At 69.7% G+C, this 46,541-nt stretch carries 46 protein-coding genes and 1 tRNA gene; 24 read left to right on the forward strand and 23 right to left on the reverse strand.

Features of this window, described 5'->3' with window-relative positions:
- Window positions 1-166 precede the first annotated feature (166 nt).
- A complete protein-coding gene (gene pobA / locus AB0I53_RS36190) occupies window positions 167-1,339 on the forward strand; it encodes a 4-hydroxybenzoate 3-monooxygenase (RefSeq protein ID WP_358613222.1) in 1,173 nt (390 codons plus the stop codon).
- A 4-nt stretch (window positions 1,340-1,343) separates the two neighbouring features.
- Here pobA and AB0I53_RS36195 read toward each other — a convergent pair whose 3' ends face one another.
- Together AB0I53_RS36195 and AB0I53_RS36200 are read right to left on the reverse strand one after the other, a co-directional pair.
- Window positions 1,344-2,747 (reverse strand): toll/interleukin-1 receptor domain-containing protein, encoded by a 1,404-nt coding sequence (locus tag AB0I53_RS36195; RefSeq protein WP_358613224.1) that lies wholly within the window; start codon window positions 2,745-2,747, stop codon window positions 1,344-1,346.
- 35 nt (window positions 2,748-2,782) lie between these two features.
- On the reverse strand, window positions 2,783-4,366 hold the full coding sequence (locus tag AB0I53_RS36200) for a hypothetical protein (protein WP_358613226.1): 1,584 nt from the start codon (window positions 4,364-4,366) through the stop codon (window positions 2,783-2,785).
- 177 nt (window positions 4,367-4,543) lie between these two features.
- On the opposite strand from AB0I53_RS36200, the gene AB0I53_RS36205 reads away from it, so the two are divergent.
- The 5 genes from AB0I53_RS36205 (at window position 4,544) to AB0I53_RS36225 (ending at window position 7,436) form a co-directional block, all read left to right on the forward strand.
- Window positions 4,544-5,242, forward strand: a complete 699-nt coding sequence (locus tag AB0I53_RS36205) for a class I SAM-dependent methyltransferase (RefSeq protein ID WP_358613228.1) — start codon at window positions 4,544-4,546, stop codon at window positions 5,240-5,242.
- Window positions 5,243-5,321: 79 nt separating this feature from the next.
- Window positions 5,322-5,657 carry a hypothetical protein gene (locus tag AB0I53_RS36210; protein ID WP_358613230.1) on the forward strand — a complete coding sequence of 112 codons (336 nt, stop codon included), beginning with the start codon at window positions 5,322-5,324 and terminating at the stop codon, window positions 5,655-5,657.
- A gap of 54 nt (window positions 5,658-5,711) precedes the next feature.
- Complete coding sequence (locus AB0I53_RS36215) at window positions 5,712-6,533, forward strand: LLM class F420-dependent oxidoreductase (protein WP_358613232.1); 822 nt, start codon at window positions 5,712-5,714, stop codon at window positions 6,531-6,533.
- Between the two features lie 91 nt (window positions 6,534-6,624).
- Entirely contained in the window at window positions 6,625-6,933 is a 309-nt protein-coding gene (locus AB0I53_RS36220; RefSeq protein ID WP_358613234.1) for a hypothetical protein, read from the forward strand.
- Complete coding sequence (locus AB0I53_RS36225; RefSeq protein ID WP_358613235.1) at window positions 6,900-7,436, forward strand: CPBP family intramembrane glutamic endopeptidase; 537 nt, start codon at window positions 6,900-6,902, stop codon at window positions 7,434-7,436. Before AB0I53_RS36220 ends, AB0I53_RS36225 begins: the two co-directional genes overlap by 34 nt.
- Here AB0I53_RS36225 and AB0I53_RS36230 read toward each other — a convergent pair.
- On the reverse strand, window positions 7,431-8,219 hold the full coding sequence (locus AB0I53_RS36230; RefSeq protein ID WP_358613237.1) for a TetR/AcrR family transcriptional regulator: 789 nt from the start codon (window positions 8,217-8,219) through the stop codon (window positions 7,431-7,433). The two genes, AB0I53_RS36225 and AB0I53_RS36230, sit on opposite strands and share 6 nt — an antisense overlap.
- Before the next feature lie 118 nt (window positions 8,220-8,337).
- Between AB0I53_RS36230 and AB0I53_RS36235 the strand changes: the two genes are divergently transcribed.
- Entirely contained in the window at window positions 8,338-9,009 is a 672-nt protein-coding gene (locus AB0I53_RS36235; RefSeq protein WP_358613239.1) for a hypothetical protein, read from the forward strand.
- On the opposite strand, the gene AB0I53_RS36240 is transcribed toward AB0I53_RS36235, so the two are convergent.
- Together AB0I53_RS36240 and AB0I53_RS36245 are read right to left on the reverse strand one after the other, a co-directional pair.
- Window positions 9,010-9,417 carry a RidA family protein gene (locus AB0I53_RS36240; protein ID WP_358613241.1) on the reverse strand — a complete coding sequence of 136 codons (408 nt, stop codon included), beginning with the start codon at window positions 9,415-9,417 and terminating at the stop codon, window positions 9,010-9,012.
- Window positions 9,418-9,578: 161 nt separating this feature from the next.
- Window positions 9,579-10,472 (reverse strand): LysR family transcriptional regulator, encoded by an 894-nt coding sequence (locus AB0I53_RS36245; RefSeq protein WP_358613243.1) that lies wholly within the window; start codon window positions 10,470-10,472, stop codon window positions 9,579-9,581.
- A gap of 82 nt (window positions 10,473-10,554) precedes the next feature.
- Here AB0I53_RS36245 and AB0I53_RS36250 point away from each other — a divergent pair, with 82 nt between their 5' ends.
- Together AB0I53_RS36250 and AB0I53_RS36255 are read left to right on the forward strand one after the other, a co-directional pair.
- Window positions 10,555-11,484 carry an EamA family transporter gene (locus AB0I53_RS36250; protein WP_358613308.1) on the forward strand — a complete coding sequence of 310 codons (930 nt, stop codon included), beginning with the start codon at window positions 10,555-10,557 and terminating at the stop codon, window positions 11,482-11,484.
- Window positions 11,481-12,113, forward strand: a complete 633-nt coding sequence (locus AB0I53_RS36255) for an NAD(P)H-binding protein (protein ID WP_358613245.1) — start codon at window positions 11,481-11,483, stop codon at window positions 12,111-12,113. The genes AB0I53_RS36250 and AB0I53_RS36255 overlap by 4 nt, the downstream gene beginning before the upstream one ends.
- A gap of 677 nt (window positions 12,114-12,790) precedes the next feature.
- Here the strand turns inward: AB0I53_RS36255 and AB0I53_RS36260 are convergent.
- From AB0I53_RS36260 to AB0I53_RS36310, 11 genes are all read right to left on the reverse strand, one after another.
- Window positions 12,791-13,438, reverse strand: a complete 648-nt coding sequence (locus AB0I53_RS36260; RefSeq protein ID WP_358613247.1) for a TIR domain-containing protein — start codon at window positions 13,436-13,438, stop codon at window positions 12,791-12,793.
- A gap of 80 nt (window positions 13,439-13,518) precedes the next feature.
- A complete protein-coding gene (locus tag AB0I53_RS36265; protein WP_358613249.1) occupies window positions 13,519-14,310 on the reverse strand; it encodes a hypothetical protein in 792 nt (263 codons plus the stop codon).
- Between the two features lie 83 nt (window positions 14,311-14,393).
- Window positions 14,394-15,062, reverse strand: coding sequence for a YdcF family protein (locus AB0I53_RS36270; RefSeq protein WP_358613251.1), 669 nt, complete (start codon window positions 15,060-15,062; stop codon window positions 14,394-14,396).
- A gap of 281 nt (window positions 15,063-15,343) precedes the next feature.
- Window positions 15,344-15,418, reverse strand: a tRNA-Ile gene (locus AB0I53_RS36275).
- Window positions 15,419-15,628: 210 nt separating this feature from the next.
- Window positions 15,629-15,835: a hypothetical protein gene (locus AB0I53_RS36280; RefSeq protein ID WP_358613252.1), complete on the reverse strand. Its 207-nt coding sequence runs from the start codon at window positions 15,833-15,835 to the stop codon at window positions 15,629-15,631.
- A gap of 461 nt (window positions 15,836-16,296) precedes the next feature.
- Entirely contained in the window at window positions 16,297-19,236 is a 2,940-nt protein-coding gene (locus AB0I53_RS36285) for a TIR domain-containing protein (RefSeq protein ID WP_358613254.1), read from the reverse strand.
- A 153-nt stretch (window positions 19,237-19,389) separates the two neighbouring features.
- Complete coding sequence (locus tag AB0I53_RS36290) at window positions 19,390-20,595, reverse strand: adenosylhomocysteinase (protein ID WP_358613256.1); 1,206 nt, start codon at window positions 20,593-20,595, stop codon at window positions 19,390-19,392.
- A 55-nt stretch (window positions 20,596-20,650) separates the two neighbouring features.
- On the reverse strand, window positions 20,651-21,871 hold the full coding sequence (locus AB0I53_RS36295; protein ID WP_358613258.1) for an adenosylhomocysteinase: 1,221 nt from the start codon (window positions 21,869-21,871) through the stop codon (window positions 20,651-20,653).
- 52 nt (window positions 21,872-21,923) lie between these two features.
- The gene (locus AB0I53_RS36300) at window positions 21,924-23,291 is read right to left on the reverse strand and encodes a transposase (protein WP_358613260.1); all 1,368 of its coding nucleotides are present in this window, start codon (window positions 23,289-23,291) and stop codon (window positions 21,924-21,926) included.
- 341 nt (window positions 23,292-23,632) lie between these two features.
- Window positions 23,633-24,886: an adenosylhomocysteinase gene (locus AB0I53_RS36305; RefSeq protein ID WP_358613262.1), complete on the reverse strand. Its 1,254-nt coding sequence runs from the start codon at window positions 24,884-24,886 to the stop codon at window positions 23,633-23,635.
- 201 nt (window positions 24,887-25,087) lie between these two features.
- Window positions 25,088-25,363, reverse strand: coding sequence for a hypothetical protein (locus tag AB0I53_RS36310; protein WP_358613264.1), 276 nt, complete (start codon window positions 25,361-25,363; stop codon window positions 25,088-25,090).
- A gap of 357 nt (window positions 25,364-25,720) precedes the next feature.
- On the opposite strand from AB0I53_RS36310, the gene AB0I53_RS36315 reads away from it, so the two are divergent.
- Window positions 25,721-26,920 (forward strand): MFS transporter, encoded by a 1,200-nt coding sequence (locus AB0I53_RS36315; RefSeq protein WP_358613310.1) that lies wholly within the window; start codon window positions 25,721-25,723, stop codon window positions 26,918-26,920.
- On the opposite strand, the gene AB0I53_RS36320 is transcribed toward AB0I53_RS36315, so the two are convergent.
- The 5 genes from AB0I53_RS36320 to AB0I53_RS36340 are packed head-to-tail and all read right to left on the reverse strand — an operon-like array spanning window position 26,836 to window position 30,978.
- On the reverse strand, window positions 26,836-27,780 hold the full coding sequence (locus tag AB0I53_RS36320) for a Cof-type HAD-IIB family hydrolase (RefSeq protein WP_358613266.1): 945 nt from the start codon (window positions 27,778-27,780) through the stop codon (window positions 26,836-26,838). The genes AB0I53_RS36315 and AB0I53_RS36320 overlap by 85 nt on opposite strands.
- Entirely contained in the window at window positions 27,777-28,649 is an 873-nt protein-coding gene (locus tag AB0I53_RS36325) for a hypothetical protein (protein WP_358613268.1), read from the reverse strand. Before AB0I53_RS36325 ends, AB0I53_RS36320 begins: the two co-directional genes overlap by 4 nt.
- 56 nt (window positions 28,650-28,705) lie before the next feature.
- Window positions 28,706-29,413, reverse strand: coding sequence for an SDR family NAD(P)-dependent oxidoreductase (locus tag AB0I53_RS36330; protein WP_358613270.1), 708 nt, complete (start codon window positions 29,411-29,413; stop codon window positions 28,706-28,708).
- A complete protein-coding gene (locus AB0I53_RS36335) occupies window positions 29,394-30,137 on the reverse strand; it encodes a phosphoribosylaminoimidazolesuccinocarboxamide synthase (protein ID WP_358613272.1) in 744 nt (247 codons plus the stop codon). The genes AB0I53_RS36330 and AB0I53_RS36335 overlap by 20 nt, the downstream gene beginning before the upstream one ends.
- A gap of 34 nt (window positions 30,138-30,171) precedes the next feature.
- Window positions 30,172-30,978, reverse strand: coding sequence for an MTAP family purine nucleoside phosphorylase (locus AB0I53_RS36340; RefSeq protein ID WP_358613274.1), 807 nt, complete (start codon window positions 30,976-30,978; stop codon window positions 30,172-30,174).
- Window positions 30,979-31,804: 826 nt separating this feature from the next.
- On the opposite strand from AB0I53_RS36340, the gene AB0I53_RS36345 reads away from it, so the two are divergent.
- The 13 genes from AB0I53_RS36345 (at window position 31,805) to AB0I53_RS36405 (ending at window position 45,287) form a co-directional block, all read left to right on the forward strand.
- Window positions 31,805-32,809: a Gfo/Idh/MocA family oxidoreductase gene (locus tag AB0I53_RS36345; protein WP_358613276.1), complete on the forward strand. Its 1,005-nt coding sequence runs from the start codon at window positions 31,805-31,807 to the stop codon at window positions 32,807-32,809.
- An 84-nt stretch (window positions 32,810-32,893) separates the two neighbouring features.
- Window positions 32,894-33,967, forward strand: a complete 1,074-nt coding sequence (locus AB0I53_RS36350) for a hypothetical protein (protein WP_358613279.1) — start codon at window positions 32,894-32,896, stop codon at window positions 33,965-33,967.
- Complete coding sequence (locus AB0I53_RS36355) at window positions 33,967-34,605, forward strand: DJ-1/PfpI family protein (RefSeq protein ID WP_358613280.1); 639 nt, start codon at window positions 33,967-33,969, stop codon at window positions 34,603-34,605. The genes AB0I53_RS36350 and AB0I53_RS36355 overlap by 1 nt, the downstream gene beginning before the upstream one ends.
- Window positions 34,602-35,348: an SDR family NAD(P)-dependent oxidoreductase gene (locus AB0I53_RS36360; protein WP_358613282.1), complete on the forward strand. Its 747-nt coding sequence runs from the start codon at window positions 34,602-34,604 to the stop codon at window positions 35,346-35,348. Before AB0I53_RS36355 ends, AB0I53_RS36360 begins: the two co-directional genes overlap by 4 nt.
- Window positions 35,345-35,767, forward strand: coding sequence for a RidA family protein (locus tag AB0I53_RS36365; RefSeq protein ID WP_358613284.1), 423 nt, complete (start codon window positions 35,345-35,347; stop codon window positions 35,765-35,767). Before AB0I53_RS36360 ends, AB0I53_RS36365 begins: the two co-directional genes overlap by 4 nt.
- Before the next feature lie 7 nt (window positions 35,768-35,774).
- The gene (locus AB0I53_RS36370) at window positions 35,775-36,734 is read left to right on the forward strand and encodes a PfkB family carbohydrate kinase (protein ID WP_358613286.1); all 960 of its coding nucleotides are present in this window, start codon (window positions 35,775-35,777) and stop codon (window positions 36,732-36,734) included.
- Between the two features lie 28 nt (window positions 36,735-36,762).
- A complete protein-coding gene (locus AB0I53_RS36375) occupies window positions 36,763-38,205 on the forward strand; it encodes a hypothetical protein (protein WP_358613288.1) in 1,443 nt (480 codons plus the stop codon).
- 26 nt (window positions 38,206-38,231) lie between these two features.
- Entirely contained in the window at window positions 38,232-39,041 is an 810-nt protein-coding gene (locus tag AB0I53_RS36380; RefSeq protein WP_358613290.1) for an S-methyl-5'-thioadenosine phosphorylase, read from the forward strand.
- Window positions 39,038-41,512, forward strand: a complete 2,475-nt coding sequence (locus tag AB0I53_RS36385) for an adenosylhomocysteinase (RefSeq protein WP_358613292.1) — start codon at window positions 39,038-39,040, stop codon at window positions 41,510-41,512. Before AB0I53_RS36380 ends, AB0I53_RS36385 begins: the two co-directional genes overlap by 4 nt.
- A 23-nt stretch (window positions 41,513-41,535) precedes the next feature.
- Window positions 41,536-42,255, forward strand: coding sequence for a histidine phosphatase family protein (locus tag AB0I53_RS36390; RefSeq protein ID WP_358613294.1), 720 nt, complete (start codon window positions 41,536-41,538; stop codon window positions 42,253-42,255).
- 34 nt (window positions 42,256-42,289) lie between these two features.
- The gene (locus AB0I53_RS36395) at window positions 42,290-43,009 is read left to right on the forward strand and encodes an HAD family hydrolase (protein WP_358613296.1); all 720 of its coding nucleotides are present in this window, start codon (window positions 42,290-42,292) and stop codon (window positions 43,007-43,009) included.
- Window positions 42,988-44,214 carry an adenosylhomocysteinase gene (locus tag AB0I53_RS36400; RefSeq protein ID WP_358613298.1) on the forward strand — a complete coding sequence of 409 codons (1,227 nt, stop codon included), beginning with the start codon at window positions 42,988-42,990 and terminating at the stop codon, window positions 44,212-44,214. Before AB0I53_RS36395 ends, AB0I53_RS36400 begins: the two co-directional genes overlap by 22 nt.
- Entirely contained in the window at window positions 44,211-45,287 is a 1,077-nt protein-coding gene (locus AB0I53_RS36405) for an NAD(P)-dependent oxidoreductase (RefSeq protein ID WP_358613300.1), read from the forward strand. The genes AB0I53_RS36400 and AB0I53_RS36405 overlap by 4 nt, the downstream gene beginning before the upstream one ends.
- 198 nt (window positions 45,288-45,485) lie before the next feature.
- On the opposite strand, the gene AB0I53_RS36410 is transcribed toward AB0I53_RS36405, so the two are convergent.
- Together AB0I53_RS36410 and AB0I53_RS36415 are read right to left on the reverse strand one after the other, a co-directional pair.
- Window positions 45,486-45,782 carry a hypothetical protein gene (locus AB0I53_RS36410; RefSeq protein ID WP_358613302.1) on the reverse strand — a complete coding sequence of 99 codons (297 nt, stop codon included), beginning with the start codon at window positions 45,780-45,782 and terminating at the stop codon, window positions 45,486-45,488.
- Window positions 45,783-45,886: 104 nt separating this feature from the next.
- Entirely contained in the window at window positions 45,887-46,099 is a 213-nt protein-coding gene (locus tag AB0I53_RS36415) for a zinc finger protein (RefSeq protein WP_358613304.1), read from the reverse strand.
- A 137-nt stretch (window positions 46,100-46,236) separates the two neighbouring features.
- On the opposite strand from AB0I53_RS36415, the gene AB0I53_RS36420 reads away from it, so the two are divergent.
- The coding region (locus tag AB0I53_RS36420) for a helix-turn-helix transcriptional regulator (protein WP_358613306.1) at window positions 46,237-46,541 on the forward strand (305 nt) is incomplete at its 3' end.

Below are 46,541 nucleotides of genomic sequence, written 5' to 3' on the forward strand. Positions count from 1 at the left end.
CTGTCGCGGGGGGTGGGCTTTCCCCCCACTCCCCGGCGGCCACTCTGCTCTTCCTTCGCGCCCGGGCTGGGTGCTTTTGTGTTTTTTGGGCTGTTATAGCGACCCAAAAGACTCACGGCCCCGCAACCAAGCCGAACGTCCAGCTCGGTACGAGAGGAGAGCTGCCTTGCGCACCCAGGTCGCGATCGTCGGCGGCGGCCCCGCCGGGCTGCTGCTTTCCCACCTGCTGCACCTGCACGGCATCGACTCCGTCGTGCTGGAGCGGCGCAGCCAGGAGTACGTCCAGCACCGCGTGCGCGCCGGTGTGCTCGAACAGGGCACCGCGGACCTGCTCCGGGACGCCGGGGTCGGCGACCGGATGCTGCGCGAGGGCGAGGCGCACGACGGCGTGCACCTGCAGTTCGACGAGGAACGCCTGCGCATCCCGTTCCGCGAGCTCACCGGCCGCGGCATCACCTTGTACGGCCAGCAGGAAGTGGTGCGGGACCTCGCCGAGCGCCGCCGTCGCGACGGCGGCCAGGTGCTGTTCGAGGTCGCCGACGTCAGCGTGCACGACGTGACGACCGACCGGCCGTTCGTCCGCTTCTCCCTCGACGGCGTCGAGCACGAACTGCGCGCCGACTTCATCGCGGGCTGCGACGGCTTCCACGGCGTCTGCCGGGACTCCATTCCGGCCGAGGCTCGGACCGTCTACGAGCGCATCTACCCGTTCGGCTGGCTGGGCATCCTGGCCGCCGTCGCACCGTCCTCCGGCGAGCTGATCTACGCCAACCACGTCAACGGCTTCGCCCTGCACAGCATGCGGTCGGCCGAGGTGAGCCGCTTCTACCTGCAATGCGCCCCGGACGAGTCGCTCGACGCGTGGCCGGACGAGCGGATCTGGGCGGAGCTGCGGATCCGGCTGGGCACGCCGGGCTGGAGGCTGCACGAGGGCCCGATCATCGACAAGTCGGTCACCGCGATGCGCAGCTTCGTGGCCGAGCCGCTGCGCCACGGCCGCCTGTTCCTGGCAGGCGATTCCGCCCACATCGTCCCGCCGACCGGCGCGAAGGGCCTCAACCTCGCGGTGTCCGATGTGGACAGGCTGGCCGACGCCGTGGCCGCCTTCCACCGGACCGGCAGCACCACCGGCCTGGACGGCTACTCCGCGGCCTGCCTGCAACGGGTCTGGCGGGTCCAGCACTTCTCGTGGTGGATGACATCGCTGACGCACCACTTCGGCGGCCCGGACGCGGACTTCGAACGCCGCCTGCAACGCGCCCAGTTCGACTACCTCCGCACCTCCACCGCGGCGGCCACCACACTCGCGGAGAACTACGTCGGCATGCCACTGCGCTGACGGTTCACAGATCGACCGGCAACCACCAGGAGTTCCGGTTCCTGGTGGCGTTCCGGTGTTCTTCCCACTCCGCCAGGGTCGGCCGGTCGGCGGCTTCCGGGACCTCCAGCGGCGGCTGCCACTGCCGTCCCGCCGCGACGACCACGAGAGGATCGGGCGGAAGTTCTTGCCGGATGTCGAACAGCAGCTCCAGAAACCGCTCGCCGAGCGGCGCATCAGCGTTTTCCAGCAGGGCAACGCAGTTCATCGCACGCCCCGCGTGGGCCTGGCGCAGATCGGCGAGGAAGGCCGCCAGGAGCACCTCGTCGAACGCGCGCGAACCCACGACATCCTGTTCAGCCCACGGATCCGGTGGCACGCCGGTGGAGTCCCCGAACCCGGTCAACGCCCGCAGCCGCCTGCGCCACTGCGCCCGCTCGCCGGCGCCGAGCAACGCGTCCGCGAGGACGCCGGACCAGTTCAGCAGGGCTCCCGATTCCTGCAACGCGCCGACCACGGCGTCGAACGTCACCTTGGAGAAGTCCGGCAGCTCGGCGGCGAGCAACGCGTTGCGCAGCTTGGACAACGCCGCCCCGACGCCCAGACCCGACTCCGCGGCCACGATGCACAGCATCAGGTGGCGGAACTGCGGCGAATCCCGGCCGCCGAACCGCACGGCCAGTTCGACCACCACCCGGCGCAGCGACGTCAGCCCTTTCGCGTCGAAGTCGAGCCGGGTGTGCGGCACGGTCTGCCCGCAGTCCTCCGCCAGGTAGGTCAGCACCTCGGTGCCGCTGCCGAGCAACCGGATCACCGGCAGTTCCCGGCCCCGGCCGTCCGGCGGCGTGATGCACTCCTGCACGAGGTCGTGGAGCAGGTCGTACCGGCTCCTGACCCCCGGCTCCGGCTCCGCCGGCGGCTCGGGCTCCGGCGGCACCGAGCTCGGGTTCGCCAGGTGCCGGTCGAGGGCGCCGAGCAGCCTGCCGAGTTCGGAGTCGGAGGTGCCGGGGTTGAGCACCACGCCGTTGTGCTGCGTCAGCGGCCGCAGGTCGGTCGGCAGTTCCGCCGACTTCGGCATCTCCGCGTCGTCGATCAGCACCGGGATCACCCGCACGCCGTTGCGCAGCGCCGTCGAGATCTCCCGCACCACGACGTCGTTCGGGTTCTCCAGGCGCCGGCGTCCGAGCTCGTCGGCGATGGCCATCCACTGCGGCCCGATCACCGCGAGCAGCACCGCGCAGGAATCCAGCTCGCGCTCGATTTCCTGGACGTAGTTGACGCCCGGGTCCATTCCCGTGTCGAAGAAAACCCGGTCCGCGCCGAATCGCCCGCGCAGCACGACATTCAGCCAGCGCGCCGCGTAGGCGTTGTCGCCGTGGCGGTAGCTGATGAAGATGCGTTCGCGCGCGGGCGCTTCGAACGGCTGCATCGACCACTCCCAATCGTCGACGGGTCGCACGGACACTACGGCCGGTACGGGGTGCCGGTCTCCGAGATCACGACCGGCACCGACGAGATCGGCTGGCCGATTTCCTTGGTCACCTGGAACACCAGCAGAGCCTTGCTGTCCGGACGCCCGGTCTCCGTGTCGAAGGAGAGCCAGCCGCTGGCGCCGTCCACGGCACCTGTGTCGCTCATCCGGTCGAACTCCGCGGCGACACCGTCCGCGCTGGGCAGCTTCTCGCCGAACTTGTTGTTGTGCACGGCGCGGCGGGCCGCGGTGGCGGCCACGCCCAGCGCGTCGAAGGTGACGATGGCCATGCCGTCCTCGATCGACTCGCCGGGGAACTCCTGCTGGAAGACGGCGGTCGCGGTGGAACCGGGGATGAAGTACTCGGTCGATCGCCGCGGGAAGTACTGCGGCGCGGCGTTCCACGCCTGCGGCGTGGCCAGCTGCGTGTACTCCAGCGTGATCCCGGATTCCAGGCTGCGCTGGATTTCCGCGTCACCACCGACGTTGACGACGCTGTCGGTGATCAGCACGCGCATCTTCAACTCCGTGCAGGAGCGGGAGGAAAGCGCGTTCAGGAACGGCTTCAGCTCTCGCAGCCGGCCGGCGAACAGGATCGCATCCGGTTTCTTCAGGCAGATGTTCGGCACCATCGCCGGGAAGGTGTTGGCGGTGGCGAGCTGCGCGGAGTCGAACGGTTCGCTGCGCGCCAGCTTGCCGCCTCGCTGCTGGTACGCGTACTCGTACGCGTTCGCCAGATCCCGGGCGAACACCTCGTCTTCGTTCTTGTCCCAGACGACCAGCGCGAGCTGCGTGTTCTCCAGGCGCTTGACCAGCGCGCCGGCCTGCGCAGAGTTGGGCGGCGCCACCCGCAGCAGCCCCTTCGCCTCCTTCGCCGCCGGATCGATCGCGAACTTGTCGGCCGTGATGATCGCGCCGACCATCGGAATCCGGTGCTGGGACAACCTGTTTATCGCATCCCGAGTGCCGGCGAGGCTCTGCCCGAGCCCGGTCACCGCCACCAGCCTGCCGTTCTCCTCCGACTCCGCGAGCTGCCGCAGCTGCTCGACCACCGGCTCCCACTGCGCGCTCCGGCTGCCGGGATTGGCCAGCAGCACCTGGATCAGCGGCAGGTTGCCGCCCCATTCCTCCCGGCCGTCGGCATTCGTGCGCAGCTGCGAGACGTAGGTGCCCGCCAGGCCGCGCCGGACCGCCTCGATCGTGGTGGTGTCGGGCTTCGCGACGGTGAGCGGGCTGAAGTAGGCGATGCTGACGTACGGCTTGTTCTGCTCGCGGCTGATCCGCCGCACCCGGGCGTTCTCCGCCGCGATCTTGTCCTGCACGTCCCGCAGGCTGCCGTCGAATCCGCCCATCCCGTCGCTGAGCCCGAACTCGCCCGGCCCGTCGGTGACCCCGACGCACTCGTCCAGCGGCCCCGCCCGGTGCAGCCCGGAATCGCAGCCGCGCGCCGTCGCGACGACCAAGTAGGTTGCGATCACCAGCACCACCGCGCAGGCCGCTGCGATCCCCAGCTGCGGCCAGCGCCGCCTGGCCACCGGAACGTAGAACGGTCGCCGCTCCCTGCCGTCCGCCCCCATTGCCAACCTCCCGCTGTCCGCACAACAGGCAGTCCGCAACCATGTAGTCGCGGTGCGTGAGCAGTCAAGCGGTTCCGCGAATCCGGGGCGCACCTGTGATCCCCTCCGGAGCAACGCTGCGCCGACCGGAGGAAAAATCGTTTCGCGGCGGGAGCACCGGGCGGAATAATCGGCCCAATGGACTTCAGCGATTTCGACGCGCGGGGATACCGCACCGTGGACGTCCGCACCGGATACGGCGAATGGGTCGCCAACTACGAGCAGACCGTCGAGGATGCGATGGACATCGCCCTGCTCGACCGGCTCCAGGAGCCGTCCTGGGCGGCCGTCGGCCGGGCCGCCGACCTCGGCTGCGGCACCGGCCGGACCGGGCAGTGGTTGCGGGACAAGGGGATTCCGGCGATCGACGGGGTGGACCTGACGCCGGAGATGCTGGCCGTCGCGCAGCGCCGCGGCGCCCACGACCGGCTCGTGGAGGCCGACGTCGCGGCCACCGGTCTTCCCGCTTCGGCCTACGACCTGGTGATCTCGTCGCTGATCGACGAGCACCTGGACGACCTGCGCCCGCTGTACCGGGAGGCGTGGCGGCTGGCCGCACCGAAGGCCGCGTTCGTGCTGGTGACGTTCCACCCGCACTTCATCATGACCGCGGGCATGCCGACCCACTACACCAACGACGCCGGCGAATCGGTGGCCATCAGCACAAACGTGCACCTCATCAGCGACCACGTCGCGGCGGCGCTGGCGGCGGGCTGGCGGCTGGCGGAGCTGCACGAGGGCGTGATCGACGACGAGTGGCTCGCGGTGAAGCCGAAGTGGGAGCGCTTCCGCAACCACCCGATCTCCGCCGCCTACGTCTGGCGCAAGGACGGCTGACCGTCCGGGCCCTTGGTCCCGCCGCGGGCCCGGACCTATGCCCTTGTCCTCCGGTGCCCGGACGACGAAGCTGGTGATCATGAGTCGCGTGGAGAAGCTTTCCGGTGTCGTCGGCATCGTGACCCTGGCGATGGGCGCCGGGCTGACCGCCGCCACGCGGCCGGTGTCGAAGGCGCTCGGGCTCGGCGACGACGTCGTCTTCGCCCGCACCGTCGGGATCGTCGACCTGGCGCTGACACCGGGCCTGCTGCGCGGTCGCCCGCGTTGGCCGTGGATGGCCGGGCGGACGGCGCTGAACCTGGTGATCGCCAACCACTACCGGAAGCAAAGCGCCGCGGCGGGCATGCTCGGCATGGCCGCGCTGACCGTCGTCGACGGGAGCTTGGCCATCGCCCTGCGGGCCCGCCGCCGCTGACCCCGGTCGGGCGACGCCGGGAATGCTCGCCGGGATCCGCTGTTATACAGGGATATGACCTCAACGCTCGGCAAGATCGGCATCTGGCGGATTTCCACGCAACTCGACCCCGAACTGGCGGTCGAGGTGGAGAAACTCGGTTACGGCACGATCTGGATCGGCGGCTCGCCGCCCGCGGATCTGGAGCTGGCCGAGCGGCTGCTGGACGCCACCGAACGGATCACCGTCGCCACCGGGATCGTGAACATCTGGAACTCCGACCCGCAGACGGTCGCCGAGTCCTACCACCGGATCGCTGCGAAGCACCCGAACCGGTTCGTCCTCGGCATCGGCGCCGGGCACCGCGAGATGACGGACACCTACACCAAGCCGTACCAGGCGCTGGTCGACTACCTCGACCGGCTGGACGCCGCCGGCGTGCCGCAGTCGGGACGCGTGCTCGCCGCGCTCGGCCCGAAGGTGCTCAAGCTCGCCGGCGACCGGGCCGCGGGAGCCCACCCGTACCTGACCGTCCCCGCGCACACCAGGCACGCCAGGGAGATCCTCGGCGACGCACCACTGCTCGCCCCTGAGCAGAAGGTCGTGCTCGACACCGACCCGGACCGCGCCCGCGCCACCGGCCGCGCGACGGTGGGCATGTACCTGAACCTGGGCAACTACACCCGGAACCTGCTCCGGTACGGCTTCACCGACGAAGACGTCGCGCAGCCCGGCAGCGACCGCCTGATCGACGCCGTGGCCCTGCACGGCAGTGCGGCGGAGATCGCCGAAGGCATCAACGCGCACCTGGACGCGGGCGCGAACCACGTGAGCATCCAAGCCCTCGGCGACGCCCCGCTGCCGACCTACCGCGCGCTCGCCGAAGCGCTCCGCTGACGTCAGGGGCGGATCGGGGTTTCTCCCTGATGCGCAAGCGTTGGCACGGCAGGAGGATTCCCCTGGTCCGAAGTGGAGGATTAGGGGTCTCTTGGCTACGCGTGGGGCTTGGTCGAGGTCGCCGTGGGTGTTCTTCGTGCTGGTCTTCGCCCTCGGCGCCCCGTTCGTGCTCCTCGGCGAGCTCTCCGACGTGCGGCTGCCGGCGAACCTGCCGTTGAGCGCCCTGCAGTTCGTCGTCCCGCTGGTTGCGGCGGCGATCCTCGTCGGCCTCAACGACGGAGCCGGCGGAGTGCGCAGGCTCTCCGTACCGCCGTTGACGTTTCGAGCATCAGGCGGCGGATCTGGTACGCGCCGATCCTGCTCATCATGCCCGCGGTCACGCTGGTGTCGTACTGGCTGATGCTGCTCGCCGGGCAACCGCTGCTCGCCGGGCAACCGCTGCCCGAGCCGCGCATCTCGTGGTCGGCGGTGCTGATCTACTGCGTGATCTACTTCATCGCGGGCGTCGCCGAGGAGGTCGGCTGGACGGGCTACGCCACCGGCCCGATGCAGCAGCGTTGGGGCGCGCTCGGTGGCGGCGTCATCATCGGAATCGTGTGGGCTGCCTGGCATCTGGTGCCGTACCTGCAGCTCCACGAGCCCGCGTGGGCGTTCTGGCAGTGCGTCTTCACGGTCGCGGCCAGGGTGATCATCGTGTGGCTGCACAACAACACGGGGCGCAGCGTGTTCGCGGCGGTGCTGTTCCACACCACGATGAACGTGACCTACTCGATGTCGGCCGACGGCTTGTCTTACGACCCGGCGTTCACGGCGCCCGTCATGCTGGCCGCGGTGGCTCTGATCGTGGCTCTCTGGGACCCGAAAACCCTTGCCCGATACCGGTTCTCGGCTCGCCGATCATAGGCGAGCACCAATTCCGTCGAGCACGCGCTGCAAGCCGAACTCGAACCAGTCATCGAGCCGCGCTTCCGAGGCCACCTCGGCCAGCCACGGGTAGCGTCCGCCGGCGGTGCCGACCAGGTGGTCACGCCGCGTCGACCACCACCGCTCGTAGCCGACGCCGGTGCCCCGGACCGCCTCCTCCTCCGCGGTCAGCAGCAGAGCCATGCCCTGCACGTATCCGCTGACCAGCAGGTACACCGATAGGCTCGTGTCGGCGTCGAAGTGCCCGGCAAGCGCGGTCATCGACCGGTCGACCAACGCGAGCACGGAACCTCCCAGCGGTGGACGCGTCGATGCGAGCACCGACAGCACCCACGGATGTCGTTGGTACAGCGCCCATTCCTGGCGCGCCTGATGTTCCAGTTCCGCACGCCACCCGCAGGAGTTCCGCTCCGGTGGCCGGTATTCCGCGAGGACGACGTCCACCATCGCGCGGACGAGTTCGTCCTTTCCGGACACGTGCCGGTACAAGGCCATCGCGGCAACGTCGTTGCTCGCCGCGACGGCGCGCATGGAGACGGCAGCAAGCCCTTCGCCGTCGGCAAGCCGGATCGCGCTCCGCACGATCGTCGCGCGGTCCAGCTCTCCACGCGCGCGTTCGGACCTGGGCGTGGAACGGCGGTTCAGCCCACCGCCGTCCTTTCGAGCCCGGTAGGCGCGCGCCTGGCAGGACCGGCTGCAGTAGCGGCGCGGCCTGCCCCGCACGGCGGCCGCGAGCTCGGTCCCGCACTGCACACACCGCATGAGAACTTCCTTTTCGTCACAAAACTTCCCGTGACGAAAACGCTCGCCACCATCCGATGGTGCCCGAAGAATGGCGGAAAAGCAGGCGCGAAGTTTACGACGTACTGGAAGGACCGCGATGGATCTGATCGTCCACCGGGCCACGCCCGCCGAACTGGAGCGCGTCGTCCCGGCCTACGGCGCCGCCTTCGCCGACGAAGCGGTCGCCCGCTGGGTCACGTCCGGCCGGCAGCTCCCCGACGCCGTGTTCCGGGACGTCGTCCGCGAAGCGCTGCGCGCGGACGAAGTCCTGGTCGCGCAACGCGCGGACGGAACGATCGAAGGCCTGTCGGTCTGGCTGACCTTGCGGTCGGCGGAGCGGGTCCGCCGGGAGGCGGCGGTGCTGGCGGAATCGGCCGGCACCGATCCCGTGCTGCGTCGCATGGCCACCGTGATGACGCTGGCCGCGCAACGACACCCGGACGAACCGCATTTGTTCTTGTCCTCCATGGGCGGCTCGCCGCGAGCCGCGGAAGCGGCGTCGGAAGCGCGATCCTGCGGCACCGGCTCGACCGAGCCGATGCCGAGGCGCAGCCGACGTACCTGGAAGCGAGTACGCCGCGCAACCAGGCCCTCTACGCGCGACACGGCTTCGAGCCGTTGGGCGAGCCGATCGAACTCCCCGAAGACGGCCCCCGACTGCAACCCATGTGGCGCGCGGGCGGCTGACCTTGGCACTGCCCGCTGGGACCAAAAGCCCTTGCCCGATAAAGGATTTCGCTCAGCGGAGATCCGCCGGCCACGCGCCTGATCAGTCGATGATCGCCGTGGCTTCGACCTCGACCAGGTGCTCCGGCACGTGCAGTGCCGCAACGCCCAGCAGCGTGGCCGGCGGTACCGGGGTGACTCCCAGCTTCGCCGACGCCCGCGAGACGCCTTCCATGAACAGGGGCAGCTTGTCGGGCGTCCAGTCAGCGACGTAGACGGTCAGTTTCGCCACGTCGTCGAAGGAACCGCCGATCTCGGCCAGGGCGGTGCCGACGTTGAGATAGCACTGCTCGACCTGGGCGGCGAGGTCGCCCTCGCCGACCGTGACCCCATCCGCATCCCAGGCGACCTGCCCGGCGATGAAGACCAGCTTCGAGCCGGTCGCGATCGACACCTGCCGGTAGGCGCCGATTTCCGGCAATCCGCTGGGGTTCACCAGGGTGATGGCCATGCTGCCTGCTTCCTCCTCGCGCGAGCCCGCGAGCTCGGCTCGGTCTCTTCCGGTTACTCGAGAACCGTAGGAAAGTAGCCGCTGACATGGAAGAACGCACTTTTCAGTGACTCGGGAACCTGGCGGTGACCGTGCAGTTCAGGGGCCGGTGCGAGCGCAGATCAGGCTTGTTCGGCGAGGTCGCCGGCGGGGACACCGACGATCTCCAGGAAGGCCTTCGCCGCCGGTGTCGGGCCGACGTCGTGCCACGCCAGGTATTCGACGCGGGCCGGCGCGTCGGACACCTCGATGGTGCGCACGCCCGTCAGCTGGGGCACGTAGGTGGACGCGAGCATGGCGATGCCGAGGCCCTGTCGGACGATCCGGACCATGAGGTCCGGGGCGGGCACCTCGAAGGCGATGTCGCGGTCGAGGCCCGCCGCGGCGAAGGCCTGATCGGACTGGGCGCGACCGGCCGACCCGACCGGGAAATCCACGAACACCTCGGAAGAAAGCCTGCGGAGGTCGACCTCCGGCTCCCCGGCGAGGGAATGCCCGGGCGCGACGACGGCGACGAGTCGGTCCCGGGCGGTCACGCGGGTGCGGACACCGCGAGGCCGGATCGTGGCCGGCAGCCCTAGGCACGCGACGTCGATGGTGCCTTCCCTGACCTGCTCGGCGAGTTCCTCGCTGGCGCCCACGCGCAGGCCGATGCGCACGTGCGGATACCGGCTGCGGAACTCGTGCAGCGCAGCCGGGATGTCCACCGCGGCGACGGTGGGAATCACGCCGACGGTCAGCCGCCCGCGCACCTCGCCTAGGGCCGCGGCGACCTCGGCCGCGGCACGCTCGGCGGCGTCGAGGCATTGGCGGGCGGCGGGGAGGAACGCCTCACCTGCCGGCGTCAGCCGCACCCGGCGGCTGGTGCGCTCGAAAAGCTTGCCGCCGAGTTCCCGTTCCAGGCGCGCCACCTGGTGGCTGAGCGCGGACTGGACGACCAGGCACCGCTCGGCGGCGCGGGTGAAGCTGTTCGTCTCGGCGACCGCGACGACGTAGCGCATCTGCTGGAGTTCCATGGATCTATCGTGCATCGAGATAGATCAGGTGACAAACATGTGTTGGACTCATCGATGCTGGTCGCCCGAGACTTGGGTCGTGATGAAGACGATCTCCGCGACCACCGACAGCGGCGCGGGAAGCGGGACCGCATCCCGCACCGCGCTGACCGCGCTCGCGCCCGTGGTGTGGGGCACGACCTATGTGGTCACCACCGAACTCCTCCCTCCAGGACACCCCTTCTTCTCGGGGCTCCTACGCGCGTTGCCCGCAGGACTGATCGCGTTGGCGCTCACGCGGACGCTGCCGAGCGGAGCGTGGTGGGGAAGGGCCGCGGTGCTAGGCGTGCTGAACATCGGAATGCTCTTCGCGATGTTGTTCGTCGCGGCTGAGCGACTGCCGGGTGGCGTTGCCGCCACGCTGGGCGCGTCGCAACCGCTCATCGTGGCGGTCCTGGCGGTGGCAGTCCTCGGCGAGCGGCCCTCCGCCTGGCGCTTCGCCTGGGGCGTCGTCGGCGTCGTGGGCGTCGGCCTGGTGGTGATCGGCCCGGATGCGGCGTTCGACGGCCCCGGGATCCTGGCCGGCCTTGCCGCCGCGGCTTCGATGGCGTTGGGCGTGACGCTCACGAAGCGGTGGGGGCGTCCCGAGGGGACCGGGCCCACCGCGTTCGCGGGTTGGCAGCTCACCGCCGGCGGCCTGTTCCTCGTGCCCGTGACGTTCCTCTTCGAAGGGCCACCGCCGGCGATCGACGTGACCGGTGCCCTCGGCTACCTCTGGCTGGGCTTGGTCGGCGGTTTGGCCGCCTACGTCGTGTGGTTCCGCGGCCTCAAGACGTTGCCGGTCACCTCCGTCGCCGTCCTCGCCCTGCTCTCGCCGGTGGTCGCCGCGCTCCTCGGCGCGATCCTGCTCGGCCAGACGCTCGGCCCGATCCAGCTGCTCGGCTTCGCGCTCTCGCTCGCCGCAATCGTCGCGGGGCAGTTCTCCCCGCGCTTCTCCGCCCCGAAACTCACCGCAGAAAGGACCGCTCGATGAAGATCGCCATCATCGGAGCCGCCGGCATGGTCGGCTCACGAGTCACCGTGGAAGCCGCCGACCGAGGACACGACGTCACCGCCGTCTACCGCGGAGAAATACCCGCATCCCTGCCCGGAGCAGTGAGCGCCGTCCGAGGCGACGCCACCGACCGCGACCAGATGAGCAAGCTGTTCACCGAAATCGACGCGATCGTGGCCGCGCCCCGTCCCCGCCCAGGGCAGGAAAGCGCGGTCCCCGCGACGATCACGGCGCTGCTCGACGCGGCCGCGGAAACCCGAACGCGCATAGTCGTCATCGGCGGCGCCGGCCCGCTGGAGACCCCGGGACGCCCCGACCAGCTCGTGGTCGACAACCCCGACTACGTGGCCCCGGAATGGCGCACCATCGCCGCGGCCAGCGTCGCGCAGCTGGACGCCTGCCGCGAACACCCGGCCGACTGGGTGTACCTGTCACCGCCGGCGGTCCTCGAACCGGGGCGCCGCACCGGAACCTACCGACGCGGCGGAACAACGCTCCTCGCCGACGCTGACGGCGCGTCCCGGATCTCGGCGGAAGACCTCGCGGTAGCGGTCCTCGACGAGCTGGAGAACCCGCGTGAAGAAAAGCACTTCACCGTCGGTTACTGACGCAGAGCCCTTGCCCGCCAACGGTTTCCACCTCGCTGGTCAAGGTCCTGTTTCCGCTGCGTACGGGCCTGTGAGCGTTTTGGGTCGCTATAGCGGCTGTTTGAGAGCTCGTTTGCGCAGTGGTGCATCCTCGTTGGCTGGTGTGGAGTGAACGACCTGTTCTCCTCGATAGGTGAGGTGAACGGTCCGTTCGCTTCATCCATCCAACGTCGGCGGGCACCAGCTGGTGTGGGGTGAACGGCCCGTTCGTCCCGATAGGCGAGGTGAACAGGCCGTTCGCTTCACCGCTTTGAAGGCACAAGCCGCCCTGCCACGACCCCACACCACCACATCCAAAACAGCCTCTATAGCACCCCAAAACACTCACGCATCCCGAAGCCGGGCGGACCAGGAACCCGGTCCGCGGCGTGCTGTTCCGGTCGATCTCCTCGATCCGGATGCCGTCGAGCAGCAGCTCGGTGTCGGCCTTGTTCCGCACCGAGATGTCCAGCCACACATCGTCGGCCAGCACGGGATCGTCGACGTTCGGCGCAGCGGGCGGCCACGGCGGCGGGATCGGTCTGCGCCACCGGCTGGTCGAGATAGCGCCTGCCGCACCCCGCGTGCCAGTCGTAGTCGACGATCGGCGAGGCGGCCTTCAGCGCGGGCGAGTTCGGCGCCCCGGGATCTTCTTCTGCTCACCAGGAAAAGACCGTGGCCACGACGGCAACCACCAACGCGATGATCGCAAAGCCCAGAACCAGGTAGGTGGCGACGCCCATGCCTCGTCGCCTTGCACGCGCATCTGCGGGCTCGACCGGATGCCGAACCGGCACCGGCCACCAATCCGCTTCCGGCGCGTGCTCGACGATCGCACCGATCAACTTGCCCACATCGGCCGAGAACGTCGCGTGCTCCAACCGCGCCGCGTTCCGCGAAACCAACGGTTTCAGCCTTTCGGGCAATTCGTCGCGGCCGGGCATCCGGGCGCCGTCGACCAGCACCGGGACGACCAGGAGACCGCGCTCCAGCGCCGTTCCGATCTCACGCGCGACCAGGTCGTGCGGGTTGTCCAGCCGTCGACCGCCGTGCTCATCGGTGATGTCGATCCACCGCTCGCCGATCAGCGCCAGCAGCACCTTGGTCGTCCGCAACGCATCGTCGATCGCCTCGACGTACTTGGCGCCCGGCGCGGTGGCGAGGTCGTAGAACACCCGGTCCGGGCCGAACTGCTGGCCGAGGAGATCGTTCAACCGCCCGGCCGGGTACTTGGTGTCCTCACGCCGGTAGCTGATAAAGATCCACTTCTCGACGTGCGACGGCGCACAACCTTCGGAAGACGGCACCGGCACCCCCGATCTGCGATTAGATCAACACCGTGCCACAGCCTTTGGAAGGCCGTCGAGGCAACGCGGCGTTCCCTTGGTCAAACAGTCGGGCGCTCGTCCTGGCGTTGCCAGGTCCAGGGCACACAGGCGTCCATCTCGCCGGACAGTGCCAGGGTGATCAGGCACTGGCGCACATCGCTGATGGGGATCACCTCGTCGGGTAGGAACGTGGCGTTGTGCTCCCGGTTGACGGTGATGGCGGGCAGGTCGTCGCCGCCGGCGCCGCGGGCGGTGAAGCACAGCGCGGCCGTGTGGTCGGTTTCGGGGAACTCGGCCATGACCGCGCCCCATCCATGGCGGTAGCCGAAGGTGACGAAGATGTGCTGGTCGAGCACCTCGTCGGACGGGGCGATGCGCCACGCTTCCGGCGGCTCGATGAGCATGTAGACCTGGTCGTCGTCGGGCACCGCCAGGAACCTGTCGATCATCTCGATCTTGTCTTCTTCGGTGGCCACGACGACGTAGTCGTCATCGGCCGCGGCCGCGCGGTCGATGCGCATCCGCCCGGCGGCCTGGCTCTGGCCGTCGGTGACGCGCTCGTGGACGCAGGGCAGCCCGCTGGGCACCGGAATCACGGTCAGCGCGGCATCGCCGATCACGGCCGTGGTGATCGCCCCGTCGCGGGCGTTGGCCACCCACTGGGAGTGGTAGCCGGACAGGTCGGTGCCATCGTCGAGCGCGCGCCCGATGAGCTCGGCCAGCCAGTCGGCGGCGTCGGCGGGGGTGCTCAGAATCGTGTCCGGGATGAGCGTCTTGACCCGGTCCTCATCGGGCAAGGCGTCGTTCGCCTCGGCGTCTTCGATGTAACCGTGGAAGTGGTAACCGCTCATCGAGCCAGAATTCCCCTCTGTTGATCTTCCAGCGCAGGCTAGCCGAACACCAGAACCCCCACGGCCGTTATTCGACAGAAGGACTAGTCGCGTACGAGCCTTGAGGTGTAGCCCGCTTCGACGAGTCGGCCGTAGGCCTCAGCTACCTCGGGCGGGACTTCTTGAGGGATGGTGAAGCCTCGTTCGGCGTAGACCGTGATGCGCTGCGTGTCGCCCACGAGCATGTTGATCACTCGGTCGACATCGCCGATCGACTGCACGTACTCGTCCAGGGGCAGGCGCTGCGAGTTGCACACGATCTCGACCTCCGGCCAGATCTTCCTGGCGGTCGCGAACGCTCGTCGCTGTTGGTACGGCCGCGACACCAGCAGAATCGAGCCGCACCGAATTCCCTTGGTGGTCAACAGTTCTCGCGTGTACTCGATGTTCTCGGCCGTGTTCGTCGCTCGCGGCTCCACCACGATCGCGGAGTCCGACACTCCGCGCTCCAACGCGCGTTCGCGGAAGTGCACGGCCTCGCCTCGCGGGAAGCGCTCCACGGTTGTCGGTGCATTCGCGCCGGTGAACACGACCAGTGGGACGTAGCCGCCTTGGTAGAGGTCGACGGCATGGTCCGCTACGCCGAGATCGTGGCTGCCCAGACCGACGCCCACGTCGCAGGGGCGGAGCTCGTGCTGGAGGTCGTGGTAGCCCCAGAGACGCTCCACGTCCGCTCGGATGTGTTCGGGAATGCCCGGCGTCAGTGCGTTCATGGCTGCCTTTCGCGCCTTCGGCTCGGTCGAGGATTTGGTGTGGGTCGTCTTCAGGATGTTCGCCGCTGAGCAGCAGCCGCGCGCGATGGTGCCGTACTTTCGGCCCACGACGTTGCCGACCAGACTCGGCCCCCAAAGGCCCCGATGCTCCAGGACGTATACGTCGGCGCAAGATCAACGATCAGCGGGCGTCGAGGCGCCGGGCCGGGTTGAGCGGTGCGGGAAAAGTGTGGGAAAAGATCCATCCGCCCTTTCCCACACCTGTTCCAGCAGGTGTTTTGTGGGGCAGGTGGGACTTGAACCCACGACCTGACGGATTATGAGTCCGCTGCTCTGACCTGCTGAGCTACTGCCCCCGGGTCGCTTCCGCAACACCGGCGATCGTAGCGAGGTCGCGGGGGGTTCGGACTGGCGGGTGGACCCGCCGACCGGCCTACGGATCGGTTGGTCGAACCGGTCGAATGCGCTGCGCACGGCGTTACGCCGACCGGCCTACCGGGGGTTCGGGGACACAAAAACGGGGCCGGCGCACCCGTGCAGTGCGCCGGCCCCGGTCGGTCGTCGGCTCAGCCGATGAAGCTGAACACATCGAAGGCTCCGGTGAGCTGGCCGATGATCGCGATCGTCGCCATCAGCGCGCCGATCCCGGCCACCGTCAACACCGACAGCATGATCAAGTAGACGATCGCCTTGATCGGCTTCGGCAGCTTGGCAACCGAAGCGAAATCCGGCAGCGAGATGTGCGATTCCTTGCCGATACCTGGTGCGGACATACTGACTTCCCCCGTCCTCTGTCAGTCCCCTTGGACGAACCACCACTGCTCAAGAGACGAAGCGCAACGGGCTTCCGTTGCGCGCAACGCATCACGAGTTCGTTTCGGTCAGCAATCGAGCGGATCAACCAGCACGGTCGGTCTTTCCGGCCCGCGGCTCACGGGCTCGGACAAATCATCCGTGCTCATACCGACCGCCGCGAGCTGGGCATGGACGAGATCGTGCGGCGATCCCGGATCGTTATCCGACCCGCCGTCCAATTCGCTCGGACAGGTGACGCGAACGCGGAACCGCCCCACCACCAGAAGATCCAGTTGAGGAACTCGCCCCGGCTCATGCGCTGCTCGCACCCGCCACCGGCCTCGTGCCTGCCGTCGCAAATGCGCTCCTGCTCAGAGCTTACCGTGTCGGGTGATTGCCAACTCCACCGACCGCGTGCGTCCACAGAGGCCGGTCGGGCTCACCGGCAGAGGCGGCGGTAGGGCAAGTCGGGCGCGCGCTCGTTCCACTCCTGCTCGGTGAAGCCGGGGCCGACGGCGGCGCAGGCCAGCTCCGTCGCGCGGGCGACGACATCCGGCAGATCCCCCACCGTCCACAACATCGCCGTCGTGTTGATGGGTTCGTCGCTCGCGGTCAGCAGGCTCCGGCCGCTGCGGTCGAAGGCCACGCTTGAGGTGTCTCTAACGTGGCCGGTCAGGTCGGTCACCAGGATCGGCCGGGTCGGGTCGGTGGCGTCCCACAGCACCGGCGGGCCGCTCGCGGTGGCGATCGTGTGACCGTCCGGACTGAACGCCACGTCCTCCGCATTGCCCGCATTCGCGGTGCCCAGCGTCTTTGGCCGGGCAGGGTCGGTGACGTCCAGCAGCGTCAGGCTGCGCTCGTTCAACTTGTCGAGACCGGCACTCGGCTCGCTCGCACCGGCGACGGCGAGCACCTTCCCGCCCTGCCCGAAGGCCAGTCCGTTCGGGCCGGTCGCCTCGGGCACGTTGGCGAGTAGCGCGGGGTGGTGGCGATCGGCGATGTTCCAGAGCTGCAGGCCCACGCCGCCGATCGCGACCATCCGGCTTTCGGGGTGGAACGCGATCTCGCCGGCGCCTTCGAAGCCGCTGCCGGTCTGCCCCAGCTGCGCGAGCCGCACCGGGTTGCCGCGATCCGTCACGTCCCACAGCACCACGTGGCCGCCCATGGCTTCGAGCTCGTTGCCGGTGGCGGTGATCAGCGAACGCCCGTCGGGGCTGAACTCCACCGCGTTCACCGGCTGATCGTCGGGCGACAGCGTGGCGAGCCGCGTTGGGGCATCGCGGTCGGTGACGTTCCAGAGGATCACCGTCTTGTCCTTGCTCGCGGTGGCCATGGTGTTGCCGTCCGGGCTGAACGCCACGCCGCGCACGTCGTCGGTGTGCTCGTGGAGGACCCGTCGCGGCCGCGGGTGCGCGCGATCGGTGGTGTCCCAGAGGATCGCGGTGTCGTCTTCGCTCGCGGTGGCCATCGTGGTGTCGTCGGCCGGGTTCGGCGCCGCCTTGGTCAGGCGCAGCTCGTGACCGGCCAGAGCCCCGGCCGGCGCCGGCCGGGACCGGGCGGAGACCCGCCACCGATACACCGCGCCGCCCTCGTCAGGGGTGTTGTCCAAGCCCGCGGTGGCGGTGAAGACCGTTGTCCCGTCCGGGCTGAACGCCGCCGCCAACACCGAGCCTGGCTGGCCGTCCAGCGTTGCAAGTCGCTTCGGATTCCGCCGGTCCTCGATGTCCCACAGGATCGCGTTGCCGCCGTCGTCGCCCGTGACCAGCTTGGTCCCGTCAGGGCTGATCGCCACCGAGGCGACCCAACCTGCGGGTTCCTTGATCACCGCCAGCACTTCGGGATCGCCCGGGCCGGCGAGGTCGGCCAGCACCGTGTCGCCGTTCGGGCCGGTGGTGGCGATGGTGCGGCCGTCCTGGCTGAACGCGGCGGCGAACACGGTCGCCGAGAAGTGCCCCAGGACCGGCCTCGGCCGCGCCGGGCGAGCCGGATCGGTCACGTCCCACACGGTCGCCTGGTGGTCGTTGACGTCCCGGACGTCCCCGTCTTGGCCGTTCCGGGTGGTGGCGAGTTGCCGGCCGTCAGGGCTGAAGACCACCTCCGATGCCTGCTTCAGCCCGGGCAGCATCGTGCGGGTTCCGAACGGTGCGCGCAGGTCCAGCAGTGCCACTCCGCCGCTGTCCGAAACGGCGAGCGCGGTGCCGTCTTCCCGGAGCGCGAGCGACTCCACCCCGTGGGCCGGTGCGCCGGCCTGCCGACGGGGAGTTCGCGGGTCGTTGACATCCCAGAGCTCCACGCCGTCGAGATCCCCTGTGACCAGGGTGTTCCCGTCCGCTCCGAGCGCCAGCTCGGGCGCGAAGTGATCGACGATTTCGGGTAGCGCCCCGAGGCGCCGCCACTGCCCGGCGCTTCCGGTTTCCCACAGCACCACCTCGTAGCGGAACTCCGGCCCGTTCTCGACCTCGCCGACCCGCGCCGCGGTGGCGGCGCGGCGGCCGTTGGCCGCCATGGCGAGGTTCAGCGTGTTCGTGCCGTGCCGCGCCGCGACGCCCTCGAAGTGCGTCTGCATCAGGGTGTCCGCGAGTGCGGTGCGGGCTTCCGGCGTGGGGTCGAGCTCCAACGCGCCGAGGCCGGACAGCAACGACAGGCGCGGATCGGTGTCCCGCTCGTTCTTGGCCGTGGCGAGGAAGTCCTTGCCGACCGCGACGCTCCGTTGCCGGTCGGCTTCGTCGCGCTGCGAGGTGACGAGAACGCTTGCTATGACGGCGAGCGCGATGAACGCGGCCAGCACCGCGGTCACGGCCAGGTTCCGCCGACGCCGCTGCCGCCTGTACTGGCCGTCGACCTCCTCGGGTTTCCTACCCGTCACGCCGGCCACGAGATCCACGACCTTGCTGTGGAACGCGGGTGACTGGAGAGTGCGGGCCTTTCGCAGGTCGACGTAGTGCGGTTCGTTGATCAGCCAGCCTTCGAGGCAGCTCGGCAGCGCCGTCGTCTTCGGCCAGTCGATCTTCTTGTCCTGGATCGGGATCTCACCGTCGGTGAGCGCGATCAGCAGCGTCTTCGCGTCGCGGTGCTTCTTCCAGAACTCGACCTCGTGCCGGACCCACGCGGACTGCGCGGATTTCGGTCCGGCCAGCAGGATCAGGTGGTGCGAGCGCTCCAGCTCCCGATCGATGCTTGCCAGAAGATCGTCGCTCGGCGGCAGGCTCCGCGTGTCGAGGAAGACGCGGAGCCTGCTCCGCACCCGCCACCACGGCGTTTCGAGCCGGTACATCGCGTTCCGCAGGTCGGTCGCCAGGCTGCTGTCGGCCCCGTGGCTGTACGAGATGAAAGCGTCGTAGCCGTAGCGATTCGCTGCCGGCTTCGGGTTGCCGCGCATGCACCCACACCCCCATGTGGCCTCGCGCCGCAGCACTGTCGCGGTGAGCGCTGCCCGCCGACCGCGCACTATATCGATTTGCGTGATCGTTCGAGCACAACACGTCACACCCGGCGGCCGCTCGGGACCGCGGCGGCCCCGAGTGGCAAGGGTTCAGCCCACCGCGAGCCCCATCAGGTCGAGCTTGCGTTGCGCGAGCTCTTCTTCGTAGTCGACCGGCAGCGAGAAGACGCCCGGTTCGCGCGGCCCGGTTTCGGACAGCAGGTAGCGCAGGGCCGCGATCTGCGTCGCGAAGGTCACGTCCATCACCTCGCTGGGATTGCCCTCCCCCACCGCGAGGTTGATCATGTCGCCGTTGCCGAGCACGGTGATCACCCGGCCGTCCGGCAGCAGGTACCGGGTGCGGCCGCTGCGCACCTCCTTGACCTCGACCGCCGCTTCGCGCAGGGCGGCCACGGGCAGCTCGTCGGCGAAGTGGCCCGCGTTCGCGAGCATGATCTCCGAGCGCATGTGCGGCAGGTGCGCCGCGGTCACCGCTTGCTCCCCGGTCGCCGTGCACACCACGTCGGCCACCTGCAGGGCGTCCGCCAGCCGCATGACCTCGAAGCCCTCGACCAGGGCGCGCAGCGCCACGGTCGGCCGGACCTCGGTGACGATGACGCGGCAGCCCAGGCCCGCCGCCCGCCGGGCGATCCCGCTGCCGACGCCGCCGAAACCGGCGACCACGAAGGTCCGCCCGGCCAGCAGCGTGCCGCTAGCCCGCATGATGCACTCGACCACGGACTGCGGGGCGCCGCCGGAGTTGTCGACGACGTGCTTGAGGTAGGACGTATCGACCGCCAGCACCGGGAATTTCGTGCCGTCGGCGCCGAAGCGCTGCTTCAGGCGGACCATGCCGCTGCCGGTTTTCTCCACCGCGCCGAGGATGTCCGGCAGCTCGCGGTCGTCGGCGTGCGCGGCCAGGAGCAGATCGCCGCCCTCGTCCAGCAGCAGCGTCGGCCCGCGGCCGAAGTGGTCGAGGACGTCCTGGATCGCCTGCTCGCCGGCGCGTCCCTCGCCCGGCGCGTCCGGCGGGATGTGGACGCCTTCGCAGGTCATCACCGCGACGATGTCCGGGTCGGTGGTCACCGGGCTGGACGCGCACCAGGCGATTTCCGCGCCGAGGGCCCGCAGCGTGCGGACCTGCACCGCGGATTCCTTCGTGATGTGCCCGCGCATCACGATGCGCTGGCCCGCCAGCGCTCCGCGCTCGTCGCCGCGCAGGCCGGTCAGCAAGGTCATCTGCTCTTCGGCCCAGGCGAGCGCGTCCAGGGACTGCTGGGAGGGCTTCGTGGGCTCGGGGCTGGAAGTGGAGGTCATGTCTGCGCTACTCCTTCGCACCGGTGGGCAGGCTTTCCGCGGCGGTCCCGCTCGCTCATGCGGCCTCGTCGATGGTCACGCCCATGCTGGCCAGCTTGAGCCGGGCCACCGCCTGGTCCTGGGCGTCCGGCGGGGTGTGCAGGCCGGGTGCCGGCGGGTTTTCGAGGAGCTGCAGCAGGGAGAGCACGACGTTGGCGTAGCCGAGGTCCATGACCTCGCTCGGGTTGCCCTCGGCGGCGTCGAGGTTGACCATGCCGCCCTCGCTGAGCAGGACGATCCGCTTTCCGCTCCGGAGCCGGTGCACGTCCATCTGGTTGCGGACGCGCTCCACCGATTCGGTGCGCTCGCGCAGCGCGGCGAGCTCGATCTCGATGTTCGACCAACCCGAGTTGCAAAGCACGACACCGTCTTTGGCCGCGTCCAGGTGCTCGGCGGCCACGACGTCGGGCAGCCCGGTGGCCGTGCAGACGAAGTCGGCGTGGGCGATGGCGTCGGCGATCGGCTCCACCCGGAAGCCCTCCAGCGCGGCCCGCAGCGCGGTGCGGGCGCTGCGGCAGGCCACGACCACGTGCGCGCCGTGCCCGCGGGCGCGGATCGCGATTCCCCGTCCCACGTGCCCGAACCCGACCACCACGAAGGTTCGGCCGGCGAGCAGCAGGCCCGAGGCCCGGATGATCCCGTCGATCGTCGACTGCCCGACGCCGTAGGTGTTGTCGAAGTCCCACTTCGTCGAGACGTCGTTGACGGCGAGGGTGGGCAGGCGCAGTTCGCCCGCCGCGTCCATCGCGGAGAGCCGGCGGACCCCGGCGGTGGTCTTCTCCACCCCGCCGCGGATCTCCGGTAACCACTCGGGGTGGTCGGCGTGCAGGCGGGAGATCAGGTGGCCGCCGTCATCGACGACCAGGGTGGGCACCGCGCTGAAGGCGTTCTGCACGAACGTGACGCCGTCCTCCACTTCGGACTCCGTCATCCCGCGCCAGCCGAACACCGACACGCCGTCGGCGGCCAGGGCGTGGGCGACGTCGTCCTGCGTGGTCTGCGGATTTCCGCCGGTGATCGCGACTTCCGCCCCGAGTTCCGACAGCACGCGCACCAGTGCCGCCGTCTCCTTGGTGATGTGCACGCAGACGGCGATGCGATGTCCCGCGAACGGCTTGGCGTCGCGGTGTTCCTCCAGGAGCGTTCGGATCACGGGCATGCACTGCAGCGACCAGTCGATTTGCCGGCGCCCGGCAGTCGGGTCCCCGACCTCGGCGAGCTTTCGCATGGTGAGCATCTGCTTCCTACTTGTTGCTCAGTGTTGAGCATTCGGACATTTCGCTCTCCGCTCACGAGGTGAGCTGGAGTCCGGGATCGGCAGTCTGATCCGGTCGGCGATCGGTCCGTTCCTGCACGATGCTTTTCACCCGCTGATGAGGAGTGTGCGGGGTGATGTCGGGGTCACCCACTCGATGCAGGACGTTGATCGCTGCCGCGTGGTCTGCCTGCCACACCACCCCGCACCGTGTGCAGTGAAGCCGCTCCCCGGCACGGTGTCCGAGGACACCGCAGCAGGGAACGACTTGTGAGGTGTAGGCCGCGTTGACCAGCGTGAGCGCAGAACCTCTGCGCTCCGACACACTTGTGAGCGCCTCAGCGGTGACCCCCTTGGTCCACGCCGCAAAGCGCCGGTTGACGTTCCGGCCCCGCCGAGCGCGGCCAGTGAATGTCTTGGTGAGGTCTTCGGCCGCGATCAACGCGGCCTTGTCAACGACAGCATGCACAGCGCGGAACGTTGTGGTCCGCACTGTCTGCCGCCAGCGGGACGAACGTTGATCCCGTTTGATGGTTCCGAGATTGCTGCGGACGATCCGATCCGCTTTGGGACCATCACCGGCGTCGCACGCTTTCTCCGCAGCCGACCGGATCTTCGCCCGCCGAGCGTTCTTCACCTTCCGATGATCCGACTCAGAAGTCAGCAGTTCACCAAGTCCGGTGCCGTGATGCTGCCCATCAGAGTCGGTGAGGACTTCGGTATAACCCTTGTCCACACCGATCTCACGACTACCAGAAGGACGCGCCGAGGACTTCATCGCGGAGACGTCGATCTGGTAGTGCACCTCAACCCGGCCGCCGCGCAGGATCAGCCGTAGGGTCCCGGACGGGGCCACCGTCGTGTTCAGCGGAATACGCACCAACTGGCGGCGCTGCAAACCGGGCACAGCAAGCCAGACATCGCCGCCTTCGGTCAGGGTGAACGTGCGGTACTGATCCGATCGAACCACGATCTGGTTGTGGGTGCGGTTTCGGCCACGCTTCCAGTGCTTGCGCATCTGCCGTGACAGAAACGGGTCCTCAGTCCAGGTGTCGCACTTCAACGCAGTGAACATCTGCTTTCGTCTGACCTGGTCCGAGGTCAGGCGGAATACCGCCTTGCGGGCCTTCACTTTCGCCGCTGCGTGGTTGGCAGTGATGTCGGCGACGGCGTCGCGGACGGTTTCTTTCCAGGCGTTCGCGAGAACCCTGAACCGTTCGGCAGTTCCGTCTGCCATCCAGATGTCGCGAATCTGCCGGTCGGTCAGCTTCACGCCGTTGATGGAGCCGTAACGTTGCCACACAACGCTGCGGACCTGACCCAACCGGCGAGCTTGCTCAGCGAGCTGCGCGTACTTGCCGTTGTTGAGGCTCCCCGAGAACGCGATCCTGGTGACCTTCACTCGGTCACCTCACTGGACCGTCCGTCCTTCATTGCGTCTACGTAGCGCAGCAATCCATCCAGCCAGCAGGAGAAGGCGTGCACGATCATCAAGGAGTCCTCCACCATTCCTGCGGGTTAGCCAGAAGAGAGCAAAGAACCTCGAACAAGATCGCATCTCCTCTCTCCGGGGGAGGGAGCGCGTCGCCTGGTCGAGAATGCGCGCTCCCGGGCAGAGCATCGGCCGCCGGATGCGCACTGGGTCAGCGGTGCCGCACATCGGCGATCGGGTGGCACTCGTCAGGGCGGGGCCGCCCCCGGCCGTCGAGACGACCGGGACGACCCCGCGGTGAAACGCGACGATCAGGTACCGACGCGCCAGTCGGTCAGGTACCGCTTCTGCTGGTCGGACAGCTCCTCGATCTCGACGCCGTAGGCGTCCAGCTTCGCCTTCGCCACGCGGTTCTCGATGTCCTTCGGGATGCCGTGCACGCCCGCGGGCAGCGACTCCGCGTTGGCCACCAGGTGTTCGAGGGCCAGCGCCTGGGTCGCGAAGGTCATGTCCATCACCTCGGCCGGGTGCGCCTCCGCGGCGGACTGGCCGACGAGCCGGCCCTCGGCCAGCAGCAGCACCCGGTTGCCCGTCGGGAGCCGGTACTCGACGCAGTTCGGGCGGAGCTCGGTGACCGCTTCGGCCTCCTTGCGCAGGTCCTCGACGCCGATCTCGATGTCGAAGTGGCCGGAGTTCGCGACGACCGCGCCGTCCTTCATCTTCCGCATGTGCTCGATCGTGACGACGTCCCGGTTCCCGGTGACCGTCACGAAGATGTCGCCGTGCTCGGCGGCGCGCGACATCGGCATCACGGTCAGGCCGTCGAGCACGGCCTCCAGCGCCCGCACCGGGTCGACCTCGACGACGATGACGTTGGCGCCCATGCCCCTGGCCCGCATCGCGACGCCGCGGCCGCACCAGCCGTAACCGACGACGACGAAGGTCGAGCCGGCGAGCAGCATGTTGGTCGCACGCAGGATGCCGTCGATGGTGTTCTGCCCGGTGCCGTAGCGGTTGTCGAACAGGTGCTTGGTGGCCGCGTCGTTCGTCGGGAACACCGGGTAGCGCAGCGCGCCGTCGTCGGCCATGTTCTTGATCCGGAGGACGCCGGTGGACGTCACCTCGGTGCCGCCGATCACGTCGGTGAGGAGTTCGGCGTGGTCGTTGTGGATCGTGGTGGTGAGGTCCGCGCCGTCGTCGACGACGATGGTCGGACGGGTCTTGAGCACCGCCTGGACGTGCTCGTAGAAGGTGTCGCGATCGGCGCCGTACACCGCGAAGACCTCGGCGCCGAGGTCCCGCTGGATCGAAGCGGCGACATCGTCCTTAGTGGACAGCGGGTTGGATCCGCAGAGCGCGACCTCGGCCCCGCCCGCGACCAGCGCGCGCACCATGTTCGCCGTCTCCGTGGTGACGTGCAGGCAAGCTGCGATGCGGTGACCGGTGAACGGCTTCGTCTCCGCGAACTGCTCGGTCAGCGTGCGCAGAACCGGCATGCGCCGGGACGCGAAATCTATCTTGCGTTGTCCTTGATCGGCCAGCGCCAGATCGTGCACCATACCCATCGAAAAGCCCTGCTCTCCTCAGTCACGTCAGCCTGGAGCGCACTCCGGAAAGATCGGGGTGCGCTCATCTTCGAAAGGCAGCCACGTCATTTTTCACGGGGCGCCGGTGCTGGAGAAGACTCCCAAGTCATTACACGGGAAACCAGCGTACGAGAATCCAGTGCGCGAGTGAATTCACATTTCCCCAACACTACACCGACCCTACAGCAGCTCCGCAATGAAGTCGAGCGCCCCATTCGCCCACCCGGAGAACGCGTTCTCGAACAAAACCGACATCTGCTGGTTCTTCCGCCACGACCGCGCCCGCCGGTTAGCGGCACCGAACTCCATGTTCACCCATTCGCTGCAACCCATTACGCGTACCGCCGTCGGGGTGAGCAGATTTTTCGGACGCTCTTCACAGAAGCCGAAAGGGCGCACACCGATGTGCGTCAATCGCCAGAACGAGTGGCGCAAAGGGGTGAACCGGCGCGTCACGCCGGCACGGAATGGGGCCGCCTGGCACCAACACCGCCGCCACGAGAAATACCTGGTAAAGACCACTGAGATAGCCATATATGCAGGTAAGAGCCACTGCGCCACCCAGCGGAAGGCAGCGGAGCACGGCTGCGCACATTTCGTGAGAGGCGGCCAGAAACCCCGCCCGCACCCTCACGCGGCACTAGGATCACCACCGGGTCGCCAACATCGGCGAAATCTCCGCCGGTACGCTCGCCCCTGGCTGATCCACATCGAGGCAGGAACGGGCGAGAACACGACAAGGCAACCACGCGGATCGCCGGTCGTTTCCAACCGCCGAACTCGCAGGAGGTAGAAACAGTGCAGTACGTGGCCATGCTTCGGCAGAAGTATGTCGCTCACCTGCTCGGATCAAGCATTGTCGGCAGATTGCCGAACGGAATGGCTCCGATCGCGATCGCCATCCATCTCCGGCAGCAGCAGGCCGGTTACGAGGTCGCCGGTCTTTTCACCGCGATTTACGCCTTGAGCACCGCGGGCGGTTCCCCACTGCTCGGCAGACTCGTCGACCGGTTCGGTCAACCGATTGTCATGCTCATTTCTGCCGTCGGCTCGGCGATCGGTTTCTTCGGGGCCGCGTTCCTCTCCGTCGACGACTATTTGTTGCTCGGCGCCTCGGTGGTGCTGGCGGGCGCTCTCACCCCGCCGCTGGAGGCGTGCCTGCGCAGTCTTTGGGCGGACATCCTGCCCAAGCACCAGCTGGAAGCCGGCTACGCGCTGGATTCCTCCACCCAGCAGGTCATCTTCATCAGCGGCCCGCTCCTGGTGGCCGGCGGCATCGCCATCGCTCCCTCCGCGTACGTCGTGCTGGCGACCGGGTTGTTCGGGCTGATCGGTGTGGTGGTCTTCTGCCTCGCCCCGCCGGTTTGGCGCTGGCGGCCGGTGCACGTCGAGCGGCACTGGCTCGGCCCGCTCCGCTCGCCGCTGCTGACCGTCGTGCTGGTGTGCAACTGCGGCGTCGGCGCGGCCATGGGCGCGTTCAGCATCCTCGTCGTCGCCTACGCCGAGCACGTCTCCCTGCCCAGCATGAACGGCGTGCTGCTGAGCGCGAACGCGGTCGGCGCGCTGGTCGGCGGCATCGTCTACGGGGCGCGGGTGTGGAAGAGCAAGGACAGCAAGCGGCTGCTGGTGCTGCTCGGCACGCTCGCCGCGCTGTACTTGCCGCTGATGCTGACGCCCGGCGCCATCGGGATGACCGTCCTCGCCTTCATCGGTGGGCTTTTCCTCGCCCCGGCCCTCACCTGTTCTTACGTGCTGGTGGGCCGGATCTGCCCGCCGGGCACCGTCACGGAAGCGTTCGCCTGGCTGGTGACGATCTTCCTGGTCGGCAACGCGGCGGGCGCGGCGACCGCGGGCGCGGCCGTGAGCTCGCTGCCGATCAACCTCGCTTTCGGTGCCATGGCGCTGTTCGCGCTGATCGGGTTCGTCATCTACGTCGTCGGCCTGCGCCTGATCGGCTCCGGCGCGGGAGCTTCCAGCGTCCAAACAGAATCCGAACAGTCGACCTCCCGCTGAGGCGGCGGGTTCGAGGGCCGCTCGCGCGCACCGGCGCGGGCGGCCTTCCGCTGTTCGACCACCGCGTCCAGCAACGTCGCGACGCCATGCTCCTCGTTGGTGGGGATGACGAGGTCGGCCGCTGCGAGCACGGAATCCGCCGCGTTGGCCACCGCGACCGCGAGCCCGCCGCGGCCCAGCATCGGCAGGTCGTTGGGCATGTCGCCGACGCACGCGACGCGGCTGAGCTCCACCTGCAGCGCGTCGGCGATCAGCTCGACCGCCACGCCTTTGTCGGCCGCCCGGTGCGAGACCTCCAGGAAGCGCGTCGTCGAGTAGGTGACGGCGAAATCTTCGCCCAGCAGTTCGGCCGTCGCGGCCGCCAGCTCACCGGCCGACCGGCGCGGGTGGGCGACCAGCAGCTTGAGCACCCGCCCGCCGCGCACCAGATCCGGCACGGACCCGGCACCCAGCTGATCGCGCCAGTTGCTCGCGAGATCGGCCGGAAAATCCGGATCCAGCGCCAGTTCCTCGGCGCTCACCGCGCCGATCGAGACCGACCCGATTCCCGCCCGCAGCCGTTCGACGGCCCAGCCCGCGCTGGCCGCGGTCAGCACCTGCTCGTACCGGATCCGCCCGCCCTCGTCGCTGATCAGGGCACCGTTGCTCGCGGCGGTGAAGCCGCGCAGCCCCGCCCGGGCCAGCATCGAGATCGTCTCGCGGAAGGGACGGCCGGTGACGAAGGCGACGTGGACGCCGTGTTCCTGCGCGCGCCGGACGGCCGCCCGGACGCGGTCGCCGAGCTCGCCGTCGCCGGTGAGCAGGGTGCCGTCCAGATCGGTCGCGACGAGATCGATGGGCACCGGTACCTGCGCCGTCACCAGTCGCTCACGATCAGCGGTTCCCGCGGGTAGATGTGCAATGCAGTGAGGTGGAACCCGTCGAGCAGCGCGTCCACGTCGGCGACTCCGGTGCGGCGGGCCGTCGCCGTCTCGGCCGCGACCGTGATCCACAGCCAGCCGGAGTCGTAATCCGCCTTGGCGGGTCCCGATCCCGGCACCGTCACCGTCGCGAGGAGGTCCGGCGTGTCGAGCAGATCCAGTGCCACCACGCCGCCCTCCGCGACGTCGAGCCGCACCGGGCTGGTGAAGCTGACGACGGTGTTCCGGGTGGAGCTCGCCGGAGCGAACCGGACCGAGACGTGCTCCGCGTCGTCGTGCACGAGCGGCTCGCCGCCCTCCGGGAGTTCCGGCTCCTCGTCGGAGAGCCTGCGCAGTTCCTTGGTGAGGCGCTGCACCACCTGCCGCTTGCCGGCGATCGCGCTGCGCACGGCCGGCCTGCTCGCGCAGCGCTCCAGCACGGCGAGTTCCGCCGCCACTTCCGCGCGCAGTCGCCGGCCCGCGTACTCGCAGCAGATCGCGTCGAGCACGTCGGCCGCCAGCGCGTCGGCCGCGCCGCCGAGGGGACCGCTCGGGTAGGGCGACGGCGCGATCGCCAGTCCGGACAGGACCGCGCGCCCGGCCCGCATGCTCAGCGCCACGGACTCCTCGTCGACCGCGGCGCCGCGATCCCGGAGCGCGTCGATGGCGTCGCCCTCCCACGGCCGGTGGCGGCCTCCCGACCGTCCCCACCTGGCCGCCAACTCCACGACCGCGCCGATCAGCGCGGGGTCGGCTTCGGTCAGGAGCACGGCGCGGCGGGAGATCGCATCGATGTCCTCGCGGGCCCAGGTCCGGGGATCCGGGCTCACGCCTGTCCCGGGGCGGCGCATGTCACCGCCTCCGCTCGATCTAATGTCCACTGTGGTCACACCGCCTGGAGTCGGTCGATGCCGCTGACGGTGGGCATGGCCAATGCGGACGGACGGCACTCCAGCTCGCCGATCACCGTGTCCGCCGGCACGCACGCGGCCTGCCAGACGACTTCCGCCACGGATTCCACCGTCATCTTCAGCTTCGAGTGGTCGTCGGCCTCGTTGGCGATCGCACCCGGGCTGATCAGCGTCGTGCGCACGCCGTTCGGCCGCTCCTCCAGGAGCAGCGACTCGCACACCGCCTTCATCGCCGCCTTCGCCGCGCTGTAGGAGACACCGCCCTCGAAGTACCGCGTGCCCGCGTGGCTTCCCATGAGCACGATGCTGCCGTTCGTGCGGCGCAGCGCGGGCAGCGCCGCCTGCACCAGGGCGAGGACCGAGGTGATGTTCACCGTGAGCGCCTGCGACCAGCGGGCGAGGTCGAGCTCCGCGACCGTGGCGAAGTAGCGGTCCACGGCGTTGGCGACCACCAGGTCCAGTTCGCCTTCCGCCTCGACCACCTCGGCGACGCGGTCCCGCACCGCGTCGACGTCCGCCAGGTCGCACGGCAGCGACCGCGGGCCGGGGCCCGGACGCCTGCTCAACGTCCACACCCGAACACCGGCCCGCGTCAGGCGCTCCGCGATCGCCTTGCCCGTGCCGCGGTTGGCGCCGGTCACCAGCGCGACGCGCGGCAGGCGGTCAGCGCGCGTCTCGGACATGCGCGATCAACTCCTGCCAGCGTTGCGTGATCACGTCGGCGCCATCGCCCGCGCGGAAGAGGTCCTTGTCCAGCGGGTTGCCGTGCTGGTCGCGAACCCGCATGCAGTCCGGCGAAACCTCGGAGATCACCGTGGGCTCGCCGCCGGTGTCGACCGCGACCACGAGGCAGAAGTCCCAGAGGTCCAGGGGCACCATCCAGTCCCGCAGCGCGGCGTTGCACCGCAGGGCCAGGTCGTGGAAGGCCGCGACGGGAACGCCGGCCGCCCGCAGGTAGTCCTCGCCGATGGGCTGGTCCTCAGGGTCGATGCGGAAGTCGAACTTCACCACCGGCGGGTCGAAGCGGTGCCCCTCGGCGAACAGGCCGGGGTACTTCCTGGTGGTCGATCCAGTGGCCACGTTCTTGACGATGACCTCGAACGGCGGCGCCGGGCGGTAGTCCGCCAGGTAGCCGATCGGGCCGGTCCGGCGGCGGAATGCCGTCCGCACACCGGCTTCCGCCAGCTGCTGCGCCGCCAGCTCGTAGAAGTCCATCCGCAGCGAACCGGTCGACTCGATCAGCTCGTCCCGGTCGTAGGTGAAGCTGCGCAGGCTCGGCACCAGCTCGATGAGGCAGGTGTCCTCGCCGATCCGCCAGACCCGCTTGCTGCGCCCGACGACGTCCGGCTCCCGGGCCTGGATCTGCGCGAGGTCCTCGACTGCCACGTCATGCACTGAGTCGCCCATTCGTCCCCTCCTCGTTCATCGCGCCGTGCCGAGCTCAGGCACGCACCCAGCAACCGTCCAGAGCCGTGCGGCACCCGCAGGCGGGGTCGTCCCGGAGCGCCTGCGTCACAGCGCGCACCACCGGCTCGACCCGGTCGAGGTTGCGCTGGAACTGCGCCACGACGTCGACGTGCTTCACCGGCGCATCGCCGCTTTCCGGTGCCAGGTCCTCGGAAATGACGCCGTAGTCGGTGCAGTAGGAGAGGTTGACGTAGCAGAGCTCGAGCTCCCGCGCGAGCGACGCCTCGGTGGACTGCGTCATGTTGATGACGTCGGCTCCCCAGCTGCGGTACATGCGGCTCTCGGCCTTGGTCTGGAACCGGGGGCCGTTGATGACCGCGGCGGTGGCGCGCGGGTGCACGACCTCGTCGGTGTCCTTCAGCGCCTCGATGGCCTGCTTGCGCAGCCGCTCGCAGTACGGGTGCGCGGCGTCGGCGTGGGCGCCGCCGGGCTCGTCGAAGATCGTCCAGTTCCGGCCCCAGGTGAGGTCGATGAGCTGGTCGATCAGCACGAAGTGGCCCTTGCCCACCTCCGGAGAGAGGCTGCCGATGACGTTGAAGCCCAGGATCTGCTGCGCGCCGAGGTCGTGCAGCGCGGCGAGGTTCGCCGGGTACGGGACCCGGTGCGGCAGGTATTCGTGGTTGCGCCCGTGCCGGGGCAGGAAGCCGATCGTCTTGCCGGCCCACTCGGTGATGGTGATGGGCGCGCTCGGGTCGCCGTACTTCGTCGTAGCGGTCACCTGCTCCGACTGGTCGAAGAACTTGTAGAACCCGGTCCCGCCGATGATTCCGATGTCAATCACATTCACTCCTGTCTCGATTGGGAACGGCGGCGCACGCCTACGGCACACGCCGTCGAACCGAACATCACGCGCATTTCCCCGAAGCCGGCCACGGCTTCGGGGCGGTTGGAGCGAAAACTAGTTGGACCGATGGGCACAGTTGGTCCAGTCCAGCGTCTTTTCAAATGCTACCGACGCCGCATGCGATGTCAAGAAACTGTCCGTCCGCCACCGCTGAGCCCGTTTAGCACAAATTATCCGGCCATCCAGCAGCAGGCGAGCCAACGCCCGCTCGAAAGCCTCGCAGGATACCAACCGGAGTCAAAAATTGCAGAGTGGCCCACATCATATTCAAGTGGACGAACGGTCACCCTCCGGCACCGAACGGCTTTCGGCACGCGGCCGAACAGGGCGGCCGCGACCGGAATGGCCGCAGGCCGCGACCGCGAAGGGTGTTCGCCGAATTCACGTCGCAGGTGTGTACTCCGCGTGAACTGCGCGGCCGGGCACGCCCCGCACTACCGCAAACGAAGCCCCGTTCGACCGAACAGGACGATCGCGAATGCCGCCATCACCAGTTCCGGGAAGTGCGGGAAAAACACCACTCCTTCGGCGGGGCCGAGCACCGCTTTTCCTCGGACCTGGTAGGGCCCCGACTCCCTTGCGGAAGATCAGTACCGGTGATAAATTTCAGCAAAAGTGCGGAAATGTGCACTGGTTATCAGTTCTCAAATCAGGAACAAACATTCTTGCAGTTCGACCACATGGGCTTGCGACGCCATTTTCGCATCGCAGGATCCCATTTCTCATGCGGCCGCTGCGTCGGCGTTGCAGAAGGAGAGTTCACGTGCGTTTCCTCGTGGCCGGAGCGGGATTCGGGCAGCAGCACCTCGAATGGCTCGACAGATGTGCCGCCGACGTGCGCGTGCTCGGCTACCACTCCAACCGCGCACGCGCCGAAGAATTGGCCGCCCGGTACGGGATCGGCACCGTCACGACCGACGTGGTGGGCGCGATCGCCGACGGCGGCCTGGACGCCGCGGTGATCGCTTCGCCGCCCGACACGCACGAGGAGCTGGCGGCGGCCGCGCTCGACGGCGGCTTGGCGGTGATCACGGACAAGCCGCTCGCCCACGACATCGCCGCGGCCGCTCGGCTGGCCGGCCACCCGAGCGCGCAGCGCGCCGCCGTCGTCTTCCAGTGGCGCATCAACCCCGCGCTGCGAGAACTGCGGCGCCTGCTGCAAGCCGGCGAGTTCGGCGACGTGCACCACGTGGAACTCACCTTCCACCACGACTTCCTGGCCGGCCCGAGCACCGCCTTCCCGTGGCGCCACCGGCGCGAGCACGCCGGCGCGGGCGCGCTGGCCGACCAGGGCGTGCACCTCTTCGACACCCTCCGCTGGATCTCGCCGGGAGACTGGCAGGTCACCAACGCGCGAACGGCGGTGGCGTGCAAGGAGCGGCGCGGGCCCACCGGGCCGGTGCAGTGCGAAACGGAGGACGTCGCCGACGTCTGGCTCGGCGACGCGAGCGACCGGCACGCGCGGGTGTTCGTCTCCCGGATCGCCGCCGGGCGCCGGTGTTTCCAGGTGATCGTGCAGGCCGCGCGCGCCGTCCTGGTGGTCGAAGCCTCCCCCGACGACGGCAGCGCACGGCTCCTGGTGAGCACCCTGGGCACGGCCGGGCCCGTCGTCACGACGTTCCCGGCGCACGACATGAACCCGTACCCGGCGATCCTCGACCGGCTGTCCGCAGTGGACGGACAGCATGCCGACCTGATCGCCGGTTTCGACGACGCCCTTGTCGCCCAACAGCTTCTGCACCAGGCGCTCGAACACGACAAGCAGTGAACGAATGGCCACCGACCGGCCGGGCGCACCGCACCCGGCGGGCCGGTGGCAGGCAATCGCACGACCGTTGAAGATAGGAGAGAAATGACCGCCAAGCTACGACTGGCCGTGGCAGGTGTCGGCAACAACATCTCCGCGCTGTTCCAAGGCTCCCAGCTTTACGCGAAGCTGGCCGCCCAGGGCGTGCCGGAGTCCGAGTTCCCGGGGATCAAGCGCGCCCGCATCGGCGGCCTCGGGGTCAGCGACATCGAGTTCGTGGCCGCGTTCGACCTGCACCCCAACAAGGTCGGCAAACGCTTCGCCGAGGCCGTCCTGGCCGAGCCGAACAACTACCCGCGCCTCGACGTCGAACTGCCCGACCCGAAGTTCGAGGTCACCGCGGGCCTCACCAAGGCGGACGCCGATCCGGAGTCCGAGGCCTTCCGGCGGATCGTCACCGAACTGCGCGAGAGCGACGCCGAAGTGCTGCTCTACTCGCTGCCGACCGGGCTGCAGTGGGCGGCCGACGCGTACGCGAAGGCGGCGCTGGAGGCCAAGGTCGCGTTCGTCAACTGCACGCCGGAGATCGTCGCGCGGTCGCCCGAGCTGCTCACCGCCTACGAGTCCGCCGGCGTCCCGCTCGTCGGCGACGACCTCGCCAGCCACTTCGGCACCTCGGTGGTGCACCGGGCGCTGCTCGGGCTGATCGCCGAGCGCGGCCTCACCCTGGCCAGCTCCTACCAGCTCAACTTCGGCGGCAACGAGGACTTCCGCAACCTGCGCGACCACGGCGCGAGCAAGCGGGATTCCAAGATCAACGCGCTGGCCCAGGACAACGTCAGCCCGGACAAGATCGAGGTCATCCCGTCCGCCGGGTACATCGGGCACCTCAAGGACCACAAGGTGGCCGTGCTGAACATCGAGGGCCTCGGGTGGGCGGGCACGCCGATCTCGCTGGACCTCAAGCTCCAGGTGCAGGACTCCAGCAACGCGGCCGGGGTGATCATCGACCTGATCCGCGTCGCTGCCGCGAGCCGCCGCGCCGAGCTGCCCGGCTTCCCGGTGGCCGCGGTGCGCGTGCTGAAGTCCCCGGCCGGCGGCCACCCGAGCTACACGCCGGACATGGTCGAGGAGGGCTTCCGCAAGCTCGAAGCCGCCGACGTGGCGACCGGTCGGTGATGCGGTCCGCCGACGGAGCGCACCGCCACGTCCCGGCCCGGATCGCGGTTCTGGCCTATCCCGGCGTGAACGAGCTGGACCTGTTCGGCGCGTACGCGGTGCTGGCCAAGGCCGCGAGCGTCGCGCCGGACGAGCTGGAGGTGCGGCTGGCCGGCTCGGTCCCGCACCTCAGCACGTCCGGCGGCGTGCCGATCGGGGTGACGGCGGATCTGCGCTACTTCACCGCTGCCGACGCGGTCGTGATCCCGGGCGGGCGCGGGGCCGCTGACGCGGCTCTGGACGAGGAACTGCTGGCCGCGGTACGCGACGCGAGCGCCGCCGGAACGCCGGTCTACGGCGTGTGTTCCGGCGCGCTGCTGATCGCCGCGGCCGGCGTCGCCCGGGGCCGCACGGTCGCCGTGCACCACGCGAAGCGCGGGGACCTCGCCCCCGACTCGGTGGGCGTGGTGGCGGCCGGGCTGGTCCGGGACGGGCGGCTGTGCACCGTCGGCGGCGACCACCGCACCTCCGTGAAGTCCGTCGACCTCGCCTTTCAGCTGATCAAGGACCTCGTGCCGCACCTGGCGGCGACGGTGTCGGAAGGAATGGAGATCGTGCCGGGACGCATCGCACGACCGGAGCTGCGGAGCTCGTCATGAGCGGCCGAGGGCGGGTGCTCGTCACCGGCGCGAGCCGCGGGATCGGCCGGGAGATCGCGCTCGCGCTGGCCCGCACCGGCCACGACCTGGTGCTGTGGGCGCGAAACCGGGACGACCTCGGCGAAACCGCGGAGCTGGCGCGCGCCCACGGCGCGGCCGTGGTGGAGCAGGCGGTCGACGTCGGCGATCGGGATCAGGTCGAAGCAGGAATCCGTTCCGGCACAACGGATTCCGCGGAGCTGACCGGCCTGGTGCTCAACGCGGGCGCCGGGGTGTGGCGGCCGCTGGCGGAGGTTCCGGCGCCGGAGTGGTCCGCCGCGCTGCGCACCAATCTCGACGGCGCCTTCCACGTCCTGCAGGCCGCGCTCCCGGCATTGCGCCGGGCGGCGCACCCGCTGGTGGTCGGCGTGCTCTCGGACTCGGCGGTGCACCCGTTCCCCGACCGCGCGGCGTATTCGGCCGCGAAGGCGGGCACCCTCGCCCTGCTGGAGGTCGCCCGCCGGGAGCACCGCGCGGGCGGGCTGCGGATCAGCCTCGTGCTGCCGAGCCGGGTGGACACCCACTTCGCCGGGGCGCACGCGGACGCGCGACCGGGCACCCGGGCCGGCGCGCTCTCCGCGCAGGACGTCGCCCAGGTCGTCGACGGCCTGTTCGCGCTGCCCGCGCACGTCGAGGTCCGCGAAATCCGCTTGTCCGCCACGACATCCACGTACGGGCCCTATCCAGAAAGAGTTCCCACATGACGCTCCAGAAGGACTTCCTGGTGCCCGAGGGGCACTCCAAGCCGATCGGCAACTACTCGCCGGGCATCTCCGTGCAGGTGCCCGCGGACGCCCGGTGGGTGTTCGTGACCGGGCAGGTGGCGACCGACGCGGCCGGCGGGGTCATCGCGCCGGACGACGCGGGCAAGCAGACCGAGGTGGTCTTCGACCGGATCCGGGCGGTGCTGGCCGCCGCCGGCGGGAATCTCGCCGACGTGGTCAGCCTGATCTTCTACCTCTCCGACGTGGCAGGAGACTTCGACCGCGTTTCCGCGGTCCGCAACGAGGTCCTCGCCGGGCTCGCCCCCACCAGCACGCTGGTCGAGGTCGCGCGGTTGGCCGAACCCGGGTGCCGCGTGGAGATCAGCGCCATCGCGATCGTGCCCGCGGGGAGGGGGTGAACCCGCGATGTCCAGCCAGCTCGGCCCCGGAGCACCGGCCGGGGTGGTCTCGCCGGCGGCGGAGCTCGCCGACGTGGCGGGGCGCTCGCGGGTGCTGCTCGTCGGATCGCTGAACGTCGACACGATCCTGCTCGCCCCGAAGGAACCCGCCGACGAAGGGGCCGTGCTCGTCACCGAGTCGATCACCTCCGTCGGCGGGCACGCCGGGAACTGCGCGTCGGCGTTCGCCGCGCTCGGCATGCGGGCGAGCCTCGCCGCGGCCGTCGGAACGGACGAACACGGCGACTGGATCGTGGCCGACCTGGCCGAGCGGGGCGTGGACACCTCGCCCATCGTTCGGCACCCGGGCGCGGCGACGGGGCACGCGGTGATCCCGGTCTTCGACGAGAAGCACTACATGCTGCTGGTGCGCGGCGCCAACGAACTGCTCACCGAGGCCCACCTCGCCGCCGTCGACTTCGCCGACTACGACGCCGTCGTGCTGTTCGATCCCAGCCGCGCGGCGTTGCAGGAGGCGGTGCGGCTGGCGCGCGCCGCGCCGCACCGGCCGCTGCTGTGCTGGAACCCGGGCGGCATCTACTCCCGGGATCCGGTCATCGCCGACCTGTTGCCCGAATGCGACGTCGTGCTGGCCAACCGGGACGAGTTCGGGCACATCCAGCGGGCGCTGGAGGCCGCCGGCCGGGCCCGGGACGACCAGGACTTCGTCATCACGCTCGGCGACGGCGGCTCGCGGCTGGTGCGCTCGGGGCGGCGCTGGGACTGCGCTTCGGTGCCGGTCGAGGTGGTGGACCCGACCGGCGCGGGCGACGCCTTCGCCGCGAGCTACGTGCTCGCGACGCTGACCGGATTCGAGCCGCAGCGCCGCCTCCAGCTGGGAAACCGGGCAGGCGCGCTGGCGGTCACCGCACCGGGCGCCCGCGGTCACCTCGCCGCACTGTCCGAAGTGGCCGATGCACTGACGTGATCCGCACCTCTTCGTAGGAGAGAACCAGGTGAACCCCCCACTCGGACCGCGCCCCAGCGCCGACGGCTGGCGGGGCGTGATCGGCGACGAGTTCACCGCCGCCAACGCCGCCACCGTGGCCGCATGCATCCTGCGCGTCGTTCGGCAGGCCCAGCCCTGCGACGACCTGCTGATCGGCTTCGACGGCCGTGAGCAGGGCGAAGCCGCGGCGAACGCGGTGGCCGCGGCGGCACAAGCGCTCGGCGTGCGGCGCAACACCGTGGTGCCGCACCTGCCGACGCCCACCGCGACGCACGCGGTGCGCACCGGCGCAGCGGACGCCGCCCTGCTGATCACGGCCAGCCACAACCCGCCGAACTGGAACGGCGTCAAGGCGAAGGTCGCCCCGGGCGCGCCGCTGACCAGCGAGGCCGAGCGCCGCGTGGTCGAGCTGCTCAGCCGGCCCGCGGACGCGAGCCCACCGCCCGGCGACGCGCGCGCGACGACGACGTGGAAACCGGCCGCCGACTTCACCGATCCGCACGTGACGGCCGCGGCGGCCCTGGCGCGGGAACCGGCCCGCCGCCTGCTGCGCGTCGTCGTGGACGGGTTGCACGGCGTCGCTGGAACTCCGATGGCGAAGCTGTGCACGGCGCTGGGCTGGCGGCCGATTCCCGTTGGCTGCCAACCGATGCCGGACTTCGGCGGGCTGATCCCGGATCCGTCCTCGCCGGCCAGCCGGACCCGCGCGGCGCAGGAAGTCCTCGTCTCGGGAGCGGATCTCGGGATCGTCCTCGACGGCGACGGCGACCGGATGTACGTGCTGGACGACCGCGGCGAATCGGTGCTGCCGCACGAGTTGTTCGCGCTGCTGCTCGAACATCGCGGCGCGGACGAGCCGACCGGCGCGGCGCGGCGGGTCGCGATCACCGTCGCCACCGGCACGATCGTGCACCGCGTCGCCGAGCGGCTCGGCTACGAGATCGACGAACACCCGATCGGCTTCAAACACCTCTCGCCGCTGCTCGCGCAGGGGCTCGCCGCGGCGGCCTGCGGCGGCGTCGGTGATCTGGGCTTCGCCGAGCACGGCCTCGACCGCGATCCCTTCGCCGCCGTCGCCGCGCTGGCCGACGTCCTGCACCGCACCAGGGCACCGCTGTCCGTGCTGGTCGACGACGTTCGCACGCGCAACGGCGCGCTGCGCTGGTTCGAGACCCGCGTGCCGGGATCGGCCGAGCCGGACCGGCTGCGGGCGATCGGCGTCCGGGCGCTCGCCGAGGTCCTCGGCGCCCGGCCGCAGCGGATCACCGAGGTGGACGGCATCAAGTGCTGGCTCGGGGACGGGCAGTGGTTCCTGCTGCGCCCGTCTTCGACTGAAGGGGGGATTCGGCTGTACGGCGAGTTGGCCGACACCCCTCATGTCGCCGCACAACTCGACAAGCTCACCGGGATGGTCCGCGCCGACATCGGCGTCGACTCCCACCGCAAGTGAACCTGCCGGCAGTGAGGAGACACATCATGGAAAACGCAACGATCGCCCTCATCGGTGGAACCGGCTTCTACCGGTTCCTGGACGACAGCACGGACGTCGAAGTCGACACTCCCTACGGCAAGCCGAGCGCGCCGATCAGCATCGCCGAGGTCGCCGGGCGGCGCGTGGCGTTCCTCCCCCGGCACGGCCGCAACCACGACTTCCTGCCCTCCGAGCTGCCCTACCGCGCCAACCTGTGGGCGCTCAAGCAGCTCGGCGTCCGCCAGGTCGTCGCCTTCAACACCGTCGGCAGCCTGCAGCGCGAGTACCGCAAGGGCGACTTCGTGCTGGTCGACCAGTTCGTCGACCGCACCTGGGGCCGGCTGGACAGCTACTTCAGCGGCGGCGACACCTCCGCGCACATCAGCTCCGCCTACCCGTACTGCGACCGGATGCGCGAGCTGGCCTACGAAACCCTCACCGGGATGGGCACCCGGGTGCACCGCAACGGCACGGTGGTCGTGATCCAGGGGCCGAGATTCTCCACCGCGGCCGAGAGCAAGTGGTTCAGCGGCCAGGGCTGGCACCTCGTGAACATGACGCAGTTCCCGGAGGTCGTTCTGGCTCGCGAGCTGGAACTCTGCTACTCCAACGTCTCCTACATCACCGACTACGACGTCGCCGCCAAGGAAGTGGCCGGTGCGGAGGAGTCCGAGGTCGTCTCGCACGCCGGCGTGCTCAAGGCGTTCAACGCCAACTCCGAGCACGTCCTGGACATGGTCCGCGGCCTCGTGGGTGCCCTGCCGGAGGACGTCGACTGCGCGTGCAGGCACGCGCTGGACGGAGCGATCGTATGACCTGGGAGGTATCGCCCATCGATGCCGAGCTCGTCGCGAAGGGCGAGGGGTCGCTGCGCGCGGCGCGCTCGCAGATGCCCGTGCTCGACGGGTTGCAAGCCGATCTCCGCGCTTCCCTTCCGCTGCGCGGGCACCGGATCAGCGGGTGCGTGCACCTCACCAAGCAGACCGGCGTGCTGGTCGAGCTCCTGGCCGCCGCCGGCGCGGAGGTCGCCTGGACCGGCGGCAACGAGGTCTCCACCCAGGACGACGTCGCCGCGGCCCTCGCGAAGACGGGCGTGCGGGTGTTCGGCCGCCGCGGGATGACCCCGGAGGCCGTGCAGGAGGCCGTCGTCGAATGCGCCCGGGCATTCGACGGCGGCCCCACCTTGGCCATCGACAACGGCGGGTCGATGCTGCGGGCCATCGTGCAGAACCCGGAGGCGTTCCCGAACCTGATCGCCGCGACCGAGAAAACCGCCGAGGGCAGCCAGATCCTGCGCGAGGAGCTGCGCCCGCAGCTCACCTTCCCGGTGCTGCTGGTCAACGACGTCGTGACCAAGTGGGAGGTGGACAACACCCACGGCACCGGTCAGTCCACACTGGACGGAATCCTGCGCGCGACCGGCACCTTCCTCGCCGGCAAGCGGTTCGTGGTGTGCGGGTACGGGCACGTCGGCCGCGGGCTGGCCCGGCGCGCCCGCGGCATGGGTGCCCGCGTGACGATCACCTGCCGCAGCGAGCTGACGGCGATCCGGGCCAGGCTCGACGGCTTCGACGTGCAGTCGATGGCCGTGGCCGCCCGGAACGCCGACCTGGTGTGCACCGCGACGGGCCAGCCCGACGTCGTCACCGGCGAACACCTCGACCTGCTGCCCTCCGGCGCGATCCTGTGCAACACCGGCCACTCGGTCGTCGAGATCAACCTGGCGGACCTGGCGAGGCGAACCGACTACGTGACGGAGGTCGGGCCGCACGTCCAGCGGCACTTCCTCACCGACGGCAGGCACGTGGACCTGCTCTCCGGCGGCGGGTTGGTCAACCTCGACGCGGCCGAGGGCAACCCGAGCGAGGCGATGGACCTGACCTTCACCAACCAGGCGCTCGCGGTGCTGCACCTGGCCGACAAGGCGAGCGACTTCGGCCCCGGCGTGCACGAGGTCGACCAGGAGCAGGACGAGGAGGTTGCGCGCCGGAAACTCCGCCAGCTCGGCGTGGGCTGGGACGCCGAGGTCGCCGCGCGCCCGCGCCCGCCGTACGGCTCGGGCATGCGCTCGCCGCTGGACGACCAGGGCGGCAGCTCGCGCGGCGGCTACATCGGCGGCACGACGGCGTTCGCCCGGCTCGACCTCGCGGAGGACTCGATGCCGGCGCTCGCCGCGCTGCGCCGGGACTTCAGCTCCTCGAAGCCGCTGGCCGGCCGGCGGCTGCTGATCGCGGGCCTGGTGACGGCCGGTTCGGCGGTCGCCGCGCACACCGCCCGGGCGATGGGCGCCGGCGTCGTGTGGTGCGCGACGAGCGCGCGGCACTTCGACCGGGAGGTGGCCGACCACCTGCGCGAATCCGGTTGCGTGGTGCACGATCCGACCGGGCCCGGCGGCGTTCGCTCGGCGATCCGGAGCTCGCTGGCGGCGTGGCGGGAGGGGCCGACGGCGCTTCTCGACGACGACGCGGTGCTGACCACCGCCATGCACGAGGAGTTCGTCGAATTCCCCGCTCCGCAGTTCGCCGTCGAGCGGACCACCCGCGGCGCGCAGCTGATCAAGAAGCGGCCCTACCTGCGCTTCCCGGTGATCACCGCGGACCGCTCGACGGCCGCCGTGGTCGCCTCCGACTCGCACGCGAAGGCGCTGATCGACGTCATCGGCGTGGTCGGCGGCGAACCCATCGCCGGACAGGTGGTGGCGGTCGCCGGGTACGGCGCGGTGGGCTCCCGGGTCGCGGCCCGGGCCGGCGGGATCGGCGCGCGGGTGGTGGTGACCGAGGTCCAGCCGACTAGAGCACTGATGGCGGTCCTCGACGGCTTCGACGTGCTCCCGATGGAGGACGCCGCCAAGATCGCCGACATCATCTGCACCACCACCGGTCACGCCGACACGCTCCGGGAAACGCACCTGGGGAAGATGCGCACCGGCGCGCTCGTGGTCGCGTCGGAGGCCCAGGAGATCGACGCCGGCGCGCTGCACCGGACCGCCGCGAAGTGGCGGACCGGCGTGGCCGGCCTGCGGATGGCGCACCTGACGCACGAGCGGGTCATCCGGATCGCCTTGCCCGACAAGGAGTTGTCGCACCCGCACGGCGAGCCGACCCCGTACGCGGCGCAGGACATCTCGTTCGCCACCCAGCTCCACGCGACCTGCGAAGCGCTGCGCGAGTCGGCGGCCGCGCGCCCGTCCGTCGGGGCGATGCCCGGCCAGTCCGGGGATTACGCCCTGTCGGCGATCGCCTCGGCGATGCGGCTCCGCCTGCGCGGCGACAACCCGCCCCGATGACCCCTACCGATGCGGAAGAAACCATGAATCCCCAACGCACTTCGCCGCCCGCCCCCGGCCGCCTCCTGCTCATCCGGCACGCGCAGACGCAATGCACCGTCGAGGGCAGGTTCTGCGGCGCGCACGACGCGACGCTGACCGCCACCGGCGAGATCATGGCGCGGCACCTGGCCGGCCATCCCGCGCTCGACGGCGTCGACCTCGTCCTGAGCAGCCCCGCCACCCGGGCCAGGGCGACCGCCGAGCAGCTGACGCGCGGCACGGGAGAGTACGAAGTGGACGATCGCCTGCGCGAATTGTCCTTCGGTGCTTGGGAGAGCAAGAAACCGGCCGACCTGCACGGCGACGAGCGCTACGAGTCCTGGAAGCGCAATCCGGCGCTGCACTGCCCGCCGGGCGGCGAATCCGGCCTGGAGGTGGCGGCGCGGGTGGTCGCGGCAGTCCGCGATGCGCTCGGACGGGGCCGCGCGGTGGCCGTGGTGACGCACAAGGCCCCGGTCCGGTTGGCCGCCTGCTTCCTGCTGGGCATCCCGCTGTCCCGCTACCGCGACCTGGCCGCGGCACCGGTCGGTTCGGTCACCGAGCTCACCTTCGACCAGGACCGCGTGCGGCTGCGCGGGCTGGGCGACGTGTCCCACCTGCCACCCGAATGGCGTAGGAATCCGGACGAAGCCCTTCCGGGACAAGCGTCTTCTGGTAGTAGCTCTCCCCGTGAACACCCCGTACCAGAACACGTCCGCTGAATCCGCCGATGCCGCGCGTGGAAAGGAGAACGACTTGACGCGCTTCGCCGAGATCGACCACATCGTGTGGGACTGGAACGGCACACTATTCGCCGACACCGCCGCGCTGATCGACGCCACGATCGACATCTTCGCCCGAGCGGGGCTGCCGGCCGTCACGCGAGCCCGCTACCAGGAGCGCCACACCCAGCCCATCCCGCTGTTCTACGACCGGCTCGCCGAGCGCGATCTCAGCGACGACGAGCAGCAGTGGCTGGCCGAGGCCTTCCAGGAGACCTACGTCCGCTACCGGGAGAACGTCGGCCTGCACCCGCAGGCCCGCGACGTCTTGCAGCGGTGCGGCGAGGCGGGTTTCGCCCAGTCGCTGCTTTCGATGTACCCGCACGAAAAACTGCTGCCGCTGGTCGAGACCGCGGAGATCACCGCGTTCTTCCGGCGGATCGACGGGCTGCGCACCGACGAGGCCGCGAAGAAGGCACCGCACCTCGAGCGGCACCTGGCCGAGATCGGTGCGCGCCCGGAGCGCGTGCTCCTCGTCGGCGACAGCGTGGACGACGCGCTGGCCGCGCGGGAGTGCGGCGCGCACTGCGTGCTGTACCACGCGGGCCGAGACGCGCTCCACTCCCGGGAGCACTTCGAGGCGCTGGGCGTGCCGATCGCCGAAAACCTGCACGACGCCGTGACCGCGCTGCTGGGCCACCGACAGCCGGACCAAGACACCGGGAGGCCGACGTGGACCACCACGACACCGTGACCGTTCCCGACTCCGGCGGCGTCGCCGGCGAGATGGCGTGGATCCAGCGGAACTCCCCGCTGCTGGATTCCTACGTCCGGGAGCTGGTCGGCGACGGCTCCTTCCAGGGCCTGCGGGTGGCGGTGGCCCTGCACCTCGACCCGAAGACCGGATTCCTGGCGACCGTCCTGCAGGACGCCGGGGCCGAGGTCGTGGTGGGCGGCAGCAATCCGCGCACCACCCGGGACGACGTGGTGGAGCACCTCCGGCGGCACGGCATCGAGACCGTGGGGCGGCGCGGCGAGCCGGTCGAGGACTGGCGCGCTGGCCTGCTCGCCATCGGCGACTCGGAACCGGACCTCATCCTCGACGACGGCGTCGAACTCGTCGTGCTGATGGCGGAGCACCAGCCCGAGAAACTCGCCAAGGTGCGGGGCATCTGCGAGAAGACCACGACCGGCACCGTGCGGATGCGCGAGCTGGCGGCAGCGGGCACCGTCCGGCTCCCGCCCTCGCTGACCGTCGACGAGGCGCGCTGCAAGCACCTCTTCGACAACCGGCACTCCACCGGCCAGACCACCTTGCTGGCGATCTCCCGGCTCACCGGAATGCTCTTGTCCGGCAAGCGGATCGCGATCCTCGGATACGGCTGGGTGGGCCGGGGCCTGGCGATCTACGCCAGGGCGCTGGGCGCGGCCGTGTCGGTGATCGAGATCGATCCGGTGAGCGCGCTGGAAGCGCACATGGACGGCATGGCCGTCGGCGACCACGCCACCTGCCTGCCGGGCGCGGACCTGGTGATCACGGCCACCGGCGTGGAGCACGTGCTCGAGGGCGCGGACTTCGACCTGCTCGACGACGGGGTCGTGCTGGCCAACGCCGGGCACAGCGACTTCGAGATCGACCTGCCCGGCCTCGTCGCGGCGGGCGCGGTCGGCGAGCCGGTGTCGGAGCACCTCACCTGCTACCGGCTGGGGGCGAAGCGGATCAACGTGCTCTGCGAGGGGGCCTTGGTGAACATCAGCGGCGGGGCGGGAAACCAGATCGAGGTCATCGACCTGACGTTCGCGGTGCAGGCGCTCGGCGCACGACTGCTCGCCCGGGGCGAGATCCCGCCGGGGGTGCATTCGCTGCCGCCCGAAGTCGACGACGCCATCGCCCGCGCGCGCCTCGCGAGCCTCGGCATCTCGATGCCCGGCGACGTGGAGGCGGTGACGGTGCGATGACCGACACGGCGATGGCGGTCCACCCAGACTGGCGGATCGAGCAGATGCCCGCGCTGCGCGAGCTGCTCGCGCAGTGGTGCGGCGTGCCGATGCGCGACCGCAAGGCCCTCGTGCTGGTCGATCCCGGCGGTGCCGACCTCGTTCTAGCGAGGGCGCTGGGCGAACTGGGCTGCGAGGTGCACCTCGCCCACCGCGGCACCGCGGCGAGCGACGACGAGAACCTGCTGGGGCAGGCCGAAGCGGAGGCGGTGCTGCGGGAATTCGCGCCGGACCTGCTCTTCGACCACGACGGCTTCCTGACCCGGATCGCGCATCGCGCCGGGCCCGACATCACCAGGGCGCTGCTCGGGGTGGTCAACCGCACCGAATCGGCGCCGTTGAACATCCGGCTGGACATCCCGGTGCTCGAAGCCCACCCGCCGCGGATGTTCGCGCTGCTCCACCTGGCGGAGGCGCGGCAGCGGGCCCTGTGGCAGGTCATGGCGTGCGCCGACCTGCAGCCGGCGGGACGGCGCGTCGCGGTCATCGGGTTCGGCGCGGTGGGCCGCATGGTGGCGGGCTACTGCACCGCGATGGGCATGCGGGTGGTGGTCGTGGAGCCCGACCCGGTCGAAGCGCTCGGAGCCCACTTCCAGGGCCACGAGGTCCGGTCCCGCGACGCGGCGGTCACCGAGGCGTCGATGGTCATCTTCACCGGCCAGCCGTCGCTGGTGGACATCACCTCGCTGCCGGACGGTTCCCTGGCTGCCGTGGTGGATCCCCGGCTCGCCGAGCAGATCGTGCACGGGCTCGACGGAGTCAGCGCCGCGCGCACGCACATCCGGCCCGGCCTCACCGAATACGAGCTGGGTCGAGGCACCCGGATCTACTTCGCAGGGGACGGCACCGGGCCACCCGGTGTCGGCGAGCAGACCACCGAGGTCACCGAGCTCCAGGTCGCGCTGGCACTGCTGGGAGCCGACCAGCTTCTCGCCGAACAGCACGATCCGGGGCTGCACGAACTGCCGGGAGCGGTGGGAGACCGCGTGGCGGCGATGAAGCTGATGCGACTGGCCGAGACGCGGAGGCTCTGACGACGCGGGGAAAGCGCGGGGGAACGACATGGGAATTGGTCGGTGACCGGGCACGTTGCGGAGGGGAATACGCGCCCGGCCACCGGGATGGGCCAGTGCGGCGGAGGTCGGGGAAAGGTCACCGCACCGGCCCGGCTTGGGAAGCAGGTTTCGTGAGTGTTTGCTCCGGTAAGAACCGGAACAAACACTCACGAGCATTCAGGCACGCAGGTGGTGCCGCCCAGTGGGCTCGTCGAAGTCGACGGGTTCGTCGGGGTCCGCGGTGGGGAATCCCGGTGGTATGCCGGGAGGTTCTCGTTCCGCCCGATGCTCTTCGGCCACTCGGGTTTCGGCTTCGATGTCGGCTATGAGGTGCCAAACCGTGTAAGCGCCTTCGCCACCTCCGGCATGCTGACCTGCCGAGAACGCGATCGCCCGCGCGGGCAGCTGACTGGCGAGCATCGCCAGGATCAACAGGTTGAACAGGACGAACGTGCTGAGCTGAATCCAGAACATGACAAGGGTTCCTTCCGTGATGTGAGTGGGTGCAATTTCACGAGAAATTGACGTTCACCCAGGTGACGGTCAATTTCTCGCGAAATTGCACAGCCACCGGGTGATCAGGGGCGGGCGGCGAGGATGCGCCAGCAGCGCATGCACGTGTTCTCTCTGATCCAGTCCACTTCGGACCTGTCGTGCAGCTCTGCTGCGTCCGCCTCCGCTCCGCAGAACGCCACCAACGGCACACCCGCAGGGGTTTTCGTTGCTGTGATGGGGAAAGCGTGGCGGCCTCCCGTGACCGGGCGCCAGACGTAGGTCAAGTAGTCGGACACTGGGACCCCCTCAGCTTGTCGCTACTCTTCGTTGCCTTGACAACACAGAGAGTGTCAGCATCGAGATCAGCGGGCAACATATCTGATTGGAAAATTTTCCAATCAGCCCGTATCGGGTGATCGGATACGGTGTGCGCATGGCCAAGCGCTCTTTGCCGACAGTTCGCAAGCGCCGCCTCGCGGCCACGTTGCGGAGCCTTCGCGAGCAAGCAGGAGTGACTCCCGATCAGGTCATGCAGGAGATGGACTGGTCGCGGTCGAAGGTGTCCAAAGTAGAGACCGCGAACATCGGCGTTTCGGTATCGGACGTCCGCGTGCTGTGCGATCTCTACCGAGCTGAACCCGAAGTAGCCGAGTGGCTGGCGAAGACGGCTCGCGACGCCCGGCGGCGCGGTTGGTGGGACGCCTACGACGAGGCCATGCCCGCGAGTTTCGCCGACTA

It is taken from the genome of Saccharopolyspora sp. NPDC050389 (assembly GCF_040655595.1).
In the GTDB taxonomy this organism is placed as follows: Bacteria; Actinomycetota; Actinomycetes; order Mycobacteriales; family Pseudonocardiaceae; genus Saccharopolyspora.

Bases quoted from the DNA above. Each gene is read 5' to 3' on its own strand.
- AB0I53_RS36405 (WP_358613300.1), top strand. From the start codon at position 44,211: ATGACCGACACGGCGATGGCGGTCCACCCAGACTGGCGGATCGAGCAG.
- AB0I53_RS36390 (WP_358613294.1), top strand. From the start codon at position 41,536: ATGAATCCCCAACGCACTTCGCCGCCCGCCCCCGGCCGCCTCCTGCTC.
- AB0I53_RS36285 (WP_358613254.1), bottom strand. From the start codon at position 19,236: ATGCGCGGCAACCCGAAGCCGGCAGCGAATCGCTACGGCTACGACGCT.
- AB0I53_RS36215 (WP_358613232.1), top strand. From the start codon at position 5,712: ATGACCTCAACGCTCGGCAAGATCGGCATCTGGCGGATTTCCACGCAA.
- AB0I53_RS36230 (WP_358613237.1), bottom strand. From the start codon at position 8,219: ATGCGGTGTGTGCAGTGCGGGACCGAGCTCGCGGCCGCCGTGCGGGGC.
- AB0I53_RS36295 (WP_358613258.1), bottom strand. From the start codon at position 21,871: ATGCTCACCATGCGAAAGCTCGCCGAGGTCGGGGACCCGACTGCCGGG.
- AB0I53_RS36315 (WP_358613310.1), top strand. From the start codon at position 25,721: ATGCTTCGGCAGAAGTATGTCGCTCACCTGCTCGGATCAAGCATTGTC.
- AB0I53_RS36410 (WP_358613302.1), bottom strand. From the start codon at position 45,782: ATGTTCTGGATTCAGCTCAGCACGTTCGTCCTGTTCAACCTGTTGATC.
- AB0I53_RS36245 (WP_358613243.1), bottom strand. From the start codon at position 10,472: ATGGAACTCCAGCAGATGCGCTACGTCGTCGCGGTCGCCGAGACGAAC.
- AB0I53_RS36225 (WP_358613235.1), top strand. From the start codon at position 6,900: ATGCCCGCGGTCACGCTGGTGTCGTACTGGCTGATGCTGCTCGCCGGG.
- AB0I53_RS36380 (WP_358613290.1), top strand. From the start codon at position 38,232: ATGGAAAACGCAACGATCGCCCTCATCGGTGGAACCGGCTTCTACCGG.
- AB0I53_RS36240 (WP_358613241.1), bottom strand. From the start codon at position 9,417: ATGGCCATCACCCTGGTGAACCCCAGCGGATTGCCGGAAATCGGCGCC.
- AB0I53_RS36210 (WP_358613230.1), top strand. From the start codon at position 5,322: ATGAGTCGCGTGGAGAAGCTTTCCGGTGTCGTCGGCATCGTGACCCTG.
- AB0I53_RS36335 (WP_358613272.1), bottom strand. From the start codon at position 30,137: ATGGGCGACTCAGTGCATGACGTGGCAGTCGAGGACCTCGCGCAGATC.
- AB0I53_RS36350 (WP_358613279.1), top strand. From the start codon at position 32,894: ATGACCGCCAAGCTACGACTGGCCGTGGCAGGTGTCGGCAACAACATC.
- AB0I53_RS36385 (WP_358613292.1), top strand. From the start codon at position 39,038: ATGACCTGGGAGGTATCGCCCATCGATGCCGAGCTCGTCGCGAAGGGC.
- AB0I53_RS36255 (WP_358613245.1), top strand. From the start codon at position 11,481: ATGAAGATCGCCATCATCGGAGCCGCCGGCATGGTCGGCTCACGAGTC.
- AB0I53_RS36235 (WP_358613239.1), top strand. From the start codon at position 8,338: ATGGATCTGATCGTCCACCGGGCCACGCCCGCCGAACTGGAGCGCGTC.
- AB0I53_RS36205 (WP_358613228.1), top strand. From the start codon at position 4,544: ATGGACTTCAGCGATTTCGACGCGCGGGGATACCGCACCGTGGACGTC.
- AB0I53_RS36355 (WP_358613280.1), top strand. From the start codon at position 33,967: ATGCGGTCCGCCGACGGAGCGCACCGCCACGTCCCGGCCCGGATCGCG.
- AB0I53_RS36365 (WP_358613284.1), top strand. From the start codon at position 35,345: ATGACGCTCCAGAAGGACTTCCTGGTGCCCGAGGGGCACTCCAAGCCG.
- AB0I53_RS36280 (WP_358613252.1), bottom strand. From the start codon at position 15,835: ATGTCCGCACCAGGTATCGGCAAGGAATCGCACATCTCGCTGCCGGAT.
- AB0I53_RS36360 (WP_358613282.1), top strand. From the start codon at position 34,602: ATGAGCGGCCGAGGGCGGGTGCTCGTCACCGGCGCGAGCCGCGGGATC.
- AB0I53_RS36290 (WP_358613256.1), bottom strand. From the start codon at position 20,595: ATGACCTCCACTTCCAGCCCCGAGCCCACGAAGCCCTCCCAGCAGTCC.
- AB0I53_RS36250 (WP_358613308.1), top strand. From the start codon at position 10,555: ATGAAGACGATCTCCGCGACCACCGACAGCGGCGCGGGAAGCGGGACC.
- AB0I53_RS36330 (WP_358613270.1), bottom strand. From the start codon at position 29,413: ATGTCCGAGACGCGCGCTGACCGCCTGCCGCGCGTCGCGCTGGTGACC.
- AB0I53_RS36265 (WP_358613249.1), bottom strand. From the start codon at position 14,310: ATGAGCGGTTACCACTTCCACGGTTACATCGAAGACGCCGAGGCGAAC.
- AB0I53_RS36270 (WP_358613251.1), bottom strand. From the start codon at position 15,062: ATGAACGCACTGACGCCGGGCATTCCCGAACACATCCGAGCGGACGTG.
- AB0I53_RS36370 (WP_358613286.1), top strand. From the start codon at position 35,775: ATGTCCAGCCAGCTCGGCCCCGGAGCACCGGCCGGGGTGGTCTCGCCG.
- AB0I53_RS36305 (WP_358613262.1), bottom strand. From the start codon at position 24,886: ATGGGTATGGTGCACGATCTGGCGCTGGCCGATCAAGGACAACGCAAG.
- AB0I53_RS36195 (WP_358613224.1), bottom strand. From the start codon at position 2,747: ATGCAGCCGTTCGAAGCGCCCGCGCGCGAACGCATCTTCATCAGCTAC.
- AB0I53_RS36200 (WP_358613226.1), bottom strand. From the start codon at position 4,366: ATGGGGGCGGACGGCAGGGAGCGGCGACCGTTCTACGTTCCGGTGGCC.